The sequence below is a fragment of the Streptomyces sp. NPDC127177 genome (assembly GCF_042672475.1).
In the GTDB taxonomy this organism is placed as follows: domain Bacteria; phylum Actinomycetota; class Actinomycetes; order Streptomycetales; family Streptomycetaceae; genus Streptomyces.
In genome coordinates this window covers 55,259-111,534 of the sequence record NZ_JBHXUW010000016.1, presented here as the reverse complement: position 1 = coordinate 111,534, position 56,276 = coordinate 55,259, and the positions used below count along the sequence as shown (strand labels likewise).

Annotated in this window: 56 protein-coding genes (1 of these 56 cut by a window edge); 40 read left to right on the top strand and 16 right to left on the bottom strand. The window is 70.7% G+C overall.

The window, feature by feature from the left end:
* Both ACFVJX_RS12895 and ACFVJX_RS12890 read left to right on the top strand, forming a co-directional pair.
* Positions 1-302, top strand: the 3' portion of a protein-coding gene (locus ACFVJX_RS12895) for a TerD family protein (RefSeq protein WP_384132859.1). 1,693 nt of this gene lie to the left of the window's left edge; the window shows 302 of its 1,995 coding nt (coding positions 1,694-1,995); its start codon lies beyond the left edge, outside the window; its stop codon occupies positions 300-302.
* Positions 303-561: 259 nt separating this feature from the next.
* Positions 562-1,563: a TerC family protein gene (locus ACFVJX_RS12890; RefSeq protein WP_384132856.1), complete on the top strand. Its 1,002-nt coding sequence runs from the start codon at positions 562-564 to the stop codon at positions 1,561-1,563.
* A 78-nt stretch (positions 1,564-1,641) separates the two neighbouring features.
* Here the strand turns inward: ACFVJX_RS12890 and ACFVJX_RS12885 are convergent, their stop codons facing one another.
* Positions 1,642-2,298: an MBL fold metallo-hydrolase gene (locus ACFVJX_RS12885; RefSeq protein WP_384132854.1), complete on the bottom strand. Its 657-nt coding sequence runs from the start codon at positions 2,296-2,298 to the stop codon at positions 1,642-1,644.
* 10 nt (positions 2,299-2,308) lie between these two features.
* Positions 2,309-2,998, bottom strand: coding sequence for a maleylpyruvate isomerase family mycothiol-dependent enzyme (locus ACFVJX_RS12880; RefSeq protein WP_384132852.1), 690 nt, complete (start codon positions 2,996-2,998; stop codon positions 2,309-2,311).
* Positions 2,999-3,173: 175 nt separating this feature from the next.
* Here ACFVJX_RS12880 and uvrA point away from each other — a divergent pair, with 175 nt between their 5' ends.
* Positions 3,174-6,233 (top strand): excinuclease ABC subunit UvrA, encoded by a 3,060-nt coding sequence (gene uvrA, locus ACFVJX_RS12875; RefSeq protein WP_384132849.1) that lies wholly within the window; start codon positions 3,174-3,176, stop codon positions 6,231-6,233.
* A gap of 277 nt (positions 6,234-6,510) precedes the next feature.
* Positions 6,511-6,939: a Rieske (2Fe-2S) protein gene (locus tag ACFVJX_RS12870; protein WP_384132846.1), complete on the top strand. Its 429-nt coding sequence runs from the start codon at positions 6,511-6,513 to the stop codon at positions 6,937-6,939.
* Positions 6,940-7,068: 129 nt separating this feature from the next.
* Here the strand turns inward: ACFVJX_RS12870 and ACFVJX_RS12865 are convergent, their stop codons facing one another.
* Positions 7,069-7,992 (bottom strand): hypothetical protein, encoded by a 924-nt coding sequence (locus ACFVJX_RS12865; protein WP_384132843.1) that lies wholly within the window; start codon positions 7,990-7,992, stop codon positions 7,069-7,071.
* Positions 7,993-8,217: 225 nt separating this feature from the next.
* On the opposite strand from ACFVJX_RS12865, the gene ACFVJX_RS12860 reads away from it, so the two are divergent.
* The 14 genes from ACFVJX_RS12860 (at position 8,218) to ACFVJX_RS12795 (ending at position 23,095) form a co-directional block, all read left to right on the top strand.
* Positions 8,218-8,841 (top strand): papain-like cysteine protease family protein, encoded by a 624-nt coding sequence (locus ACFVJX_RS12860; RefSeq protein ID WP_384132841.1) that lies wholly within the window; start codon positions 8,218-8,220, stop codon positions 8,839-8,841.
* Between the two features lie 4 nt (positions 8,842-8,845).
* Positions 8,846-9,772: a hypothetical protein gene (locus tag ACFVJX_RS12855; RefSeq protein ID WP_384132838.1), complete on the top strand. Its 927-nt coding sequence runs from the start codon at positions 8,846-8,848 to the stop codon at positions 9,770-9,772.
* A gap of 176 nt (positions 9,773-9,948) precedes the next feature.
* On the top strand, positions 9,949-12,075 hold the full coding sequence (gene uvrC / locus ACFVJX_RS12850) for an excinuclease ABC subunit UvrC (RefSeq protein WP_384132836.1): 2,127 nt from the start codon (positions 9,949-9,951) through the stop codon (positions 12,073-12,075).
* Positions 12,072-13,037, top strand: coding sequence for an RNase adapter RapZ (rapZ, locus tag ACFVJX_RS12845; RefSeq protein WP_384132833.1), 966 nt, complete (start codon positions 12,072-12,074; stop codon positions 13,035-13,037). Before uvrC ends, rapZ begins: the two co-directional genes overlap by 4 nt.
* Positions 13,034-14,068, top strand: a complete 1,035-nt coding sequence (yvcK, locus tag ACFVJX_RS12840) for a uridine diphosphate-N-acetylglucosamine-binding protein YvcK (protein WP_073735399.1) — start codon at positions 13,034-13,036, stop codon at positions 14,066-14,068. Before rapZ ends, yvcK begins: the two co-directional genes overlap by 4 nt.
* Positions 14,059-15,048, top strand: a complete 990-nt coding sequence (gene whiA / locus ACFVJX_RS12835; protein WP_384132830.1) for a DNA-binding protein WhiA — start codon at positions 14,059-14,061, stop codon at positions 15,046-15,048. Before yvcK ends, whiA begins: the two co-directional genes overlap by 10 nt.
* A gap of 259 nt (positions 15,049-15,307) precedes the next feature.
* Positions 15,308-16,318, top strand: coding sequence for a type I glyceraldehyde-3-phosphate dehydrogenase (gene gap / locus ACFVJX_RS12830; RefSeq protein ID WP_384132828.1), 1,011 nt, complete (start codon positions 15,308-15,310; stop codon positions 16,316-16,318).
* A 108-nt stretch (positions 16,319-16,426) separates the two neighbouring features.
* A complete protein-coding gene (locus ACFVJX_RS12825) occupies positions 16,427-17,638 on the top strand; it encodes a phosphoglycerate kinase (protein WP_384132825.1) in 1,212 nt (403 codons plus the stop codon).
* Positions 17,639-17,644: 6 nt separating this feature from the next.
* A complete protein-coding gene (gene tpiA / locus ACFVJX_RS12820) occupies positions 17,645-18,421 on the top strand; it encodes a triose-phosphate isomerase (protein WP_384132822.1) in 777 nt (258 codons plus the stop codon).
* A 110-nt stretch (positions 18,422-18,531) separates the two neighbouring features.
* A complete protein-coding gene (secG, locus tag ACFVJX_RS12815) occupies positions 18,532-18,768 on the top strand; it encodes a preprotein translocase subunit SecG (RefSeq protein ID WP_018104607.1) in 237 nt (78 codons plus the stop codon).
* A gap of 108 nt (positions 18,769-18,876) precedes the next feature.
* Positions 18,877-19,212, top strand: a complete 336-nt coding sequence (locus ACFVJX_RS12810) for an RNA polymerase-binding protein RbpA (RefSeq protein WP_384132818.1) — start codon at positions 18,877-18,879, stop codon at positions 19,210-19,212.
* Positions 19,213-19,419: 207 nt separating this feature from the next.
* Positions 19,420-21,072: a glucose-6-phosphate isomerase gene (pgi, locus tag ACFVJX_RS12805; protein WP_384132903.1), complete on the top strand. Its 1,653-nt coding sequence runs from the start codon at positions 19,420-19,422 to the stop codon at positions 21,070-21,072.
* 5 nt (positions 21,073-21,077) lie between these two features.
* Positions 21,078-21,581: a PH domain-containing protein gene (locus tag ACFVJX_RS12800; RefSeq protein ID WP_384132815.1), complete on the top strand. Its 504-nt coding sequence runs from the start codon at positions 21,078-21,080 to the stop codon at positions 21,579-21,581.
* Positions 21,578-23,095, top strand: coding sequence for a PH domain-containing protein (locus tag ACFVJX_RS12795; RefSeq protein WP_384132812.1), 1,518 nt, complete (start codon positions 21,578-21,580; stop codon positions 23,093-23,095). Before ACFVJX_RS12800 ends, ACFVJX_RS12795 begins: the two co-directional genes overlap by 4 nt.
* 90 nt (positions 23,096-23,185) lie before the next feature.
* Here ACFVJX_RS12795 and pgl read toward each other — a convergent pair whose 3' ends face one another.
* The 5 genes from pgl to tkt are packed head-to-tail and all read right to left on the bottom strand — an operon-like array spanning position 23,186 to position 29,771.
* Positions 23,186-23,971: a 6-phosphogluconolactonase gene (gene pgl / locus ACFVJX_RS12790; RefSeq protein WP_384132810.1), complete on the bottom strand. Its 786-nt coding sequence runs from the start codon at positions 23,969-23,971 to the stop codon at positions 23,186-23,188.
* The gene (gene opcA / locus ACFVJX_RS12785; RefSeq protein ID WP_384132809.1) at positions 23,968-24,981 is read right to left on the bottom strand and encodes a glucose-6-phosphate dehydrogenase assembly protein OpcA; all 1,014 of its coding nucleotides are present in this window, start codon (positions 24,979-24,981) and stop codon (positions 23,968-23,970) included. Before opcA ends, pgl begins: the two co-directional genes overlap by 4 nt.
* Positions 24,978-26,510 carry a glucose-6-phosphate dehydrogenase gene (gene zwf / locus ACFVJX_RS12780; protein WP_384132806.1) on the bottom strand — a complete coding sequence of 511 codons (1,533 nt, stop codon included), beginning with the start codon at positions 26,508-26,510 and terminating at the stop codon, positions 24,978-24,980. The genes opcA and zwf overlap by 4 nt, the downstream gene beginning before the upstream one ends.
* 5 nt (positions 26,511-26,515) lie before the next feature.
* The gene (gene tal, locus ACFVJX_RS12775) at positions 26,516-27,634 is read right to left on the bottom strand and encodes a transaldolase (RefSeq protein WP_384132804.1); all 1,119 of its coding nucleotides are present in this window, start codon (positions 27,632-27,634) and stop codon (positions 26,516-26,518) included.
* 34 nt (positions 27,635-27,668) lie between these two features.
* Positions 27,669-29,771 carry a transketolase gene (gene tkt, locus ACFVJX_RS12770; protein WP_384132801.1) on the bottom strand — a complete coding sequence of 701 codons (2,103 nt, stop codon included), beginning with the start codon at positions 29,769-29,771 and terminating at the stop codon, positions 27,669-27,671.
* Between the two features lie 435 nt (positions 29,772-30,206).
* On the opposite strand from tkt, the gene ACFVJX_RS12765 reads away from it, so the two are divergent.
* From ACFVJX_RS12765 to ACFVJX_RS12750, 4 genes are all read left to right on the top strand, one after another.
* Positions 30,207-31,160, top strand: coding sequence for a heme o synthase (locus tag ACFVJX_RS12765; protein WP_384132798.1), 954 nt, complete (start codon positions 30,207-30,209; stop codon positions 31,158-31,160).
* Between the two features lie 97 nt (positions 31,161-31,257).
* Positions 31,258-31,614 (top strand): hypothetical protein, encoded by a 357-nt coding sequence (locus tag ACFVJX_RS12760; RefSeq protein ID WP_384132795.1) that lies wholly within the window; start codon positions 31,258-31,260, stop codon positions 31,612-31,614.
* Positions 31,615-31,775: 161 nt separating this feature from the next.
* Positions 31,776-32,414, top strand: coding sequence for a bifunctional 4-hydroxy-2-oxoglutarate aldolase/2-dehydro-3-deoxy-phosphogluconate aldolase (locus ACFVJX_RS12755; protein WP_384133176.1), 639 nt, complete (start codon positions 31,776-31,778; stop codon positions 32,412-32,414).
* Entirely contained in the window at positions 32,411-33,427 is a 1,017-nt protein-coding gene (locus ACFVJX_RS12750) for a sugar kinase (RefSeq protein WP_384133179.1), read from the top strand. The genes ACFVJX_RS12755 and ACFVJX_RS12750 overlap by 4 nt, the downstream gene beginning before the upstream one ends.
* A 28-nt stretch (positions 33,428-33,455) precedes the next feature.
* Here ACFVJX_RS12750 and ACFVJX_RS12745 read toward each other — a convergent pair whose 3' ends face one another.
* The 3 genes from ACFVJX_RS12745 to ACFVJX_RS12735 form a co-directional block, all read right to left on the bottom strand.
* The gene (locus ACFVJX_RS12745) at positions 33,456-34,469 is read right to left on the bottom strand and encodes a heme A synthase (protein WP_384133182.1); all 1,014 of its coding nucleotides are present in this window, start codon (positions 34,467-34,469) and stop codon (positions 33,456-33,458) included.
* A gap of 146 nt (positions 34,470-34,615) precedes the next feature.
* On the bottom strand, positions 34,616-35,383 hold the full coding sequence (locus ACFVJX_RS12740; RefSeq protein WP_384133185.1) for an ABC transporter permease: 768 nt from the start codon (positions 35,381-35,383) through the stop codon (positions 34,616-34,618).
* A complete protein-coding gene (locus tag ACFVJX_RS12735; protein ID WP_384133188.1) occupies positions 35,380-36,327 on the bottom strand; it encodes an ABC transporter ATP-binding protein in 948 nt (315 codons plus the stop codon). The genes ACFVJX_RS12740 and ACFVJX_RS12735 overlap by 4 nt, the downstream gene beginning before the upstream one ends.
* A gap of 136 nt (positions 36,328-36,463) precedes the next feature.
* On the opposite strand from ACFVJX_RS12735, the gene ACFVJX_RS12730 reads away from it, so the two are divergent.
* The 11 genes from ACFVJX_RS12730 (at position 36,464) to ACFVJX_RS12680 (ending at position 45,751) form a co-directional block, all read left to right on the top strand.
* A complete protein-coding gene (locus ACFVJX_RS12730) occupies positions 36,464-37,204 on the top strand; it encodes a helix-turn-helix transcriptional regulator (RefSeq protein ID WP_384133191.1) in 741 nt (246 codons plus the stop codon).
* Positions 37,201-38,622 (top strand): Fe-S cluster assembly protein SufB, encoded by a 1,422-nt coding sequence (gene sufB, locus ACFVJX_RS12725; protein WP_311306372.1) that lies wholly within the window; start codon positions 37,201-37,203, stop codon positions 38,620-38,622. The genes ACFVJX_RS12730 and sufB overlap by 4 nt, the downstream gene beginning before the upstream one ends.
* Before the next feature lie 61 nt (positions 38,623-38,683).
* A complete protein-coding gene (gene sufD / locus ACFVJX_RS12720) occupies positions 38,684-39,865 on the top strand; it encodes a Fe-S cluster assembly protein SufD (RefSeq protein WP_384133195.1) in 1,182 nt (393 codons plus the stop codon).
* Positions 39,865-40,182, top strand: a complete 318-nt coding sequence (locus tag ACFVJX_RS12715; protein WP_365407250.1) for a bifunctional 3-phenylpropionate/cinnamic acid dioxygenase ferredoxin subunit — start codon at positions 39,865-39,867, stop codon at positions 40,180-40,182. The genes sufD and ACFVJX_RS12715 overlap by 1 nt, the downstream gene beginning before the upstream one ends.
* Before the next feature lie 7 nt (positions 40,183-40,189).
* Positions 40,190-40,954 carry a Fe-S cluster assembly ATPase SufC gene (sufC, locus tag ACFVJX_RS12710; protein ID WP_384133199.1) on the top strand — a complete coding sequence of 255 codons (765 nt, stop codon included), beginning with the start codon at positions 40,190-40,192 and terminating at the stop codon, positions 40,952-40,954.
* Entirely contained in the window at positions 40,951-42,219 is a 1,269-nt protein-coding gene (locus ACFVJX_RS12705; protein WP_384133201.1) for a cysteine desulfurase, read from the top strand. Before sufC ends, ACFVJX_RS12705 begins: the two co-directional genes overlap by 4 nt.
* Positions 42,220-42,240: 21 nt before the next feature.
* Positions 42,241-42,696, top strand: a complete 456-nt coding sequence (gene sufU / locus ACFVJX_RS12700; protein ID WP_384133204.1) for a Fe-S cluster assembly sulfur transfer protein SufU — start codon at positions 42,241-42,243, stop codon at positions 42,694-42,696.
* A complete protein-coding gene (locus ACFVJX_RS12695; protein WP_056783575.1) occupies positions 42,693-43,031 on the top strand; it encodes a metal-sulfur cluster assembly factor in 339 nt (112 codons plus the stop codon). Before sufU ends, ACFVJX_RS12695 begins: the two co-directional genes overlap by 4 nt.
* A gap of 143 nt (positions 43,032-43,174) precedes the next feature.
* Positions 43,175-44,566: a DUF3616 domain-containing protein gene (locus ACFVJX_RS12690; RefSeq protein ID WP_384133212.1), complete on the top strand. Its 1,392-nt coding sequence runs from the start codon at positions 43,175-43,177 to the stop codon at positions 44,564-44,566.
* Positions 44,567-44,603: 37 nt separating this feature from the next.
* On the top strand, positions 44,604-45,038 hold the full coding sequence (locus ACFVJX_RS12685; RefSeq protein WP_384133215.1) for a VOC family protein: 435 nt from the start codon (positions 44,604-44,606) through the stop codon (positions 45,036-45,038).
* Positions 45,039-45,121: 83 nt separating this feature from the next.
* The gene (locus ACFVJX_RS12680) at positions 45,122-45,751 is read left to right on the top strand and encodes an alpha-ketoglutarate-dependent dioxygenase AlkB (RefSeq protein ID WP_384133217.1); all 630 of its coding nucleotides are present in this window, start codon (positions 45,122-45,124) and stop codon (positions 45,749-45,751) included.
* A gap of 73 nt (positions 45,752-45,824) precedes the next feature.
* Here the strand turns inward: ACFVJX_RS12680 and ACFVJX_RS12675 are convergent, their stop codons facing one another.
* The gene (locus ACFVJX_RS12675) at positions 45,825-46,847 is read right to left on the bottom strand and encodes a hypothetical protein (protein WP_384133220.1); all 1,023 of its coding nucleotides are present in this window, start codon (positions 46,845-46,847) and stop codon (positions 45,825-45,827) included.
* A 194-nt stretch (positions 46,848-47,041) separates the two neighbouring features.
* On the opposite strand from ACFVJX_RS12675, the gene ACFVJX_RS12670 reads away from it, so the two are divergent.
* Together ACFVJX_RS12670 and ACFVJX_RS12665 are read left to right on the top strand one after the other, a co-directional pair.
* Entirely contained in the window at positions 47,042-47,380 is a 339-nt protein-coding gene (locus ACFVJX_RS12670) for a DMT family transporter (protein WP_384133222.1), read from the top strand.
* A complete protein-coding gene (locus ACFVJX_RS12665) occupies positions 47,380-47,916 on the top strand; it encodes a TetR/AcrR family transcriptional regulator (RefSeq protein ID WP_384133225.1) in 537 nt (178 codons plus the stop codon). The genes ACFVJX_RS12670 and ACFVJX_RS12665 overlap by 1 nt, the downstream gene beginning before the upstream one ends.
* A 121-nt stretch (positions 47,917-48,037) precedes the next feature.
* On the opposite strand, the gene ACFVJX_RS12660 is transcribed toward ACFVJX_RS12665, so the two are convergent.
* Positions 48,038-48,685 (bottom strand): TetR/AcrR family transcriptional regulator, encoded by a 648-nt coding sequence (locus ACFVJX_RS12660; protein ID WP_384133304.1) that lies wholly within the window; start codon positions 48,683-48,685, stop codon positions 48,038-48,040.
* 179 nt (positions 48,686-48,864) lie between these two features.
* Between ACFVJX_RS12660 and ACFVJX_RS12655 the strand changes: the two genes are divergently transcribed.
* The gene (locus ACFVJX_RS12655; RefSeq protein ID WP_384133227.1) at positions 48,865-50,322 is read left to right on the top strand and encodes an MFS transporter; all 1,458 of its coding nucleotides are present in this window, start codon (positions 48,865-48,867) and stop codon (positions 50,320-50,322) included.
* Here ACFVJX_RS12655 and ACFVJX_RS12650 read toward each other — a convergent pair.
* Positions 50,319-51,203 (bottom strand): winged helix-turn-helix transcriptional regulator, encoded by an 885-nt coding sequence (locus ACFVJX_RS12650; protein WP_384133230.1) that lies wholly within the window; start codon positions 51,201-51,203, stop codon positions 50,319-50,321. The genes ACFVJX_RS12655 and ACFVJX_RS12650 overlap by 4 nt on opposite strands.
* 190 nt (positions 51,204-51,393) lie before the next feature.
* Between ACFVJX_RS12650 and ACFVJX_RS12645 the strand changes: the two genes are divergently transcribed.
* The 3 genes from ACFVJX_RS12645 to dapD all read left to right on the top strand — a co-directional run bounded on the left by ACFVJX_RS12645 (position 51,394) and on the right by dapD (position 54,023).
* Positions 51,394-51,990 carry an RNA polymerase sigma factor gene (locus ACFVJX_RS12645; protein ID WP_384133233.1) on the top strand — a complete coding sequence of 199 codons (597 nt, stop codon included), beginning with the start codon at positions 51,394-51,396 and terminating at the stop codon, positions 51,988-51,990.
* Positions 51,977-52,846 (top strand): CU044_5270 family protein, encoded by an 870-nt coding sequence (locus ACFVJX_RS12640; RefSeq protein ID WP_384314429.1) that lies wholly within the window; start codon positions 51,977-51,979, stop codon positions 52,844-52,846. Before ACFVJX_RS12645 ends, ACFVJX_RS12640 begins: the two co-directional genes overlap by 14 nt.
* A gap of 187 nt (positions 52,847-53,033) precedes the next feature.
* The gene (dapD, locus tag ACFVJX_RS12635; protein WP_384133238.1) at positions 53,034-54,023 is read left to right on the top strand and encodes a 2,3,4,5-tetrahydropyridine-2,6-dicarboxylate N-succinyltransferase; all 990 of its coding nucleotides are present in this window, start codon (positions 53,034-53,036) and stop codon (positions 54,021-54,023) included.
* On the opposite strand, the gene dapA is transcribed toward dapD, so the two are convergent.
* Complete coding sequence (gene dapA / locus ACFVJX_RS12630) at positions 54,020-54,913, bottom strand: 4-hydroxy-tetrahydrodipicolinate synthase (protein WP_384133241.1); 894 nt, start codon at positions 54,911-54,913, stop codon at positions 54,020-54,022. The genes dapD and dapA overlap by 4 nt on opposite strands.
* Before the next feature lie 154 nt (positions 54,914-55,067).
* On the opposite strand from dapA, the gene ACFVJX_RS12625 reads away from it, so the two are divergent.
* Positions 55,068-55,730, top strand: coding sequence for a DUF4232 domain-containing protein (locus ACFVJX_RS12625; RefSeq protein ID WP_384133244.1), 663 nt, complete (start codon positions 55,068-55,070; stop codon positions 55,728-55,730).
* Between the two features lie 90 nt (positions 55,731-55,820).
* On the opposite strand, the gene ACFVJX_RS12620 is transcribed toward ACFVJX_RS12625, so the two are convergent.
* Positions 55,821-56,264, bottom strand: a complete 444-nt coding sequence (locus ACFVJX_RS12620; protein ID WP_384133247.1) for a GNAT family N-acetyltransferase — start codon at positions 56,262-56,264, stop codon at positions 55,821-55,823.
* Positions 56,265-56,276: the final 12 nt, after the last annotated feature.

The following is a 56,276-nucleotide window of genomic DNA, read 5'->3' as shown; positions in this document are numbered from 1 at the left end:
TCCCGCACGGATTCGACGACCGCGCCGTCACCCAGCTGCGCTACCTCGCCGACGAGGGACCGTCCGTCGGCGTCCATCTCCTCATGGTCGCCGACCGGGAGGACGCCTCCGAGTACGGGCCGGTGCTCGGCCCGCTCTGGCGGTCCCTGCTCCGGATCACCCCGGTCGCCGACGACCATCTGGCCGATCCCTGGGTCGGCCACGCCTGGACGTACGAGCCGCTGCGGACACCTCCGGGTAGCGGTGTCCTGGACCTGGTGCTCGCCCAGGTCGCGGCCGCCCGTCGCAGCGGACACCGCTGACCCGCCCCGCACCCGTTCCCCCAGTACCGCTCCGACCTGCTCTTTTGAGGATTCTTTACCCTTTCCTTTACCTTTCCTTGGTGTTCCCTGTACTGTTCTTTGAGCGGAGGGGAGTACTCCCGTCGCGGCGTTCCCGTCAGTACGGACTGTGACCGGTCCCGGGGCGCCGGCCCAGGCGCGCAGTCCGTGCGCCCGGGTGGAAGAGACCTCCGGCAGCGACGACGCTGATCAGTAGCCGTAGCGAACTGCCGGAGGCGCAGTGGACGTTTCATGGACCCTCTGGGCGCTGACCATCCTTGGTCTGTGCGCCCTCATCGCCGTCGACTTCTTCATCGGGCGCAAGCCCCATGACGTGTCGACCAAGGAAGCCGGAATCTGGACCATCGTCTGGATCGCGCTGGCCGTCCTCTTCGGGCTCGGCCTGCTCGTGTTCGGCGAGAGCCAGGCCTCGGGCGAGTTCTTCGCCGGCTTCATCACCGAGAAATCGCTGAGCGTCGACAACCTCTTCGTCTTCGTTCTGATCATGGCGAAGTTCTCGGTGCCCTCCCACCTCCAGCAGCGGGTACTGCTCTTCGGTGTGCTGATAGCTCTGGTGCTGCGGGCGGCCTTCATCGCCGCCGGTGCCGCGGTCATCGCCAACTTCTCGTGGGTTTTCTACATCTTCGGCGCGTTCCTGATCTTCACCGCCTGGAAGCTGATCCAGGAGGCGCGGGCCGACGAGGAGGAAGAGGAGTTCGAGGAGAACCGTCTCCTGAAGACGATCGAGCGCCGCTTCGGCGTCGCCGACCGGTACCACGGAACGAAGCTCTTCATCCGCAACAACGGCAAGCGCGTGCTGACGCCCCTGATGGTCGTCATGCTCGCCATCGGCACCACCGATGTGCTGTTCGCGCTGGATTCCATCCCGGCCATCTTCGGCCTGACCCAGGACCCGTACATCGTCTTCACCGCCAACGCCTTCGCGCTGATGGGGCTGCGGCAGCTGTACTTCCTGATCGGTGGCCTGCTCAAGAAGCTGGTCCACCTCAGCTACGGGCTGTCGGTCATCCTCGGCTTCATCGGCGTCAAGCTGGTGCTGCACGCCCTGCACGAGTCCGGGGTGCACGTCCCGGAGATCTCCATCCCGGTCTCGCTCGGCGTCATCTGCGGCGTGCTGGTGATCACCACGGTCACCAGCCTCCTCGCCACCAGGAAGCAGGCCGAGGCAGAGGCCGTGAAGGGCGGGGACGGTGCCGACAAGGGCGCCGGAATCGACGCCTGACCCCCGGCCGTCAGGCCCGGTGACGCCTGCGGCGCGGCCCCGGCGACCCCCGCTGTGCGGGCGGTCGCCGGGGCCGTCTCACCAGCCCCGTGCGCGCCAGACGGGAAGCTGCGGGCGCTCGTCGCCCAGCGTGGTGTCGTGTCCGTGGCCCGGGTAGACCCAGGTCTCGTCCGGCAGCGGGGCGAAGAGCCTCGTCTCCACGTCGTGCAGCAGGCTCGCGAACGCCTCGGGGTCGTCGAACGTGTTGCCGACCCCGCCCGGGAAGAGGCAGTCACCGGTGAACACGTGCGGAGCGCCCTGCGGGTCGTCGTAGATGAGCGCGATCGACCCCGGGGTGTGGCCGGTCAGATGGCGTGCGGTCAGGGAGACCTGGCCGACCCGGATGGTGCCGTTGTCCTCGACGAGCACATCCGTCGGGACGGGGATCCCCTCGGCGTCGTACCGCCCGGCGTACGTACACGCGCCCGTGGCCGCCACGACCTCCTCCAGCGCCTGCCAGTGGTCGCCGTGCCGGTGGGTGGTGACGACCGATGCGATCGAGTCGTCACCGATCAGCTTCAACAGGGTGCCGGCCTCGTTGGCCGCGTCGATCAGGAGCTGCTCGCCGGTGGTCCGGCACCGCAGCAGATAGGCGTTGTTGTTCATCGGGCCGACGGCGACCTTGGAGATCATCAGATCCGTCAACTCGTGTACGTCCGCAGGCCCGCCGACCTTGACCGCTCCGCTGTACGTCATACGTCTCAGCCTATAGCGGGGGCAGGGCCGGAAGGGTTCCGCCCTCGACCGTCAGCGCCGACCCGTCACGGCGGCCGCTGAGCCAGCCGAGCAGCTCGGGTGCGGTGCCTCGGACCACGACGGGGTCGCCCTGCGCCCCGCCGCCGGTCGTCCGGGGCCGGCCCGTGCCGTCGGCCACGCCCGTCCGCACGACGTCGGGGTGTCCGGCGAACCGCTCGGTGAGGAAATCGATCTCCCGGGCGGTGAACTCGTCCGGCAGGTCCTCCAGCTCGTAGCCGACATCGAGGTCGACGTGGTGCAGCTCGACCTCGACGAGGCGGCGGAAGGGGACCCGGGAGGCGGAGTCCGTCACGCCGTTGCGCAGCGTCACTGTGCGTGACCAGTCCGCCGGGCCGGCGGAGGTGTCCACGAAGCGGGCGGCGCTCGCGACCAGGTCGGCCAGCTGTTCGGCCCGGGGCCGGGGGGCGTCGCGCTCGATGTCGCGGTCGCGGGTTTCGCTGTCTGCGTACATCGGGCGGCCCCGGAGAACATTTACGAGCGCGTCGGCGTTACGTGAAAGGTGCGCGACGACATGACCCCGGCTCCAGCCGGGCAGTCGCGACGGCCTGGCGAGCGCGGAGTCGTCCAATTTCTCCGTGGCGCTGAGCAGCCGGCCGGTCGCTTCCCGCAGTGCTTCCAGGTCGTGCACGTGATCAATCATGGGGCCGAGCGTAGCCCCGCCACTCATTCGGGTGAAGGAGTCATCAGCCGTCCGTAAATCGAATGCGCGTGCTATACGCTCGGAGTCGAAAGCTCCTTACATCGCTGTGGCACCCCCCATACCCTGGGGCAGGGGCTCAGTTCCCCCGCTTCTCTCTAGAAAGGTGCGGACCGGCGTGGCCGACCGTCTCATCGTCCGTGGCGCTCGCGAGCACAACCTCAAGAACGTCTCGCTCGACCTCCCCCGCGACTCCCTCATCGTCTTCACCGGGCTCTCCGGGTCGGGCAAGTCGTCGCTCGCGTTCGACACGATCTTCGCCGAGGGCCAGCGGCGGTACGTGGAGTCGCTCTCCTCGTACGCCCGGCAGTTCCTCGGCCAGATGGACAAGCCGGACGTCGACTTCATCGAAGGTCTGTCGCCCGCCGTCTCCATCGACCAGAAGTCGACCTCGCGCAACCCGCGCTCGACGGTCGGCACCATCACCGAGGTCTACGACTACCTCCGGCTGCTCTTCGCCAGGATCGGCAAGCCGCACTGCCCCGAGTGCCACCGTCCGATCTCCCGCCAGTCGCCGCAGGCCATCGTGGACAAGGTGCTCGGCCTGCCCGCCGGCAGCCGGTTCCAGGTGCTCTCGCCGCTGGTGCGCGAGCGCAAGGGCGAGTTCGTCGACCTCTTCGCCGATCTGCAGACCAAGGGGTACAGCAGGGCCCGGGTCGACGGCGAGACGATCCAGCTCTCCGAGCCGCCCACGCTCAAGAAGCAGGAGAAGCACACCATCGAGGTGGTCATCGACCGCCTCACCGTCAAGGACAGCGCCAAGCGCCGGCTGACCGACTCGGTCGAGACCGCACTGGGCCTCTCCGGCGGCATGGTGGTGCTCGACTTCGTCGACCTCCCCGAGGACGACCCCGAGCGTGAGCGGATGTACTCCGAGCACCTCTACTGCCCGTACGACGACCTCTCCTTCGAGGAGCTGGAGCCGCGCTCCTTCTCCTTCAACTCGCCCTTCGGCGCCTGCCCCGACTGCACGGGCATCGGTACGAGGATGGAGGTCGACCCGGAGCTGATCGTCCCGGACGAGGAGAAGTCCCTCGACGAGGGTGCGATCCACCCCTGGTCGCACGGCCACACCAAGGAGTACTTCGGCCGGCAGATCAACGCCCTCGCCGAAGCCCTCGGATTCCGTACGGACATCCCCTGGGCCGGGCTGCCGCAGCGCGCCAAGAAGGCCCTGCTGCACGGGCACAAGATCCAGACCGAGGTCCGTTACCGCAACCGGTACGGGCGCGAGCGCGCCTACACCACCCCCTCCTTCGAGGGCGCGGTCCAGTTCGTCAAGAGGCGGCACTCCGAGGCGGAGAGCGACTCCAGCCGGGAGCGCTTCGAGGGCTACATGCGCGAGGTGCCCTGCCCGACCTGTGAGGGCACCCGGCTCAAGCCGATCGTCCTCGCGGTGACGGTGATGGAGAAGTCCATCGCCCAGGTCGCCGCGATGTCGATCAGCGAGTGTGCCGAGTTCCTCGGCCGGATGAAGCTGAACGCCCGCGACAAGAAGATCGCCGAGCGGGTGCTCAAGGAGGTCAACGAGCGGCTGAAGTTCCTGGTCGACGTGGGCCTGGACTACCTCTCGCTGAACCGCGCGGCCGGCACCCTCTCCGGCGGCGAGGCCCAGCGCATCCGGCTCGCCACCCAGATCGGCTCCGGTCTGGTCGGCGTGCTCTACGTGCTGGACGAGCCGTCCATCGGCCTGCACCAGCGCGACAACCACCGCCTGATCGAGACCCTGGTCCGGCTCCGCGACATGGGCAACACCCTCATCGTCGTCGAGCACGACGAGGACACGATCAAGGTCGCCGACTGGATCGTCGACATCGGCCCCGGCGCCGGTGAGCACGGCGGCAAGGTGGTCCACTCCGGTTCGCTCAAGGAGCTGCTGGCCAACGACAAGTCGATCACCGGCCAGTACCTCACCGGCAAGAAGTCGATCGCGATGCCCGAGATCAGGCGTCCCGTCGACCCCTCGCGACTGCTCACGGTGCACGGCGCCCGGGAGAACAACCTCCGGGACATCGACGTCGCCTTCCCGCTCGGGGTCCTGACCGCCGTGACCGGCGTCTCCGGATCCGGGAAGTCGACCCTGGTCAACGACATCCTCTACACCCACCTGGCCCGCGAGCTGAACGGCGCCAAGTCGGTCCCCGGCCGGCACACCCGGGTCGACGGGGACGACCTCGTCGACAAGGTGGTGCACGTCGACCAGTCGCCCATCGGCCGTACCCCCCGGTCCAACCCGGCGACGTACACCGGTGTCTTCGACCACGTGCGCAGGCTGTTCGCGGAGACGATGGAGGCCAAGGTCCGCGGCTATCTGCCGGGCCGGTTCTCCTTCAACGTCAAGGGCGGCCGCTGCGAGAACTGCTCGGGCGACGGCACGATCAAGATCGAGATGAACTTCCTGCCGGATGTGTACGTCCCGTGCGAGGTCTGCCACGGAGCGCGCTACAACCGGGAGACCCTGGAGGTCCACTACAAGGGCAAGTCCATCGCCGAGGTGCTGGACATGCCGATCGAGGAGGGCCTGGAGTTCTTCGAGGCCGTGCCCACCATCGCGCGCCACCTGCGGACGCTCAACGAGGTGGGCCTCGGATACGTCAGGCTCGGCCAGTCCGCGCCGACGCTCTCCGGCGGTGAGGCACAGCGTGTGAAGCTCGCCAGCGAGCTCCAGAAGCGCTCGACCGGCCGCACCGTCTACGTCCTGGACGAGCCGACCACCGGTCTGCACTTCGAGGACATCTCCAAGCTCATCAAGGTGCTCTCCGGGCTCGTCGACAAGGGCAACACGGTGATCGTCATCGAGCACAACCTCGATGTCGTCAAGACCGCCGACTGGGTCATCGACATGGGCCCCGAGGGGGGCAACGGCGGCGGCCTGGTCATCGCCGAGGGCACCCCGGAGTACGTGGCGGGCGTCCCCGCAAGCCACACCGGAAAGTTCCTCCAGGGCATCCTGGACGCGGACCGGATCAGCGAGGCGGCGGTTCCCCAGGCCCGTAAGCCGGTGCGGAAGGCGGCCGCGAAGAAGGCGGTCGCCGCGAAGTCGGCCCCGGCCAGGAAGACGGCCACGGCGAAGACCACCACGGCGAAGTCGGCGAAGGCCACCGGGGCGAAGGCCACTGGGACGGCCGCGGCGAAGAAGCCCGCTGCCAAGAAGGCGACCCGCGCCCGCAAGGCCTGACGGCCGAGTACGCGCACGCCGCGTGGCGCCCGTCCAGGCGGCCCACGCGCAAGGTCTGACGGCACGGTGAGGCGGCGGTTCCCGGGATCCGGGAGCCGCCGCCCCGCCGTATGCCTCCCTGCTGGCTCCTGGCTCCTGGCTCCTCGCTCCTTGCCCCGGGCGCAGGGGCGTCCTTCTCCGCCGGTATCGTCGGTTACGTCACCGATGCCCGCGCTCCCTCTGCGGTCCCAGGCACCTCTGGCACCGCACCGAACCCCTTCTGACCAGTGGAGACCGCATGTCCGGCCAGCCCGCCGCCCGCCGTACCGTGCTGAAGGGCGCCGCTCTCGCCGGCGTCGCCGGGCTGGGAGTGGCCGCCTGCTCGACCGATTCCAAGCTCGGGCACGCCCAGACCCCGACCCCCACCGCGCCCGTCGAGCTCGGCGCCCCGGACGAGATCCCCGTCGGCGAGTCCAAGCTCTACCGCGAGCAGCGCGTCGTCGTCACCTGCCCGGCCAAGGGGCAGTACAAGGCGTTCAGCGCCCAGTGCACCCACGCGGGCTGCCTGCTGGACAAGGTCGAGAAGAACGAGGGCCACTGCCCCTGTCACGGCAGCCGCTTCGACACCACCACGGGCAAGGCCGTGCACGGTCCGGCGACCGTGCCGCTGCCGTCCGTCCCGGTCAGGATCGAGGGCGGTCGCCTGGTCGCGGGCCCCGAGGCCTGAACCGGCCGGGCCCCGAGGCCTGAACCGGCCGGGCCGGTTGGCGACTGCGGCCCGGTGCCCGCGGCTCGCGGCGCCGTATCTGCCGCCCGATGCCCTTTGGCGCCGTACTCGTGGCTCTCCGCGGCCGTCTCACTCCCAGTCCCAGTCGATGCCGACCAGGCCGGGGCGCACCCCCTGCTCGACCAGGTGGACCGTCCGGTGGCCGGTGAGCGTGAGGTCCGTCCGGGCGCCGCGCGGCGCCCCCGTCGACACCTGGGCGAAGCGCCGGCACCGCACCGGCAGCGCCTCCTCGTCGAACCGGACCTGGAGCACGTACTGCCCGCCGCCGAAGCTGAAGCCGCGTACGTACTCGCCGCACGGCCCTCCGGTACCGTCCTCGAAGCCGTAGCCGAAGAGGTACGTCTCGCCCGCCCGCAGCCGGGTGTCGAAGAGCAGCTCGGCGACCAGCACCCCCGTCTCCGCGTCCCAGCGGACCCGCCCCGTCCGGCAGTTCTCCCGGGCGCGCACGCCGACCCGTGCCGGATCGCACCCCGGATCGCCGCGGTAGACGGCGAGATAGCGGTCGATCCCGTCACGGTGGGCGCGCACCACATGCTGCGAGTTCCGGTGCTGCATTTGTCGGCCGGGCCCGATCCGCACCCGCTCCTGGTGCCCGACGGTGTGCAGCCCGCCGTCCGCGGGGGACTCCATGGCCGTGAGCAGCCGCTCCACCGTGCCGGACGCGTCCACCAGGGAACGGTACGAGCGCCCCGCCGGGCGGTCGGCCTCCACACGGGGCTCCCCGGCCCCCAGCAGGGCGAGCAGCGAGTTCCCCGGCAGCTCCAGGACCTCCTCCAGTGCCTTCACGGCCCGCAGGGACTCCGGGCGCTGCGGGCGTCTGGCCCCCTGCTGCCAGTAACTCAGGCTGGTCACGCCGACCTTCACCCCCCGGTGCGCCAGATGGTGCTGCACCCGCTGGAGCGGCAGCCCGCGCACCGAGAGCGCGGTGCGCAGCGCGAGGTGGAACGGGCCGGTGTGCAGCACCTGCGCCAGTTCGGCCTCGGTGTGCTGCATGGGTCCTCCAGGTGAACGTTCACGTCGCGCGGCCCCGGGGGCGCGCCGACGGATGCCGGACCGCAGGTGGCCGGGGGGAGACGTTCACGTTCGGCCCCTGGCGTTCACACCACGTTGTTCCCCGCATTGAAGCGTGTTGACCGGTTCCCGACAACGGTTGATGCTCCTCGACAGCGTCCGGACGCGCTCCTTGGAACCCCCACCCCCCGCCCCGGGAGGAACGCCATGCGCAACCGAAGAGTCAGGCCGCGACGGCTGTCGGTGACGGCCGTTCTCGCCGCCGTACTGCTCGCCGTCCCCACGGCCACCGCGACCGCCACCGCGTCGGACCAGGCCCGCTCCGCACCCTCCGCCGCCGGGAGCCTCGCCGCGGCCCAACGGCTGAACATCACCATGCAGGCCCAGCAGAAGACCAACTGGTGCTGGGCCGCCTCGGGCAACACCGTCGCCGGCTGGTTCGGCCGGAACTACAGCCAGAACGAGTTCTGCAACGCCTCGTTCGGCCGGGCGCAGGGCTCCGAGTGCCCCAACTCGCAGGCCACGCTCGGCAACGTCCAGGACGGCCTGTACTGGGCCGGGATCAACCCCGGCTCGTACGTCACCGGCTGGCTCGGATACTCCACCGTGCAGACCGAGATCGCCGCCGGGAGGCCGGTGGAGACCCGCATCCAGTGGTCCTCGGGCGGCGGCCACATGCACGTCCTGTACGGATACGACACCGCGAACAGCTGGGTCTACTGGGGCGATCCCTGGCCCTCCAACAACCGCTACAACTGGGCCTCGCACGACTGGTACGTGAACAACAGCGAGTTCTCCTGGACGCATTCGCTCTACCGGATAGGGGCGTGACGGCATGATCTCCACCGGTTTCCCGCTCCGCCCTTCGGCCCCCACCGTGCGCTCCGCCGCGGTGGCCCTCGCCTCCGCCGGTGTGCTGGCCGGGTCCGCCCTGCTCACCGTCGCCGCCCCGCAGGCGTCCGCCGCAGAAGGGCCGGCGGCGACCCCGGCGGCGCTGTCCGCGGCCCATGACGCGGCCACCGACGCCACCACCCTGGACACGCTGTCCCGGTTCTTCGCCCGGGAGGGCGCCGTCACCAGGGCGGCGGCCGCCCCACGGATCGTGGGCGCCGCCGTTCCCGTGCGCACCCTGGCCGCGGGCTTCGTCGCCGGTGAGACCGGGGCCCCGGTCGCGGAGCTGGACTACCTCGCCAGCACCGCCGTCTCCTCGGACGGGCAGAAGGCGTCGCTGTGGACGCTCCCCGAGCCGGGGAAGGACGGGAGCTGGCAGGTGGTGAACATCGCCAGCGGTGACGACGAGGCCCGGTACACCGCCGCGGGCGCCCGCAAGCTGCCCGGCGGCACCGTTTTCCGGGAGCCGCAGATCGACGCCTGGTACGTCCAGAAGGGGAGCAGGGTGCTCCCGCTGGACCGGGACGCGGTGGGCGCGGTCGGCGCGGACGGCACCACGCTGGCCGCCTACCGCACCCGGGTGCGGGCCGCGTACGGAGACAAGCTGCCCGGTTCCGGTTACGCACGCTCGGGCCGGGCCGGCGGTTACGGGCCCGCCGGTGAGCAGCCGGACGCCGGACGGCAGGCCACCACCGGCCGGTCCGGGCCTGCCGTCGCGGCGGCCACCACAGGCCGGTCCGGGCCCGCAGTCGCGGCGGACACCGGCGCGGGCACCGCGCTCACCGCGAGCTCCGGCGCGGCGGCGGCGGGCGCCCTCGCCGTACTGGCCCTCTGCGGTGCGACGGCCCTGCGCCGCCGCCGGGCCCGCTGAGCCGCCCGGCGTGCGCCTGCGCATGACCGCGGCGGACGCCACCGCCCGATGACCCCGTGCTCCGGGAGGCGTACCCCCAACGCGCCTTCCGGAGCACGGCGCCGCAGCGCGCCGCAGCCCGCCCACGCACGCACGGGCACACCGCGCTGTCACTGCCCGCAAGTAGGGTGGGAGACATGGCAGACCCCTCCAGCTACCGCCCCAAGCCGGGACAGATCCCCGACTCCCCGGGGGTCTACAAATTCCGCGACGAACACCGCCGGGTGATCTACGTCGGGAAGGCGAAGAACCTGCGCCAGCGCCTGGCCAACTACTTCCAGGACCTGGCGGGCCTCCATCCGCGTACGCGCACGATGGTGACCACCGCCGCTTCCGTGGAGTGGACGGTCGTCTCCACGGAGGTCGAGGCGCTCCAGCTCGAGTACTCCTGGATCAAGGAGTACGACCCCCGGTTCAACGTCAAGTACCGCGACGACAAGAGCTATCCGTACCTCGCCGTCACGCTCAACGAGGAGTTCCCGCGCGTCCAGGTGATGCGCGGCGCCAAGAAGAAGGGCGTGCGCTACTTCGGTCCGTACGGCCATGCCTGGGCGATCCGGGAGACGGTCGACCTGATGCTGCGGGTCTTCCCCGTCCGCACGTGCTCCGCCGGTGTCTTCAAGAACGCCGCGAGGACCGGCCGCCCCTGCCTCCTCGGCTACATCGGCAAGTGCTCGGCTCCCTGCGTCGGTCGCGTCACCCCCGAGGAGCACCGCGAACTGGCGGACGACTTCTGCGACTTCATGGCCGGCCGCACCGGTACGTACATCCGCCGCCTGGAGAAGGACATGATGGCGGCGGCCGAGGACATGGAGTACGAGCGGGCGGCCCGGCTCCGTGACGACGCCGAGGCGCTCAAGCGGGCGATGGAGAAGAGCGCGGTCGTGCTCGCCGACGCCACCGACGCCGACCTCATCGCGGTCGCCGAGGACGAGCTGGAGGCCGCTGTCCAGATCTTCCACGTCCGGGGCGGCCGGGTGCGCGGACAGCGCGGCTGGGTCACCGACAAGGTGGAGAACGTCGACACCTCGGGCCTGGTCGAGCACGCGCTCCAGCAGCTGTACGGCGAGGAGGCCGGGGACTCCGTGCCCAAGGAGGTCCTCGTTCCGGCGCTGCCCGAGGACCCGGACGCGGTCTCCCAGTGGCTGGCCGGCCGCCGGGGCTCCCAGGTCAGCCTGCGCATCCCGCAGCGCGGCGACAAGAAGGACCTGATGGCCACGGTCCAGCGCAACGCCCAGCAGGCCCTGGGGCTGCACAAGACCAAGCGCGCCTCGGACCTGACCACCCGCTCCCGGGCCCTGGAGGAGATCGCCGAGGCGCTCGGCCTGGACACGGCTCCGCTGCGCATCGAGTGCTTCGACATCTCCCACCTTCAGGGCGACGACGTGGTGGCGTCGATGGTGGTCTTCGAGGACGGGCTGGCCCGCAAGGGGGAGTACCGCCGCTTCCAGATCAAGACCTTCGAGGGCCAGGACGACGTCCGCTCCATGCACGAGGTGATCGGCCGGCGCTTCCGGCGCTACCTCCACGAGAAGGAGCGCACGGGGGAGTGGGAGGAGACCCCGGCGGAGTCCGGCCCCGTCCCGTCGGCCCCAGCACCCACCGGCCCCGCGCCCACCGGCCCCGCACCCACCGGGCCCGTCCCGGCGGCCGCCGTACCCGCAGGCACCGCCCCGGACGCCGCCGCCCCGGACGCCGCCGCTTCGGACGCCGCCGCCGAGCGCCGGGAGGACGACGGGCGGCCCAAGCGCTTCGCCTATCCGCCGCAGCTCCTCGTGGTCGACGGCGGGCAGCCCCAGGTCGCCGCGGCCAAGCGGGCACTGGACGAGCTGGGGATCGACGACATCGCCGTCTGCGGCCTCGCCAAGCGCCTCGAAGAGGTCTGGCTGCCCGATGACGACGACCCGGTGGTGCTGCCCCGCTCCAGCGAGGGCCTCTATCTCCTTCAGCGCATCCGTGACGAGGCGCACCGATTCGCCATCACCTACCAGCGCGCCAAACGGGCCAAGCGCATCCGCTCCAGTCCGCTGGACGACGTGGCCGGTCTCGGCGAGACCCGCAAGCAGGCCCTGATCAAGCATTTCGGCTCCGTGAAGAAGCTGCGGCAGGCGACAATCGACGAGATCTGCGAGGTTCCGGGGATAGGCCGCAGGACGGCGGAATCAGTGGCTGTCGCCCTCGCCTCGACCACCCCGGCCACGCCCGCCGTGAACACGGCCACAGGAGAGATCATTGAAGAGGACGACGGGGGCAGCACGACATGACTGAGCGCGAACACGAACAAGGGCACGACCGCACAGACCGAGCAGACGGAGCAGCACACGTGAGTACGGGCACCCCGAACGAGACGGGCGACAGCGCGGTGGCCATCCCCGAGCTGGTGATCATCTCCGGTATGTCGGGCGCCGGACGCAGCACCGCGGCCAAGTGTCTGGAGGACCTCGGCTGGTTCGTCGTGGACAACCTGCCACCGGCCCTGATCCCCACCATGGTGGAGCTCGGCGCCCGGTCCCAGGGCAACGTGGCCCGGATCGCCGTCGTCGTGGACGTACGCGGCCGCCGCTTCTTCGACAACCTGCGGGAGTCCCTCGCCGATCTGGAGGCCAAGGGCGTCACCCGGCGGATCGTCTTCCTCGAATCCTCCGACGACGCGCTGGTCCGCCGCTTCGAGTCCGTCCGCCGCCCGCACCCCCTCCAGGGCGACGGCCGCATCGTCGACGGCATCGCCGCCGAGCGCGATCTGCTGCGCGAGCTGCGCGGCGACGCCGACCTGGTGATCGACACCTCCAGCCTCAACGTCCACGAACTGCGCGCCAAGATGGACGCCCAGTTCGCCGGTGACGAGGAGCCCGAGCTCCGCGCCACGGTGATGTCCTTCGGCTTCAAGTACGGGCTGCCCGTCGACGCGGACCTCGTGGTCGACTGCAGATTCCTGCCCAACCCGCACTGGGTCCCCGAGCTGCGCCCCTTCACCGGGCTCAACGAGGAGGTCTCGGACTACGTCTTCGACCAGCCGGGCGCCAAGGAGTTCCTCAACCAGTACACGGAACTGCTCCAGCTCATCGCCGCGGGATACCGCCGTGAGGGCAAGCGCTACGTGACCATCGCCGTGGGCTGCACGGGCGGCAAGCACCGCTCGGTGGCCATGTCGGAGAAGCTGGCGGCCCGGCTCGCCACCGAAGGGATCGAGACCGTGCTCGTACACCGGGACATGGGGCGCGAGTGACCAGTCGCAACCTGCGCCTGCGCCGGCTCAGCAGGGCGACCTCGGCGCTGTCCGGCCGCAAGCGCGGCGCACAGCCCAAGGTCGTCGCCCTCGGCGGCGGCATGGGCCTGTCCGCCTCGCTGGCCGCGCTCCGGCGGATCACGGGTGATCTGACCGCCGTGGTCACCGTCGCCGACGACGGCGGCTCCAGCGGCCGGCTCCGGGAGGAGCTGGGCGTACTGCCGCCCGGCGATCTGCGCAAGGCGCTGGCCGCTCTGTGCGGCGACGACGACTGGGGCCAGACCTGGGCCCAGGTCATCCAGCACCGCTTCCAGTCCAAGGGCGATCTGCACGAGCACGCCGTCGGCAATCTCCTGATCGTCGCCCTGTGGGAACAGCTCGGTGACCACGTCCAGGCCCTGGACCTGGTCGGCAAGCTCCTGGGGGCGCACGGCCGGGTGCTCCCGATGTCCGCCGTGCCCCTGGAGCTCCAGGCGCTCGTACGGGGACACGACCCGGAGCGCCCGGACGAGGTGGACACGGTCCGCGGCCAGGCCACCGTGGCGCTCACGCCCGGCGAGGTGCAGTCCGTGCACGTCGTCCCGGCCGACCCGCCGGCCGTCCCGGAAGCGGTCGCCGCGGTGCTGGACGCGGACTGGGTGGTGCTCGGTCCCGGGTCCTGGTTCTCCTCGGTCATTCCGCATCTGCTCGTCCCCGATCTGCTCGACGCACTGATCGAAACGAAGGCCCGCAAGGTCCTCTCGCTGAACCTCGCGCCGCAACCCGGTGAAACAGATGGCTTCTCTCCGCAGCGTCATTTGGAGGTTTTGGGACGACACGCCCCTAAACTCGCCCTGGACGTGGTGCTGGCCGACGAGGCCGCCGTGCCCGACCGCGAGTCCCTCGCCGATGCCGCAAAACGGCTCGGCGCCGCGGTCGAGCTGGCGCCCGTGGCCTCACCCGACGGCGTTCCGATTCATGATCCGGAGCTGTTGGCCGCCGCGTACGACCGTATTTTTCGGATGCATGGAAGGATCGGCCCATGGCGATGACGCCAGCGGTGAAGGACGAAATCTCTCGGCTTCCCGTGACCCGGACCTGCTGCAGGAAGGCAGAGGTCTCGGCGATTCTTCGGTTCGCGGGTGGACTGCACCTGGTGAGCGGCCGGATTGTGATCGAGGCGGAGCTGGACACCGCGATGGCGGCGCGCCGGCTGAAGCGCGACATCCTCGAGATCTTCGGGCACAGCTCGGAACTGATCGTGATGGCACCCGGCGGGCTGCGGCGCGGTTCGCGCTACGTCGTGCGGGTGGTGGCGGGCGGCGACCAGCTGGCCCGTCAGACGGGGCTGGTGGACGGCCGCGGCCGTCCCATCCGCGGACTCCCTCCGCAGGTGGTATCGGGGGCCACCTGCGATGCCGAGGCGGCCTGGCGCGGGGCCTTCCTGGCACACGGGTCGCTCACCGAGCCGGGGCGCTCCTCCTCGCTGGAGGTGACCTGCCCCGGGCCCGAGGCGGCACTCGCGCTGGTCGGCGCCGCCCGCAGGCTCTCCATCCCGGCCAAGGCCCGCGAGGTGCGCGGCGTGGACCGGGTCGTCGTCCGTGACGGCGACGCGATCGGCGCCCTGCTCACCCGGCTCGGCGCCCATGAGTCGGTGCTGGCCTGGGAGGAGCGCCGGATGCGGCGCGAGGTCCGCGCCACCGCCAACCGGCTCGCCAACTTCGACGACGCGAACCTGCGCCGTTCGGCCAGGGCCGCGGTTGCCGCCGGCGCCCGCGTGGGGCGCGCACTGGAGATCCTCGGCGAGGAGGTGCCCGAGCACCTCGCGGCGGCCGGACGGCTGCGCATGGAGCACAAGCAGGCCTCCCTGGAGGAGCTGGGCGCCCTCGCCGACCCGCCGCTGACCAAGGACGCGGTGGCGGGCCGTATCCGTCGTCTCCTGGCGATGGCCGACAAGCGGGCCCAGGACCTGGGGATCCCGAGCACGGAATCCACCCTCAGCGAAGAGCTGGCCGACGGCCTGGTCGGCTGACCCACACCCCTCGTCGGCCGGCCGGAGCAGGAACGCGCCACGTTCCCGGGGGCGTTGACACTGCGTAATCGTCGCAGCGGGCGGGGCAGGGCAACCGGAGGCCCGTACTCCTACTGGGGAGTACGGGCCTCCGCCGTTCTTCCGGCCCCGCTCGATGTCACTCCGAGGGCCTCGGAGGGGTAGGGTCGTAGGCGGTCGGGGACATCCCATACAACTCGCCGGCGTCGAAAACCGGCGTACCTAACGAGGAGATCGGTTCGTGACGATCCGCGTAGGCATCAACGGCTTTGGCCGCATCGGTCGTAACTACTTCCGCGCGCTGCTGGAGCAGGGTGCGGACATCGAGATCGTGGCTGTCAACGACCTGGGTGACACTGCGACCACGGCTCACCTGCTGAAGTACGACACCATTCTGGGTCGTCTCAAGGCCGAGGTCAGCCACACCGCCGACACCATCACCGTCGACGGTCACACCATCAAGGTGCTCTCCGAGCGCAACCCGGCGGACATCCCCTGGGGTGAGCTGGGCGTCGACATCGTCATCGAGTCGACCGGCATCTTCACCAAGAAGGCCGACGCCGCCAAGCACATCGCGGGCGGCGCCAAGAAGGTCCTCATCTCGGCTCCGGCCAAGGAAGAGGACATCACCATCGTGATGGGCGTCAACCAGGACAAGTACGACGCCGCCAACCACCACGTCATCTCCAACGCCTCCTGCACCACCAACTGTGTGGCGCCGATGGCCAAGGTTCTCGACGAGAACTTCGGCATCGTCAAGGGCCTGATGACGACGGTCCACGCGTACACGAACGACCAGCGGATCCTGGACTTCCCGCACTCCGACCTGCGCCGCGCCCGCGCCGCCGCGGAGAACATCATTCCGACCACGACGGGTGCCGCCAAGGCCACCGCCCTGGTTCTTCCGCAGCTCAAGGGCAAGCTCGACGGCATCGCGATGCGCGTCCCGGTCCCGACCGGTTCCGCCACCGACCTCGTCGTGACCCTGCAGCGCGAGGTCACCAAGGACGAGGTCAACGCCGCGTTCAAGAAGGCCTCCGACGACGGCGACCTCAAGGGCTTCCTGACGTACACCGAGGACCCGATCGTGTCCTCGGACATCGTCGGCGACCCGTCGTCCTGCACCTTCGACTCCTCCCTGACCATGGTCCAGGAGGGCAACACGGTGAAGATCCTCGGCTGGTACGACAACGAGTGGGGCTACTCCAACCGCCTCGTCGACCTGACCGTCTTCGTCGGCGGCCAGCTCTGATCCTCGGATCGGCAGGCACCTCGATGTGAGCACGGGGCTCGAACAGCGCAACGCAGCGCCGTTCGAGCCCCGTTGCATGCTCCCTCGTCCTTCCAAGGAGTCCAGAAGATGAAGACGATCGACGAACTTCTCGCCGAAGGGGTCACCGGCAAGCGCGTATTCGTCCGCGCCGACCTCAACGTGCCGCTCAGCGGCACCACCATCACCGACGACGGTCGCATCCGCGCCGTCCAGCCGACCGTGGAGAAGCTGGCCGCGGCCGGCGCCCGGGTCGTCGTCGCCTCGCACCTGGGCCGCCCCAAGGGCGCCCCGGACCCGGCGTTCTCGCTGGCCCCCGCGGCCACCCGGCTCGGTGAACTGCTCGGGACCGACGTGGCCTTCGCGACCGACACGGTCGGCGAGTCCGCCCGCGCCACGGTCGCCGCGCTCACCGACGGCAAGGTCGCCGTCATCGAGAACCTCCGCTTCAACCCCGGCGAGACGTCGAAGGACGACGCCGAGCGCGGCGCGTTCGCCGACCAGCTCGCCGAGCTCGCCGACGTGTACGTGGGCGACGGCTTCGGCGCCGTGCACCGCAAGCACGCCTCCGTCTTCGACCTCCCGGCCCGGCTGCCGCACGCCGCCGGCGACCTGATCGCCACCGAGGTCGGCGTCCTGAAGAAGCTGACCGAGGACGTGCAGCGCCCGTACGCCGTGGTCCTCGGCGGCGCCAAGGTCTCCGACAAGCTGGGCGTCATCGACCACCTCCTGGAGCGGGCCGACCGCATCCTCATCGGCGGCGGCATGGCGTACACCTTCCTCAAGGCCCAGGGTCACGAGGTCGGCAGCTCGCTGCTCCAGGAGGACCAGATCCCGGTGGTGCTCGAGTACCTCAAGCGCGCCGAGGAGAAGGGCGTGGAGTTCGTGCTCCCCGTCGACGTCGTGGTCGCCCCGGCGTTCCCCGACCTCAAGTCCAAGGCACCGGCCCACCCCGCCACCGTCGCCGCCGACGCCATGCCGGCCGGCCAGATGGGGCTCGACAACGGTCCGGAGACCAACAAGCTCTACGCATCGAAGCTCGCCGACGCGGCCACCGTCTTCTGGAACGGCCCCATGGGCGTCTTCGAGCACCCCGATTTCGCCGAGGGCACCCGGGCCGTCGCCCAGGCCCTCGTCGACTCCTCGGGCTTCAGCGTGGTCGGCGGTGGCGACTCCGCCGCGGCCGTCCGCATCCTGGGCTTCGACGAGAACGCGTTCGGACACATCTCGACCGGTGGCGGCGCCAGCCTCGAATACCTCGAAGGCAAGACGCTTCCCGGCCTCGCCGCACTGGAGGACTGACCTTTCATGACCACCCGCACCCCGCTGATGGCGGGCAACTGGAAGATGAACCTCAACCACCTCGAGGCCATCGCGCACGTCCAGAAGCTCTCCTTCGCCCTGGCCGACAAGGACTACGACGCCGTCGAGGTCGCCGTCCTGCCGCCCTTCACCGACCTGCGCTCCGTGCAGACGCTGGTCGACGGCGACAAGCTGAAGATCAAGTACGGCGCCCAGGACATCTCGGCGCACGACTCCGGCGCGTACACCGGTGAGATCTCCGGCCCGATGCTCGCCAAGCTGAAGTGCACCTACGTCGCCGTCGGACACAGCGAGCGCCGCCAGTACCACGCCGAGAACGACGAGGTCTGCAACGCGAAGGTGAAGGCCGCGTACAAGCACGGCCTGACCCCGATCCTGTGCGTCGGCGAGGGACTGGACATCCGCAAGGCCGGTGACCAGGTCTCCTACACGCTCGCCCAGCTGGACGGCGCCCTCAAGGACGTCCCCGCCGAGCAGGCCGAGTCCATCGTGATCGCCTACGAGCCGGTCTGGGCCATCGGCACCGGCGAGGTCGCCACCCCCGAGGACGCGCAGGAGGTCTGCGGTGCGATCCGCGGCCGCCTCGCCGAGCTGTACTCCCAGGAGCTGGCCGACGCGGTCCGCATCCAGTACGGCGGCTCGGTCAAGTCGGGCAATGTCGCCGCGATCATGGCGCAGCCCGATGTGGACGGCGCACTGATCGGTGGCGCCGCTCTGGACGCCGACGAGTTCGTCAAGATCGTCCGCTTCCGCGACCAGTGAGTATGCGGTAGCGCGGATCCGTCGTACCCTTGCGGGGGCCGAGGAGGGCAGCCTCCCGGCCCCCGTTGTTCGCACATGCAGTCAGGATTTCCGGAAAGTAGGGACCAGCCGTGATTTTGGGGTTCGAGATCGCCCTGATCGTCTTCAGCCTGCTGCTGATGCTGCTGGTGCTGATGCACAAGGGAAAGGGCGGCGGCCTCTCCGACATGTTCGGTGGCGGTATGCAGTCGTCCGTCGGCGGGTCCTCGGTTGCCGAGCGGAACCTCGACCGGATCACCGTGGTGGTCGGTCTGGGCTGGTTCGCGTGCATCGTGGTGCTTGGTCTGCTCATCAAGCTGGACAACTGACCCGTCGTACGCGATTCCTGTGAGGGTGTAACTCCTTTCACTGGACGCGCGTTGGGCCTTACGTAGACTGGGGCATCTTCGAGCACCATCACGCAGGGAGTTACGACCGTGGCAAGTGGCAACGCGATCCGGGGAAGCCGGGTCGGAGCGGGGCCGATGGGGGAGGCCGAGCGCGGCGAGTCCGCGCCACGCGCCCGCATCTCCTTCTGGTGCTCGAACGGGCACGAGACGCAGCCGAGCTTCGCCCATGACGCGCAGGTACCGGACACCTGGGACTGCCCACGCTGCGGTTTCCCGGCCGGTCAGGACCGCGACAGCCCGCCGGACCCGCCGCGCACCGAGCCGTACAAGACGCATCTCGCGTACGTGCGCGAGCGGCGCAGCGACGCTGACGGTGAGGCCATCCTCGCGGAAGCCCTCGCGAAACTCCGCGGCGAGATCTAGCAGCTGTCCCGTAATCCCCGGCGGGCGCACGACGGATCACGGGACAGCCCTCAGGAACAGTTCACCGGCCGGACACCCAAAGGGTGCCCGGCCGGAATGCTTCTGCCGTGCCGCAGTCCTTCGCTGTCCCGTCCGCCGCCCTGATCAATTAAGTTGGAGGGGCAGCGGGGAACTGCGGTTACGAGAAGAAGTGGGCTGATGTCCGGGATGAACGCACAAAGTCGAACCAGGCTCAACCAGACGCCGGAATGGACCGCGCTGGGAAAGCACCGTGAGCAGCTCGGGGCGACCCATCTGCGGGAGCTCTTCGCGGATGATCCGGAACGCGGCACCGGGTACACCCTGCGCGTCGGCGACCTGTACGTCGACTACTCCAAGCAACTGGTCACCGACGAGACGCTCCGACTGCTCCGTGAGCTCGCCGAGGCCACGGGCGTCGCAGCGCTGCGGGACGCGATGTTCCGCGGCGACAGGATCAACACCACCGAGGACCGCGCCGTACTGCACACCGCGCTGCGCGCCCCGCGCGACGCCGTGATCGAGGTAGACGGCGAGAACGTGGTGCCCGCGGTACACGCCGTGCTCGACAAGATGGCGGCCTTCTCCGAGCGCGTCAGGTCCGGCGAATGGACCGGCCACACCGGCAAGCCGATCAAAAACGTCGTCAACATCGGCATCGGCGGCTCCGACCTCGGCCCCGCCATGGCGTACGAGGCGCTGCGCTCCTTCACGGACCGCTCGATCACCGTCCGCTTCGTTTCCAACGTCGACGGCGCCGACCTGCACGAGGCCGTGCACGACCTCGACCCGGCCGAGACGCTGTTCGTCATCGCGTCGAAGACGTTCACCACGATCGAGACGATCACCAACGCCACCTCCGCCCGCGACTGGCTGCTCACCGGACTGCGTGCCGGTCAGGACGCGGTCGCCAAGCACTTCGTGGCGCTGTCGACCAACGCCGAGAAGGTCGCGGACTTCGGCATCGACACCGCCAACATGTTCGAGTTCTGGGACTGGGTCGGCGGCCGCTACTCGTACGACTCCGCCATCGGCCTCTCGCTGATGATCGCCATCGGCCCGGACCGGTTCCGCGAGATGCTCGACGGCTTCCACCTCGTCGACGAGCACTTCCGCACCGCCCCGGCCGAGGAGAACGCCCCGCTGCTGCTGGGCCTGCTCGGCGTCTGGTACGGCGCGTTCTTCGACGCGCAGTCGCACGCCGTGCTGCCCTACAGCCACTACCTGTCCAAGTTCACCGCTTACCTCCAGCAGCTGGACATGGAGTCCAACGGCAAGTCCGTGGACCGGGACGGCAACCCGGTGGACTGGCAGACCGGCCCGGTCGTCTGGGGTACCCCCGGCACCAACGGCCAGCACGCCTACTACCAGCTGATCCACCAGGGCACGAAGGTCATCCCGGCCGACTTCATCGGCTTCTCCGAGCCGGTCAGCGGTCTGCTGCCCGGCCTGATCGCCCAGCACGATCTGCTGATGGCCAACTTCTTCGCGCAGACCCAGGCGCTGGCCTTCGGCAAGACGCCGGACGAGGTGCGCGCCGAAGGCGTCGCCGAGGAGCTGGTGCCGCACAAGACGTTCCGGGGCAACCACCCCACGACGACGATCCTCGCCAACCGGCTCACCCCGTCGGTGCTCGGCCAGCTGATCGCGCTCTACGAGCACAAGGTCTTCGTCCAGGGCGCCGTCTGGAACATCGACTCCTTCGACCAGTGGGGCGTCGAACTCGGCAAGGTCCTCGCCAAGAAGATCGAGCCGGTGCTCACCGAGGGCAAGGGCGCCGAGCAGCTGGACAGCTCGACCGCCGCGCTCGTCGCCGCGTACCGCGAGCGCAGGGGGCGCTGAACCGGATGCCCAGGGGGGAGGGGACGGTACGGCTCCGGCCGCCGGCCAACACGCTGGACCGGCGCGCCGTCGGCTGGTGGCGGACCCGGTGGCTGCTGCTGACGGCCGGGCCCGTGGTCGTCCTGGCCGTGCTGGGCGCGTTCCTCGCGTCCGCCCGGTTCTGGCTGCTGCTGCCCGCCGCGGTGCTCGCGGCCCTCGGCATCTGCTGTGCCGTCCTCGTTCCCCTCTGGTGGTTCCGCACCCATCGCTGGGAGGTCACCGACGAGGCGGTGTACGTCCGCACGGGGCTGCTGTGGCAGGAGTGGCGGATCGCGCCGATGTCCCGGATCCAGACCGTGGACACCGTGCGCGGCCCCCTCGAACAGCTCTTCCGGCTCGCCACGGTCACCGTCACCACCGCGTCCGCCAAGGGCGCGGTCCGCATCGAGGGCCTCGACCACGAGCTGGCCGCCGAGCTCGCCGAGCGGCTGACCAGGATCACCCAGGACACCCCGGGGGACGCCACATGAGCACCGCCGCCCCACCCGGGGACTGGCGGTCGCTCGACCGGCGCACGGTCTGGCTCACCGCCCTGGTCACCGCCGGGGTGGCGGCGGGCGCCGCCGTACCGACCACGCTCGGGCTCTCCGGCCGCCTGGGGTTCGGCCCCGCCGTCGCCTGGGTGCTGACGGGCGCCGCCCTCCTGATCGCCTCGGCCGCCGGTGCCGACTACGTACGGTGGCGCCGCACCCGCTACCGCGTCGGCGCCGACCGCGTCGACCTCCACACCGGCCTGCTGCTCGTCAAGAAACGCTCCCTGGCCCGCGAGCGCATCCGCAGCGTCGACCTCACCGCCCACCTCCTCCAGCGCGTCCTCGGCGTCGTCACGGTCCGCATCGGCACCGGCGAGCACACCGGCGGCGAATCCACCCTGGAGCTCGACCCGGTCCTGCGCGCCGAGGGCGAACGGCTGCGTCGCGCCCTCCTGGAGCGGGCCCCCACCACCACGTCAGGCAGCCACCGCGAGGGTGATCTGGTCACCCTCGACCCGCGCTGGATCCGCTACGCACCGGTCTCCTTCGTCGCACCCGCCCTCGGCGGCGCGGCGGCCGGAGCCGTGCTCCAGGTCAGCGACTGGTTCGGCGCGCAGGGCCGGGTGATCGAATGGGTCGGCGACCGCTACCGGGAGAGCTCGCTGCTCTCGGTGGTCGTGCTCCTCGTCGTCGCCGCGGTACTCGCCGGGGTCGTCGGCGCACTCGGCCTCTGGGTCGAGATGTGGTGGAACTACCGCCTCGAACGCGAACCCGGCGGCACCCTGCGCATCCGGCGCGGGCTGCTCACCTCCCGGTCCGTCTCCATCGAGGAGCGCCGGCTGCGCGGTGTCGACCTCGTCGAGCCGCTCGGCGTCCGGCTGCTGGGTGCCGCCCGGGTCGACGCCATCACCACCGGGCTGGCCAAGGACGACGAGGAACGGCACGGCGACCACAACAACCTGCTGCCCGCAGCGCCCCGGCCGGTCGCCGACGCCGTCGCCGCCGCCGTGCTGCGCGAGACCACCTCCCCGACCGGCGCCGCACTGACCGGGCACCCCACCGCGGCCCGCGGCCGGCGGCTGCGCCGGGCACTGGCGGCCGTGCTCGCGCCGGTACTCGTCCTCGTCGTGCTCGGCGCCCTGCTGACACCCGTCCTGCTCTGGATCGCGCTCGGCTGCGCGGTCGTGGGACTGCCCGCCGGGGTGCTGCTGGCCCGGGAGGCCTACCGGGGTCTGGGACACGCCCTCAGCGGCGGGTACCTGGTGACCCGCTCGGGCGCGCTGCGCCGCTCCACCGCCGCGCTGGAACGCGCCGGGGTGATCGGCTGGACGGTGCGCCGCTCCTACTTCCAGCGGCGGGCAGGGCTGCTGAGCATCACCGCCACGACGGCCGCCGGAGCGGGCGCGTACACGGTGTACGACACCGGCGGGACCGAGGGCCTGGAGTTCGCCGCCGACGCCGTCCCGGGGCTGCTGGAACCCTTTCTGGAGCGGGTCCCGGCGGGGGAGTGAGCCCGGCGCGCGAACGACTGCCCCGCATGCCGCGGGCCCGGCCGCTCCGAGGAGCGAACCGGGCCCGTGGTCAGCGCCGCTGACGTCCGCTCAGGCGGAGGCCGGCGGATACAGGGCGCGCGGCAGCTGCGAGGCCGCCGCCGCGTCCAGCAGCCACAGCGTGCGGCCGCGTCCGTACGCACCCGCCGCCGGGGCCTGGATCTCCCCGGCACCCGACAGGGCGATGGCCGCGGCCTCCGCCTTGTCCTCGCCCGCCGCGAGCAGCCACACCTCACGGGCCGCCCGGATGGCGGGCAGCGTCAGCGAGACGCGGACGGGCGGCGGCTTGGGCGCCCCGTGCACACCGACGACGGTGCGCTCGGTCTCCCGTACCGCGGGCAGCTCCGGAAAGAGCGAGGCGACATGCGTGTCCGGGCCGACGCCCAGCATCAGCACATCGAACACCGGCACCGGACCGTGGTCCTCCGGACCGGCCGCGGCGGCCAGTTCGGCGGCGTACGCGGCGGCCGCCGCATCGACGTCACCGCCGTGCGGACCGTCCGAAGCGGGCATCGCGTGCACCCGGGACGGGTCCAGCGGCACCGAGTCCAGCAGGACCTCGCGGGCCTGCGTGACATTGCGCTCCGGATCGCCCTCCGGCAGGAACCGCTCGTCGCCCCACCACAGGTCGAGCCGCGACCAGTCGACCGCGTCCCGGGCCGGCGACCCGGCGAGCGCGGCCAGCAGGCCGTTGCCGTTGCGCCCGCCGGTCAGCACCAGCGAGGCGTGACCGCGTGCGGCCTGGGCGTCCACGACCTTCGTGATCAGCCGGGCCGCCGCGGCCTGCGCCATCAGCTCCTTGTCGCGGTGCACGACGAGCTGGGGGACGACGGTCACTTGGCCGCCGCCTTCTTCGCGGGCGCGGCCGTCTTCTTGGCGGCCGGAGCGCTCTGGGCCGAGGACGAGGCCTTGGCCTTCGCCGTCTCCCCGAGCCGCTCCACCCCGAACTTCACCGTGGACTCGTAGATGTTGTCCGGGTCAAGACGCCGCAGCTCCTCCGCGAGGAGTTCCGCCGTCTCGCGGCGCTTGAGCGCCACCGCACGGTCCGGCTGGCCCACCATGCAGAGCGTGGCGAGCGAGCCGTCGGCCCGGTCCAGGACGATGTCGCCGTTCTTCGTCGTCATCCGGACCGCCGTCAGACCGGGGCCACCGGACGTGGTGCGCTCCACCGGCACCCGGAGCCGGTCCGCCAGCCACATGGCCAGCAGTTCACAGCTCGGGTTGTCGGACTCGCCCTCGACCGTGGCGGAGATGACCTCCGCCGGCTGCTGGTCGAGCGCCGCGGCCAGCATCGAGCGCCAGGGCGTGATGCGGGTCCAGGCCAGGTCCGTGTCTCCGGGCTGATACGTCGTCGCACGCACCGCCAGCTCGTCGATCGGTTGCTCGGCCGAGTAGGTGTCGGTGATACGGCGCTGGGCGAGGGCGCCCAGCGCGTCCTTCGCCGGGTCCGCGGGGGCGTCCTGGGGCCACCACAGCACCACCGGGGCGTCCGGCAGCAGCAGCGGCAGGACGACCGACTGGGCGTGGTTGGCCAGTTCGCCGTGCAGACGCAGCACGACGGTCTCACCGGAGCCCGAGTCGGAACCGACCCGGACCTCGGCGTCGAGCCGCGCGTCCCGGCGGGCGCGCGGCGAACGGCTGACCCGCTTGATCACGGCGATGATCCGCGAGGGGTGCTCCCGCGAGGAGTCGCTCGCCGCCTTCAGCGCGTCGTAGGCGTTCTCCTCGTCGGTGACGATGACGAGGGTGAGCACCATCCCGATGGCCGGGGCGCCGACCGCGCGGCGGGCCGACACCAGTGCCTGGTTGATCTTGCTGGATGTGGTTTCCGTGAGATCGATCTTCATGGCCGACGCCAGCTCCGTCCGTCTCGTGCGAGCATGTCGTCCGCCTCGGACGGGCCCCAGGTACCGGCCGGGTACTGCGCCGGCTTGCCGTGCTTGTCCCAGTACTGCTCGATCGGGTCCAGGATGTTCCAGGAGAGCTCGACCTCCTGGTGGCGCGGGAAGAGGTTGGCGTCGCCGAGCAGGACATCGAGGATGAGCCGCTCGTACGCCTCCGGGCTGGACTCGGTGAAGGACTCGCCGTAGGCGAAGTCCATCGTGACGTCCCGGACCTCCATCGAGGTGCCGGGCACCTTGGAGCCGAACCGCACCGTCACGCCCTCGTCCGGCTGGACCCGGATGACCAGGGCGTTGCCGCCGAGCTCCTCCGTCGCGCCGGACTCGAAGGGCAGGTACGGGGCGCGCTTGAAGACGACCGCGATCTCCGTGACCCGGCGGCCGAGCCGCTTTCCGGTACGGAGGTAGAACGGCACGCCCGCCCAGCGGCGGTTGTTGATCGTCAGCTTGACCGCGGCGAAGGTGTCGGTCTTCGACTTGGGGTCGATTCCCTCTTCCTCCAGGTAGCCGGGCACCTCCTGGCCGCCCTGCCACGCGTGCGTGTACTGGCCGCGCACCGTGTGCTTGCCCAGGTCCTCCGGCAGCTCCACGGCCGTGAGCACCTTGAGCTTCTCGGCGACCAGGGCCTTGGGGTGGAAGGAGCCCGGCTCCTCCATCGCCGTCAGGGCCAGCAACTGGAGCAGGTGGTTCTGGATCACGTCACGGGCCGCGCCGATGCCGTCGTAGTAGCCGGCCCGGCCGCCGATGCCGATGTCCTCGGCCATCGTGATCTGGACGTGGTCGACGTACGACCTGTTCCAGATCGGCTCCCACATCGTGTTGGCGAAGCGCAGCGCCAGGATGTTCTGGACCGTCTCCTTGCCGAGGTAGTGGTCGATCCGGAAGACCTCGTTCGGCGGGAAGACGTCGTGCACGAGCTGGTTGAGCTCCTGCGCGCTCTTCAGGTCGTGGCCGAAGGGCTTCTCGATGACGGCCCGGCGCCAGGAACCCTCGCTCTGGTCCGCCAGCCCGTGCTTCTTGAGCTGCTGGACGACCTTGGGGAAGAACTTCGGCGGCACGGACAGGTAGAAGGCGAAGTTGCCGCCCGTCCCCTGTGCCTTGTCGAGCTCCTCGATCGTGGCCCTGAGGGTCTCGAAGGCGACGTCGTCGTCGAAGTTGCCCTGCACGAAGCGCATGCCCTGGCTGAGCTGCTGCCAGACCTCTTCGCGGAAGGGTGTGCGGGAATGCTCCTTGACTGCGTCGTGGACGACCTGGGCGAAGTCTTCGTCCTCCCAGTCGCGGCGCGCGAAACCGATGAGCGAGAAGCCCGGCGGCAGCAGGCCGCGATTGGCCAGGTCGTAGATGGCGGGCATCAGCTTTTTACGGGACAAATCGCCCGTGACGCCAAAGATGACCAGGCCCGACGGCCCCGCGATACGCGGGAGCCGTCGGTCCTGGGCGTCACGGAGCGGGTTGGCTCCGGGAACACCAGACAAAGTGGTCAGCCCTCCGAAGGGGCGAGGCGCTTGAGCTCTGCCTCGGTCGAGTTGAGCAGGTCGGTCCAGGCGGCCTCGAACTTCTCGACGCCCTCGTCCTCCAGAAGCTGGACGACGTCGTCGTAGCTGACCCCGAGCTTCTTGATCTCTTCGAGGTCGGCACGGCCCTGGTCGTAGGAACCGGCGACGGTGTTGCCGGTGATCTCGCCGTGGTCGGCCACCGCGTCCAGAGTCGCCTCCGGCATGGTGTTGACCGTGTTCGGCGCGACGAGGTCGTCGACGTAAAGGGTGTCCTTGAGGGACGGGTCCTTCACGCCGGTGGAGGCCCACAGCGGACGCTGCTTGTTGGCGTGCGCCTTGTCCAGGGCGGCCCAGCGCTCACCGGCGAAGACCCCCTCGTACGCCTCGTAGGCCAGGCGCGCGTTGGCCAGGGCGGACTTGCCCTTCGCGGCCTTGGCCTCGTCGCCGCCGATCGCGTCCAGGCGCTTGTCGATCTCGGTGTCCACACGGGACACGAAGAAGGAGGCCACCGAGTGGATCTTGGAGAGGTCCAGGCCCGCGGCCTTGGCCTTCTCCAGGCCCGCCAGGTAGGCGTCCATGACCTCGCGGTAGCGCTCCAGCGAGAAGATCAGCGTGACGTTGACGCTGATGCCCCGGCCGATGGTCTCGGTGATCGCCGGCAGACCCGCCTTGGTCGCCGGGATCTTGATGAGTGTGTTCGGCCGGTCCACCAGCCAGGCGAGCTGCTTGGCCTCGGCGACCGTGGCCAGGGTGTTGTGCGCCAGGCGCGGGTCGACCTCGATGGAGACCCGGCCGTCCTGGCCGTCCGTCGCGTCGAAGACCGGGCGCAGGATGTCGGCGGCGTCACGGACGTCGGCCGTCGTGATCATGCGGATGGCTTCCTCGACGGTCACCTTGCGGGCCGCGAGGTCGGTGAGCTGCTGCTCGTAACCGTCACCCGACGAGATCGCCTTCTGGAAGATCGACGGGTTGGTCGTGACACCCACGACGTGGCTCTGGTCGATCAGCTCGGCGAGGTTGCCCGAGGTGATCCGCTTGCGCGACAGGTCATCCAGCCAGATCGCCACGCCCTCGTCGGAGAGGCGCTTGAGTGCGTCTGTCATGAGAATTGCATCTCCTACTAGTCGTATAACGGCGTCAGCGCGCGGCGGCCGCGAGAGATTCCCGCGCGGCGGCGGCGACGTGCTCGGCGGTGAAGCCGAACTCACGGAAGAGGACCTTGGCGTCGGCCGAGGCACCGAAGTGCTCCAGCGAGACGATCCGGCCGGCGTCCCCGACGTACCGGTACCAGGTCAGGCCGATACCCGCCTCGACGGCGACGCGGGCCTTCACGGAAGACGGCAGGACGCTGTCCTTGTACGCCTGGTCCTGCTCCTCGAACCACTCGACACACGGCATCGACACCACACGGGTCGGAATGCCGGCGGCCTGGAGCTCCTCGCGCGCGTCGACGGCGAGCTGGACCTCGGAGCCCGTACCGATCAGCAGCACCTGGGGCGCTGCGCTGTGCCCGTCGGGCGTCTCGGCCTCTCGAAGGACGTACCCGCCCTTGGCGGTGTCCTCGTTCGCCTCGTACGTCGGCACGCCCTGGCGGGTCAGCGCCAGACCGTGCGGGGCGCCCTTGCCGAACACCTTGGTGTAGCGGCGCAGGATCTCGCGCCAGGCGATCGCCGTCTCGTTGGCGTCGGCCGGGCGCACCACGTTCAGGCCCGGGATCGCGCGCAGCGAGGCGATGTGCTCGACGGGCTGGTGGGTCGGACCGTCCTCACCGAGGCCGATCGAGTCGTGCGTCCACACGTACGTCACCGGCAGGTGCATCAGCGCGGACAGCCGCACGGCGTTGCGCATGTAGTCGGAGAACACCAGGAAGGTGCCGCCGTAGATGCGGGTGTTGCCGTGCAGCGCGATGCCGTTCATGGCCGCGGCCATGGCGTGCTCACGGATGCCGAAGTGGATCGTGCGGCCGTACGGGTCGGCCTCCGGCAGCGGGTTGCCCGCCGGGAGGAACGACGACGTCTTGTCGATCGTGGTGTTGTTCGAACCCGCGAGGTCGGCGGAGCCGCCCCACAGCTCGGGCACGACGTCGCCGAGGGCCTGGAGCACCTTGCCGGACGCGGCGCGGGTGGCGACGGCCTTGCCGGGCTCGAAGACGGGGAGCTTGTCCTCCCAGCCCTTGGGCAGCTCGCCCGCGCGGATACGGTCGAAATCGGCGGCGCGCTCCGGGTTGGCCGTGCGCCACGCGGCGAACGTCTTCTCCCACTCGGCCTTTTCCTCGCGGCCGCGGTCCAGCGCCTCACGGGTGTGCGCGATGACCTCGTCGGCGACCTCGAAGGACTTCTCCGGGTCGAAGCCCAGCACCTTCTTGGTCGCGGCGACCTCGTCGTCGCCGAGCGCGGAGCCGTGGGCGGCCTCGGTGTTCTGGGCGTGCGGGGCGGGCCAGGCGATGATCGAACGGGCCGCGATGAACGACGGGCGCCCGGTCTCGGCCTTGGCGGCCAGCAGCGCCTTGTACAGGCCCGCCGGGTCCAGGTCGCCGTCGGGCAGCTGGTCGACGCGCTGGACGTGCCAGCCGTACGCCTCGTAGCGCTTCAGGGTGTCCTCGGAGACCGCGGTCTCCGTGTCGCCCTCGATGGAGATGTGGTTGTCGTCCCACAGCAGGACCAGGTTGCCCAGCTTCTGGTGCCCGGCCAGCGAGGACGCCTCCGCGGAGATGCCCTCCTGGAGGCAGCCGTCACCGGCGACGGCCCACACCATGTGGTCGAAGGGGGAGGTGCCGGGGGCCGCCTCCGGATCGAACAGGCCGCGCTCGTAGCGGGCGGCCATGGCCATGCCCACGGCGTTGGCGACACCCTGGCCCAGCGGGCCGGTGGTCGTCTCGACACCGGTGGTGTGGCCGTACTCCGGGTGGCCCGGGGTCTTCGAGCCCCAGGTACGGAACGCCTTCAGGTCATCGAGCTCCAGGCCGTAGCCGGCCAGGTAGAGCTGGATGTACAGCGTCAGGCTGGTGTGGCCCGCCGAGAGCACGAACCGGTCGCGGCCGGTCCACTCCGCATCGGCGGGGTCGTGCCGCATCACCTTCTGGAAGAGGGTGTACGCGGCGGGAGCCAGGCTCATGGCCGTACCCGGGTGGCCGTTTCCGACCTTCTGTACGGCGTCCGCGGCGAGAACGCGGACAGTGTCCACGGCCCGCTGGTCCAATTCGGTCCACTGGAGGTCTGTGGTGGTCGGCTTGGTGCTCACCCTGAGTCAGGGCTCCTCTCCACTGTTGTAAACCGGTGACTGTGACCGCACCGGGCGTTGTCGAGCCTACCCCCGTCGCCACCCGCTCTTTCCGGGTAATCCCAGGGTGCGGGCGGGCCGCTGAATCCGCCTCCCGTATGAGCGCGGAGGCTCACCGATGCGCCACTCCGATGAGCGCGGCGACCCACTCCTGAGGCACTCCGAGGAGCGCGCCCGGACACTCCTGAGCGTGCCCGCCCGAGCCCCGGGCATTCCGGTCCGTCACCCGGATGAGCGAGAGCCCCGGGGCGCCCGCCGCGGCCGCCCTCCGCGCCACATCAACACGAGCCCACCCCCGCGAAGGGCGGCCTGTCCCCAACGTCTACAGTGGTCTGGTTCGCGCAAGTCTTTACCGGGCCTTCACGCCCGGAGCTTGCTGGGATTTCTCTGTCAGGGGTGTGCGTGACGGCCGTCGAGTCCCGACCCGCAGGGGTCGCCTTGACTCCGGGCCCAGGGGGCCATCGCCCGTTCGGGGCCCGTGTCAAGGCGTTCGTGGCGCTGACCAAGCCTCGGATCATCGAGCTGTTGCTGATCACCACTGTTCCGGTGATGTTCCTGGCCGCTCAGGGTGTACCCGACCTGTGGCTCGTACTCACTACCACCATCGGCGGCTACCTGTCCGCCGGTGGTGCCAATGCGCTGAACATGTACATCGACCGCGACATCGACGCGCTGATGGACCGTACGTCGCAGCGACCGCTGGTCACCGGCATGGTGAGCCCGCGCGAGTGCCTGGCCTTCGGTATCGCCCTCGCGGTGATCTCGACGGTCTGGTTCGGGCTGCTGGTCAACTGGCTGTCGGCCGCGCTGTCACTCGGAGCGCTGCTCTTCTACGTCGTCGTCTACACGATGCTGCTGAAGCGCCGCACCTCGCAGAACATCGTCTGGGGCGGTATCGCGGGCTGCATGCCGGTCCTCATCGGCTGGTCCGCCGTGACGAACTCGATGTCCTGGGCCGCGGTGATCCTCTTCGCCGTCATCTTCTTCTGGACGCCGCCGCACTACTGGCCGCTCTCCATGAAGGTGAAGGACGACTACGCGCGGGTCGGCGTCCCGATGCTCCCCGTGGTTGCGACCAACCGGGTGGTGGCCCGCCAGATCGTTCTCTACAGCTGGGTGATGGTCATCGTCTCCCTGCTGCTGACGCCGCTCGGCTACACCGGCTGGTTCTACACGGCCGTGGCGCTGCTCACCGGTGGCTTCTGGCTCTGGGAGGCGCACGGCCTGCAGAACCGGGCCAAGGCCGGAATGGCCGGCGCCAAGCTCAAGGAGATGCGGCTGTTCCACTGGTCGATCACCTATGTGTCGCTGCTGTTCGTCGCAGTCGCGGTGGACCCCTTCCTGAGGTAGTCCGCCCCCTCGACTCCCGCCGCCGGGCGGGGTGCGTGGCCCACGCCACGTGCCCCGCCCGTCGCCACTTGATCTACCCGTCGGTAGCATCCTGTGCATGGCAGAGACGGCTGAGACCCAGCAGGTGGACAGCAAGCAGGCGGCGCGCGCGGAGCGCAGGGCGGCGCGGCTGGCCAAGCAGATCGGTGCCTTCGCGAAGGCCCACGGCGGCGCCGAGGGGCAGCTCGCCTACATCGGCCGGACGGGCACCCGCATCATCCTCGTCGGTGAGGACGGCGGCTGGGGCGATCTGGTGGCCCCGTCGTACGCGGTCGCCGAGAGCGCCGCGCAGAAGGCCGGGATCACGATGCACGACTCCTTCGACGGCGAGTTCGCCGCCAAGGTGCACACCGGCCCGTACGAGTGGACGCGGATGGCGGGCATCCAGGTCGGCGGCCCCGCCAACAAGGCCTGAGGGCCGGCCGGGCCCGGCCGACGACAGAGCGGCGGAGGCCGGCCGGACAGCCGTCCGTCCGGCCTCCGCCGTCCCGCCGGTGGTGGCGGCGCGCCGCTCCACGGCCGGGCCCGGGAGCCGGAGACAGCACCAGCCGTACCGAAGGAACAGTGAGCCCGGACATGGATCTGCTGACCGCACTGCGCACCCACCGGATCGTCGCCATCGTGCGCGGCGACGACGCGGACGCAGCGCTCGAAACCGTACTCACCCTGGCCGACGAGGGCCTCGCGCTCATCGAGGTCTCCCTCAGCGGCAAGGGCGCACTCGACGTCATCCGCCGGGCCCGGGCCGCCCTCGGCCCCACCGCACCGCTCGGCGCGGGAACGGTCCTGACCGCGGCGGACGCGAGCGCGGTACGGGAGGCGGGAGCCGACTTCGTCGTCACCCCGGCCGTGTGCGAGGGCGTCGGCGAGGCGAAGCGCCTCGGACTGCCCGTGCTGGCCGGAGTGATGACCCCGACCGACATCGTGGCCGCACAGCGGCTCGGCGCCGACGCGTACAAGCTCTTCCCCGCCGCGCAGGCCGGCGGCCCCGGCTATCTGAAGGCGTTGCGCGGGCCGTTCCCGGACGCGCCGTTCGTGCCGGTCGGAGGCGTGGACGCGGACCTGGCCCGCAGCTATCTCGCCGGGGGAGCGGCAGCCGTGGGCGTCGGCTCCCCGCTGATCGGCGACGCGGCCGACGGCGGCAGCCCCGACGCGCTGCGCGCCCGCACCCGCACCTTCCTCGACGCCGTGCGCCTGCCGACGGACGCCGGGTGACGAGCGCCGGCGCACCCACGCCCGCGTCCCCGGCGGACCGGCGGACCGCCCGGCCCCCGGTGACCTGCATCGGCGAGACCATGGCCGCCCTGGTGCCGGAACCTCCCGCCCCGCTGGAGGGTGCGGGACAGCTCGGCGTACGGATCGCGGGCGCCGAGTCGAACGTGGCCATGTACCTCGCCGACCACGGAGTGCCCGCCCGCTGGGTCTCCGCCCTCGGTGACGACCCGTTCGGCCGCCGGATCCGCGGCGAGGTGGCCGCCTGCGGTGTCGATGTCAGCGGGGTGCGCACCGATCCGCACCGTCCGACCGGGCTCCTCGTCAAGGACCCGGGCCCCGACGGCACCCGGGTCCACTACTACCGCCGGGGCTCCGCCGCCTCGGCCCTGGCCCCGGACCTGCTGGACGACGACGCGGTCCGCTCCGCCGGACTCATCCACCTCAGCGGTATCACCCCGGCCCTCTCCGAGAGCTGCCGCGAACTGGTGGCCGCACTGCTGGAGCCGACGGCGGACGAACGTCCATGCCCCGTCAGCTTCGACGTAAACCACCGGCCCGCCCTGTGGACGGACGGCACGGCCGCCGCCGTGCTGCTCGGCTTCGCCCGGCGGGCGGACATCGTCTTCGTCGGACTGGACGAGGCGCAGGCCCTGTGGGGAGAGGGACTGGGGGACGCGGCCGACGTACGCGCACTGCTGCCCGAGCCCGGTGTCCTGGTGGTCAAGGACGGCGGACGGGCCGCCACCGCGTTCGACGGCGCCCGGGTCCACACCGTGCCCGCGCCCCGGGTCGAGGTCGTCGAACCGGTGGGCGCCGGTGACGCGTTCGCCGCCGGGTTCCTCGCCGGGCTGCTGCGCGGCGAGGACACAGTGCGGTCACTCCGGCTGGGGCACCTCACCGCGGGCGCCGCGCTGCGGGTCACCGGCGACCACGGACCGCTGCCGGGCCGGGACCGGGTGGCCGCGCTGCTGGACGTGGCGCCGGGGGAGTGGGCGCCCGGCCCCGGCCGGTAGTGCTGTCGGCGGGGCGGTGGCGGGTGGCTCAGCCCGCAGCTGCGGGCTCCGGCTGCTCGGCCGCCGGGCCGGGCACCACGGGCACGGACACCGGCCGTTCGCGCTGCGACAGCAGGACGCGCACCACGCCGATCCACACCAGGCACGAGCCGAACATGTGCAGCCCGACCAGGATCTCCGGGGTGTCGGTGAAATATTGCACGTACCCGATCACGCCCTGCGCCATCAGGATCAGGAAGAGGTCGCGGGTGCGGTGCAGCGGCCCGACGGGGGCGTCGACGGCCTTCAGGACGAACCAGAGCGCGACGGTCAGAGCCACCACGACCCAGGCCAGGTCCGCGTGCAGCTGCGCGATCGTCTTCCAGTCGATCGGGATGCGGTGGACGTCGCTGGAGTCACCGGCGTGCCGGCCGGCCCCCGTGACCACCGTGCCGACCGCGATCAGCAGTCCGGCCGCCACCACCAGCAGCCAGGTCAGCTGCGAGACCGCCTTGCCGACCAGCGGGCGGGGGGCCGTGTCGCCCTCCCGGGTCCGCTGCCAGGTCACCAGGGCGAGGGTGAGGAGCGCGGTCGAGAGCAGGAAGTGTGCCGCCACCGTGTACGGGTTGAGGCCGACCAGGACGACGATGCCGCCGAGGACGGCGTTGCCCATCACGACCCAGAACTGCGCCCAGCCGAGCCGGGTGACACCGCGCCGCCACGGCTTCGCCGAACGGGCGGCGATGATCGCCCACCCGACCGCCGCGCACAGGACGTACGTCAGCATCCGGTTGCCGAACTCGATGGCGCCGTGGAAGCCCATCGCGCCCGTCGCCGTCAGGCTCTCGTCGGTGCACTTGGGCCAGGTGGGGCAGCCGAGACCGGAACCGGTGAGCCGGACCGCACCGCCGGTGACGACGATGGCGACGGCCATGACAACGGCCGACATCGTCGCGCGGCGCACCGTCCGGGAGGACGGCGTCCAGCGTTCGGCGATGTACTGGAGCGGGTTCCGTACGGCTTGAGCGACTTCGGCTCGGGTCAGCTTGGGCACGCGCACCATCGTAGGCGGCCGCTTGTGCAAGCTTTCACGAGGGGGACGAATCGTGACCCGTCGCGTGTCCGGTACTCACCTGCGCCCCGGACTCACCACCACCCGACGCACTTCCGCCCGGCCGCACTTCTGCCCGGCCGGACTCCCGCCCGGACTCACTCCCAGCGGAAGAACCGGGCCGCCGCACCCAGGCCCAGCACGGCCCAGACGGCGAGGATCGCCAGGTCGCCCCACGGCACCGCCGTACCGTGCTGCAGGACGTCCCGCAGACCGTCGGACAGGGCCGCGATCGGCAGGAGCCCCAGCACCGACTGCACGGCGTCCGGGAACTTCTCCAGCGGCACGATGACCCCGCCGCCCACCAGCAGCAGCAGGAAGACCAGGTTGGCCGCGGCGAGGGTCGCCTCCGCCTTGAGCGTTCCGGCCATCAGCAGCCCCAGCCCGGAGAACGCGGCGGTGCCGAGCACGAGCAGCAGCAGTACGGCGAACGGGTTGCCGTGCGGCGACCAGCCGAGCGCGAACGCGATCACCGTCAGCAGCACCACCTGGAGCACCTCGGTGACGAGCACGGCCAGTGTCTTGGCGGTCATCAGCCCCCAGCGCGGCAGCGGCGAGGCGCCGAGCCGCTTGAGCACCCCGTATCGCCGCTCGAAGCCGGTCGCGATGGCCTGGCCGGTGAAGGCCGTGGACATCACGGCGAGTGCCAGGATGCCGGGTGTCAGGAAGTCGACGGAGTCGCCCGCCCCGGTGTCCACGATGTCGACCGCGCTGAACAGCACCAGCAGCAGCGTCGGGATGACCACGGTCAGCAGCAACTGCTCGCCGTTGCGCAGCAGCATCCGCGTCTCCAGCGCGGTCTGCGCGGCGATCATGCGCGGCAGCGGGGCGGAGCCCGGCCGGGGGGTGTACGTACCGGCGCTCATGCGCGCAGCTCCTTGCCGGTCAGTTCCAGGAAGACGTCCTCCAGGGTGTGGCGCTCGACGGAGATACCGGAGGGCATCACGCCGTTCTGCGCGCACCAGGAGGTGACGGTGGCCAGCAGCTGCGGGTCGACCTGGCCGGTGATGCGGTAGGCACCGGTGGTCAGCTCGGCCGCCTCCGTACCGTCGGGCAGCGCCTTCAGCAGGGAGCCGAGGTCGAGGCCGGGGCGGCCGGTGAAGCGCAGGGTGTTCTCGGCGCCGCCCCGGCAGAGCGTCTCCGGGCTGCCCTGTGCCAGGAGCCGGCCCGCGTCGATGATCGCGACGTCGTCGGCGAGTTCCTCGGCCTCGTCCATGAAGTGGGTGGTGAGCACGACGGACACGCCGTCGGCGCGCAGTTCCCGTACGAGGTCCCAGGTGGAGCGGCGGGCCTGCGGATCGAGGCCCGCGGTCGGTTCGTCCAGGAAGACCAGCTCGGGCCGGCCGACGACGGCCATGGCCAGCGCCAGCCGCTGCTGCTGGCCTCCGGAGAGCCGGCGGTAGGTGGTGCGGCCGCAGCCGCCCAGGCCCAGGCGCTCGATCAGGGCGTCCACGTCCAGCGGGTGGGCGTGCAGTTTCGCCATGTGCCGGAGCATCTCGTCGGCGCGCGCGCCGGAGTAGACGCCGCCGGACTGGAGCATCACACCGATACGGGGACGAAGACGCGCCGCGTCGGAGACGGGGTCGAGACCGAGGACCCGGACCGATCCCTCATCCGGACGGCGGTACCCCTCGCAGGTCTCGATCGTGGTGGTCTTGCCGGCCCCGTTGGGGCCGAGGACAGCGGTCACCGCTCCGGCGGCCATGCGCAGATCGAGGCCGTCCACCGCCGTCCTGTCGCCGTACCGCTTCACCAGGCCACGGACCTGGACAGCCGGGCCGGACGGGGGTGGGGCGGGCTCGCTCTTCATGAGCGGTAAGTCTAGGCAGCCGCCATTCGGAGCCCCCTTCCGGGGCTTGATTAGGTAACCCTAAGTGATCGATTCCACGGTAGATCGTTTCGGACCGTGGTTGTCAGGGCCGGATGAATTACGCAACAATGGCGTTGTGAAATACGTTGGCGAGGCTCCGCAGGAGGAACTCGCGACCGGTGAGCGCTCGACGCGCAACCGGATCGCGCGCTCCGTCCTGGACCACGGCCCGTCCACCGCCGCCGATCTCGCGAAGCGCCTGGGGCTCACCCAGGCCGCCGTCCGCCGACAGCTCGACGCCCTCGTCTCCGACGATGTCGTCGAGGCCCGTGAGCAGCGGGTGTACGGGGCACGGACCCGTGGCCGCCCGGCCAAGGTGTTCGCCCTGACCGACTGCGGCCGGGACGCCTTCGACCAGTCCTACGACGCGCTCGCCGCGGACGCCCTGCGCTGGATCGCCGAGACCGCGGGCGACGAAGCGGTCATGGCGTTCGCCCGTGCCAGGGTCGCCGACCAGTCGGCGGCCTACCGCGAGGCGATCGAGGCCGCGGACCCCGAGACGCGTACGGAGGCGCTGGCCAAGGCCTTGTCCGCCGACGGGTACGCTGCTACGGCGCGCAGCGCGCCGGGCCCGCAGCAGGGTGAGCAGCTGTGCCAGCACCACTGCCCGGTCGCACACGTCGCCGAGCAGTACCCGCAGCTGTGCGAGGCGGAGACGGAGATCTTCTCCAGCCTCCTGGGGACCCATGTACAGCGACTCGCCACCATCGCCCACGGCGACGGGGTGTGTACGACCTACATCCCGCGCAGCGGTCACCCCACCCCACAGACCACTGATTCAGCATCCACCAGCAAGTCCGGGAGGAACCCCGCATGACGCTCCCTACGGAGACTGCCCACCCTGAGCTCGATGGCCTGGGCACGTACGAATTCGGCTGGGCCGACTCCGACGCGGCAGGCGCGGCGGCCAAGCGCGGCCTTTCCGAGGCCGTCGTCCGTGACATCTCGGAGAAGAAGAACGAGCCCGAGTGGATGCTGAAGCTGCGGCTCAAGGGCCTCAAGCTCTTCGGCAAGAAGCCCATGCCGAACTGGGGCTCGGACCTGTCGGGCATCGACTTCGACAACATCAAGTACTTCGTGCGGTCGACGGAGAAGCAGGCGGAGTCCTGGGAGGACCTGCCCGAGGACATCAAGAACACGTACGACAAGCTCGGCATCCCGGAGGCGGAGAAGCAGCGCCTCGTGGCCGGTGTCGCCGCCCAGTACGAGTCCGAGGTCGTCTACCACCAGATCAACGAGGAGCTGGAGGCGCAGGGTGTCATCTTCATGGACACCGACACCGCGCTGAAGGAGCACCCGGAGCTCTTCAAGGAGTACTTCGGCACCGTCATCCCGGTCGGCGACAACAAGTTCGCCTCGCTGAACTCGGCCGTGTGGTCCGGTGGCTCGTTCATCTACGTGCCGAAGGGCGTGCACGTCGAGATCCCGCTCCAGGCCTACTTCCGCATCAACACGGAGAACATGGGCCAGTTCGAGCGGACGCTGATCATCGTCGACGAGGACGCCTACGTCCACTACGTCGAGGGCTGCACCGCCCCGATCTACTCCTCGGACTCGCTGCACTCGGCGGTCGTCGAGATCATCGTGAAGAAGGGCGGCCGCTGCCGCTACACGACGATCCAGAACTGGTCGAACAACGTCTACAACCTGGTCACCAAGCGCGCCGTCGCCTACGAGGGCGCGACGATGGAGTGGGTCGACGGCAACATCGGCTCCAAGGTCACCATGAAGTACCCGGCCATCTACCTGATGGGCGAGCACGCCAAGGGCGAGACCCTGTCCATCGCCTTCGCGGGCGAGGGCCAGCACCAGGACGCCGGCGCCAAGATGGTCCACATGGCTCCGAACACCTCGTCCAACATCGTCTCCAAGTCGGTGGCACGAGGCGGTGGCCGCACCTCCTACCGCGGTCTGATCGAGATCGGCGAGGGCGCACCGGGCGCGAAGTCCAACGTGCTCTGCGACGCGCTGCTCGTCGACACGATCTCGCGCTCCGACACCTACCCGTACGTCGACGTCCGTGAGGACGACGTGTCGATGGGTCACGAGGCGACCGTCTCCAAGGTCTCCGAGGACCAGCTCTTCTACCTGATGAGCCGCGGTATGACCGAGTTCGAGGCGATGGCGATGATCGTGCGCGGCTTCGTCGAGCCGATCGCGAAGGAGCTCCCGATGGAGTACGCCCTCGAGCTCAACCGGCTGATCGAGCTGCAGATGGAGGGATCCGTCGGCTAGTACGCCGGCGTTCCCATCCCCTGACATCTGTCCGACTGAGAAAGAGAGCACTACGACAGCCATGGCTGAGGCTCAGATTATTCCGGCGGGATCCACGACCACCGGGTCCATCGCGGTGGCCGCGGAGTCGACCGTCGCCACGCGCATGAGCGCGCCCCCGTCCTTCGACGTCGCGGACTTCCCGGTCCCGCACGGCCGCGAGGAGGAGTGGCGGTTCACGCCGCTGGAGCGACTGCGCGGACTGCACGACGGCACGGCCGTCGCCACCGGCAGCGGTGTGAAGGTCGCGATCGACGCCCCCGCGGGCGTCACGGTCGAGACCGTCGGCCGCGACGACGCCCGCCTGGGCAAGGCCGGTACGCCGGTCGACCGGGTCGCCGCGCAGGCCTACTCGTCCTTCGAGCAGGCGTCCGTCGTCTCGGTCGACAAGGAAGCCGTGCTCTCCGAGCCGATCCGGATCACGGTGCACGGCGAGGGCGGGGTGGCCTACGGCCACCAGGTCATCGAGCTGGGCGCCTTCGCCGAGGCCGTCGTCGTCATCGACCACACCGGTGACGCGGTGCTCGCCGCCAACGTCGACTACGTCCTGGGCGACGGTTCGAAGCTGACCGTCGTCTCCGTCCAGGACTGGGACGAGAGCGCCGTCCACGTCGGCCAGCACAACGCGCTGGTCGGCCGGGACGCCTCGTTCAAGTCCATCGTCGTCACCTTCGGCGGCGACGTCGTCCGGATCCACCCGCGGATCGCCTACGCGGGCCCCGGCGGCGAGGCCGAGCTCTTCGGTCTGTACTTCACCGACAAGGGCCAGCACCAGGAGCACCGTCTCCTGGTCGACCACAACGCCCCGCACTGCAAGTCCAACGTGGCCTACAAGGGCGCGCTGCAGGGCGACGGCGCGCACGCCGTGTGGATCGGTGACGTGCTGATCCAGGCCAGTGCCGAGGGAACCGACACCTACGAGATGAACCGCAACCTGGTTCTCACCGACGGTGCGCGGGTCGACTCGGTGCCGAACCTGGAGATCGAGACCGGCGAGATCGTCGGCGCAGGACACGCCTCGGCGACCGGCCGCTTCGACGACGAGCAGCTGTTCTACCTGCAGTCCCGCGGTATCCCGGCCGAGGAGGCCCGCCGCCTCGTGGTGCGCGGCTTCTTCGCCGAGCTGGTGCAGCAGATCGGTCTGCCGGACGTCGAGGCCCGGCTCCTCGACAAGATCGAGACCGAGCTGAAGGCGTCGGTCTGATGGCCTTCGTCAAGGCCTGTGCGCTGAGCGAGCTGGAGGACGACACCCCGAAGCGGGTGGAGCTCGAAGGCACGCCGGTGTCCGTCGTCCGCACCGAGGGCGAGGTGTTCGCGATCAACGACATCTGCTCGCACGCGAACGTGTCGCTGTCCGAGGGCGAGGTCGAGGACTGCATGATCGAGTGCTGGCTGCACGGATCGAGCTTCGACCTGCGCACCGGCAAGCCGTCCGGCCTTCCCGCGACGCGCCCCGTCCCCGTATACCCCGTCAAGATCCAAGGGGACGATGTGCTCGTCTCCGTCACCCAGGAGTCCTGAGTCACCCATGGCAACGCTTGAAATCCGCGACCTGCACGTCACCGTCGAGGCCGACAACGCCACGAAGGAGATCCTCAAGGGCGTCGACCTGACCGTGAAGCAGGGCGAGACCCACGCCATCATGGGCCCCAACGGGTCCGGCAAGTCCACCCTCGCGTACTCCCTCGCAGGCCACCCCAAGTACACGATCACCAGCGGCACGGTGACCCTGGACGGCGAGGACGTCCTGGAGATGTCCGTGGACGAGCGGGCCCGCGCCGGTCTGTTCCTCGCCATGCAGTACCCGGTCGAGATCCCCGGTGTCTCGGTCTCCAACTTCCTGCGCACCTCCGCCACCGCCGTCCGCGGCGAGGCCCCCAAGCTGCGTACCTGGGTGAAGGAGGTCAAGGAGGCGATGTCCGACCTCCAGATGGACCCCGCCTTCGCCGAGCGCAACGTCAACGAGGGCTTCTCCGGCGGCGAGAAGAAGCGCCACGAGATCCTTCAGCTGGAGCTCCTCAAGCCGAAGATCGCGATCCTCGACGAGACCGACTCCGGTCTGGACGTCGACGCGCTGAAGACCGTCTCCGAAGGCGTCAACCGGGTCCGTGAGTCCGGCGAGGTCGGCACCCTGCTGATCACGCACTACACGCGCATCCTCAAGTACATCAAGCCCGACTTCGTGCATGTCTTCGCCAACGGCCGCATCGCCGCGTCCGGCGGTGCCGAGCTCGCCGACACGCTGGAGAACGAGGGCTACGAGGCCTACACGAAGGGTGGCGCTTCCGCGTGACTGACGCCCGACAGGGGCTCTCCGGCCTCCTCGACACCGAGGCGATCCGCAAGGACTTCCCGATCCTGGACCGCACGGTCCACGACGGCAAGAAGATCGTGTACCTGGACAGCGCTGCGACCTCGCAGAAGCCGCGCCAGGTGCTCGATGCCCTCAACGAGTACTACGAGCGGCACAACGCCAATGTGCACCGCGGCGTGTACACCATCGCGGAGGAGGCCACGGCGCTCTACGAGGGCGCCCGTGACAAGGTCGCCGCGTTCATCAACGCGCCCAGCCGCAACGAGGTGATCTTCACCAAGAACGCCTCGGAGTCGCTCAACCTCGTGGCCAACATGCTCGGCTGGGCCGACGAGCCCTACCGGGTCGACCACGAGACCGAGATCGTCACCACGGAGATGGAGCACCACTCCAACATCGTGCCGTGGCAGCTGCTCTCGCAGCGCACCGGTGCGAAGCTGAAGTGGTTCGGCATCACCGACGACGGCCGGCTCGACCTGTCCAACATCGACGAGATCATCACCGAGAAGACGAAGATCGTCTCCTTCACGCTGGTCTCGAACATCATGGGCACGATCAACCCGGTCGAGCAGATCGTCCGGCGCGCCCAGGAGGTCGGTGCGCTGGTCTGCATCGACGCCTCGCAGGCGGCCCCGCACATGGTGCTCGACGTGCAGGCGCTCCAGGCGGACTTCGTGGCCTTCACCGGCCACAAGATGGTCGGTCCGACCGGTATCGGAGTGCTCTGGGGACGGCAGGAGCTCCTGGAGGACCTGCCGCCGTTCCTCGGTGGCGGCGAGATGATCGAGACCGTGTCGATGCACTCGTCGACCTACGCCCCGGCGCCGCACAAGTTCGAGGCGGGTACGCCCCCGATCGCCCAGGCCGTCGGCCTCGGCGCGGCCGTGGACTACCTCTCGGCGATCGGCATGGAGAACATCCACCGCCACGAGCAGGCCATCACCGAGTACGCGGTGCGGCGGCTCCTGGAGGTCCCCGACCTCCGGATCATCGGGCCGGCCACCGCCGAGGACCGCGGGGCCACGATCTCCTTCACGCTCGGCGACATCCACCCGCACGACGTGGGTCAGGTACTCGACGAGCAGGGCATCGCCGTCCGGGTCGGTCACCACTGCGCACGGCCGGTCTGCCTGCGGTACGGAATTCCTGCGACGACGCGAGCGTCGTTCTATCTGTACTCCACGCCCGCCGAGGTCGACGCCCTGGTGGACGGTCTGGAACACGTCCGGAACTTTTTCGGTTAGACAGCGGCTGAGGGTTGACTGGTGAAGCTTGATTCCATGTACCAGGAAGTGATCCTGGACCACTACAAGCACCCCCACGGGCGCGGCCTGCGGGACGGCGACGCCGAGGTGCATCACGTCAATCCGACGTGCGGTGACGAGATCACGCTGCGGGTGCGGTACGAGGGCGAGATCATCGCCGACGTGAGTTACGAGGGCCAGGGCTGCTCCATCAGCCAGGCCAGTGCGTCCGTGCTGAACGAGCTGCTGGTCGGCAAGGAACTGGGCGAGGCCCAGAAGATCCAGGCCGCGTTCCTGGAGCTGATGCAGTCCAAGGGACAGCTGGAGCCGGACGACGCGATGGAGGAGGTGCTGGAGGACGCGGTCGCGTTCGCCGGTGTCTCCAAGTACCCGGCCCGGGTCAAATGCGCGCTGCTGAGCTGGATGGCGTGGAAGGACGCGACGGCGAAGGCGCTGTCCGAAGGGAAGACGGCATGAGCGACAACGAGACTCTCACCACCAAGCCGGCCTCCGAGGAGGAGGTCCGCGAGGCCCTGTACGACGTCGTCGACCCCGAGCTGGGCATCGACGTCGTCAACCTGGGCCTGATCTACGGCATCCACGTGGACGACGCCAACATCGCCACCCTCGACATGACCCTGACGTCCGCGGCCTGCCCGCTGACCGATGTCATCGAGGACCAGGCGAAGTCCGCGACCGACGGCATCGTCAACGAGCTCCGGATCAACTGGGTCTGGATGCCGCCGTGGGGTCCGGACAAGATCACGGACGACGGCCGCGAGCAGCTGCGCGCGCTGGGCTTCAACGTCTGAGCGGTCCTTCCGCGTGTACGGCCCCCGGCTTCCGAGCCGGGGGCCGTTCGACGTTGTTCGTCCGCCGTATCCCCGGCGTCCGCCCGCCGTTGGCGCGAGAATCGGAACCTGTTTCTCGACACCATGCCGACGAGAGGCCCACCGTGCCGCATCAGCCTGTCCTCCCGCACCGCCGTTCCGTCGCCGCCGCGGGAGGTGCTCTGGCCCTGGCCGCCCTGGGCCTCGGCGTACCCGCGCACGCCGCGAGCTACGGGACACCGACGATCACGCTCTCCGCCGGTTACCTCTCCGGTGCCGTCGGTGCGACGGGTGACCCCGTGGTGACGGTCACCGTCGGCCAGAGCGGAGCCGATGTGTCCGAGCTCGGGGTGGCCGCCTCCGCCAGCTCCAAGTCGTCCGTCGCGGCGACCGGAGACGTGACGGTGACCGGCACGGGCGCCACCCGGCAGCTCCGGGTCGCCGCCCACGGCCGCGGATACACCGACCTCACGATCGAGGTCACCGGCCTCGGCGGCAAGACCGCCACCAAGTCGCTGCACTACGCCGCCTCGGCCGCCGTGCAGAACGCCGCGGACACCCGCTACCTCACCGGCTCATCGGACATCTCGGCCGCCGTGGACGTCGGTGGCGGCTATGTGGTGGTGGCCGACGACGAGTCCAACACCCTCCGTCTCCACGACCGTTCGGCCTCCGGCGCGCCCGTCCGCACGTGGGACGTGGCCAAGAAGCTCGGGGTGTCCAAGGAGGTCGACATCGAGGGCGCGGCCCGGGTCGGGAACACGATCTACTGGACCGGCTCGCTCGGCAACAACAAGGACGGCGAGTACAAGTCCGACCGCAACACCGTCTTCGCGACGACGGTCAGCGGTTCCGGCGCCGATACCCAGCTGACGGTGGGCGGCTCGTACAAGAAGCTCCGCAACGACCTCGTCGACTGGGACAAGTCCAACGGCAACCGCTACGGCTTCGCCGCGGGGACGAAGGACGGAGAAGTGCCCAAGCAGATCGACGGGTTCAACATCGAGGGCCTGGAGTTCGCACCCGGCTCGACGACCACCGCCTACCTCGGCTTCCGGGCGCCGCTCGTCCCGCCGAAGGAGGGCGGCAAGGCGCTGATCGTGCCCGTCACCAACTTCGACAAGGTGGTGGGCTCGGGGGCGAAGGCGACGATCGGCACCCCCATCGAGCTGGACCTCGGCGGCCTCAGCATCCGTGACATCCGCAGGAACGCAGCCGACCAGTACCTGATCGTGGCCGGTTCCTGGGCCGCGGACGACAACTCCGACCCGTACGCCCTGTACTCCTGGGACGGCGTCGCCGGCCACGCACCGGTCAAGCGCCTGGACCTGCCGACCACCGACCCGGGCGGCTGGGAGTCCGTCGTCGACGTACCGGATCTGAACACGCCCGGCGCCCGCGCCCAGCTGATCACGGACTCCGGCTCGGCCGACCTGTACGGGGACGGCACGGAGGCCAAGGACCTCGACCACGACGAATGGAAGAAGTCCCGTTCTGCCTGGTTCACGGTCGGCTGACACCGTGGCTGTCGGAGGCGGGCAGTACGGTCCACTCATGGCAGCCCGTATCGATCTGACGCTCGACTGTGTGAACGCGCGGCTTCTCGCCGCCTTCTGGAAGACGGCTCTCGGCTACGTCGACGAGCCACCGCCGGCCCCCTTCGCGACGCGCGAGGAGTGGTTCGCGTCCTTCGGCCTGCCGGAGGACGAGTCCGTGGACGACAGTGCCTGGCTCTGCGATCCCGACGGCACCGGCCCCCGCCTGTCCATCCTCAAGGTCCCCGAGCCCAAGACGGCGAAGAACCGGCTCCACATCGACGTCCGGGTGCCGGGGCACGGCGGTGCCGATGAGCGGTGGGCCCGGATCGAGGCGGAGGCCGAACGCCTGGTGCGGGCGGGCGGGAGCGTACTGGAGCGGTTCGACGGGCACCACGTGATGATGGCGGACCCGGAGGGCAACGAGTTCTGCGTGGCGGCCGCCGCGGGGTGACGGGCCGGTCCGCCGGAAGCCGGTCCGGCACCGCGTACCGGACGCTGGATGGCACATCTGTTCGATTCGCGTAGGCTGGGCACATGGCAACGCACCAGCTCCAGGGATCGCTCTTCGACCAGAGCGACGACGTACGTCTGGGCGCGTTGGGCGGCATCCGGCGGACGGTCCTCGGTGACGGGGCCTGGATCGACCTCCTGCCGGGCTGGCTCAGCGGCGCCGGAGCTCTGTTCGAGCGGCTGGCCGCCGACGTTCCGTGGCAGGCGGAACGCCGGCAGATGTACGAGAGGGTCGTGGACGTGCCCCGTCTGCTCGCCTTCTACCGGGCCGGCCAACCGCTGCCGCACCCCGTTCTCGACGAGGCGCGACAGGCCCTGTCCGCGCACTACGCGGCCGAGCTCGGCGAGGGGTTCACGACAGCCGGCCTGTGCCACTACCGCGACGGCCGCGACAGCGTGGCCTGGCACGGCGACCGCATCGGCCGGGGCGCCCGCGAGGACACGATGGTCGCCATCCTCTCCGTCGGCGCCCCGCGCGACCTGCTGCTCCGTCCGCGTCACGGGGGCGAGACCGTACGCCGGCCCCTGGGACACGGCGACCTGATCGTGATGGGCGGCTCGTGCCAGCGGACCTGGGAGCACGCCGTCCCGAAGTCGGCCCGGTCCACCGGAGGGCGCATCAGTATCCAGTTCCGGCCGCACGGGGTGCAGTGACCGGTTTCCGGCCCCGCCCCGGCGGCCCGCACCTGCCGGGCCGGAACGGGGACGGCGGGCGAGGGCCCGTACCTCAGTCCGTGTACTGCGGTGGCACGGCGGCGGCCTCGGCGAGGACCGGGCCCAGGTCCTCGGTGCGGATGCGCCGGTCCACGTAGATCAGGCCGGTCACCAGCGGCGGGAAGGTGGCCACGATCAGCTGGCTGATCATCTGTCCGATCGCGATGGCCACCAGATAGCCGCTCATGGCGACGAGGACCGATGCCGGGTTCGGATGGTCGCCCAGGTTCGCCGAGCCGAGCGCACCGGAGAACATGCCGATGAACGAGAACGGCAGCTGGACCAGGTAGCTCGCGAACCCCGCGAGGACGCCCGCCAGCAGGCTGATTCCGAAGATCCGCCACCAGTCGCCGCGCACCAGCAGGGACGAGCGGCGCAGCGCCGCGACGGGCCCCTGGTTCTCGAAGACCACGGCCGACGGGGCCAGGCTGAACTTCACCCAGAGCCAGATGGCCAGTGGCGCGGTCGCCAGCGCACCGAGTACGCCGATGACGACCAGTGTGATCGAGAGGCCGTCACCGCCGCCCGCGCCGACCACGCCGATCACCAGGGCGACGACACCGGCCCAGGCCAGCAGGATCGGGACCATCGCGATCACCCAGGTCAGGAAGACCGTTCCGATCACGGCGGGCATCCGGGCCCAGGCCCGCCGCCAGACGGCGGAGAAGGTGGCCGGCCGGCCCAGGACCGCTTCCTGGAGCACCGCCGGAACGGCCGCGTACATCATGGCCGTCGAGATCGCGCCCGCGATCAGGCACACCAGCACGATCGCGCAGAAGGCGACGAGGACCGGTACCCAGTCGTCGGTGGCGGGGTTCTCGTCGGAGCCGAGCGCGAAGATCCGATCCAGGTGGTCCGCGGTGGCGGCGTACGCGATCGCGATCGCCGCCGCGACCACGGCCAGCGCCCCGCCGTACACGGCCGCGCCGACGCCGAACAGCTGCTTGGCGTGCCGCCCGACGGTGGCGAACGCGCCGTTGAATATGTCCCCGAGCCTCAGCGGCCCCAGGGGTATCACTCCGGGTTTGGGCGGCATCCAGCCACCGCCCCAGCCGCCCCAACCGGGAGGTCCCCCCTGCGGCGCGCCTCCGTACGGCCCGCCGCCCCACCCTGCGTCCTGCGCCACTGCCGCTCCGTCTGCCAGTCGATCATGTACATGGACGGACCACGGTAGCGCTCCCGGTCCCGGGCCGACCCCGGCCTGTTCCGTACTCGTCCCGGCACCCGGCGATGCGTACACTCGTACACATGGGATATGGACTGCTGGCCGCAGCCATCGCGGCGGAAGTGGCCGGGACGACCGCCATGAAGTACAGCGAGGGGTTCACCCGCCTCTGGCCCTCGCTCATCACCGTCGTCGGCTATCTGCTGGCCTTCTCGCTGCTGGCCCAGACCCTCAAGACCCTCTCGATGGGCACCGCCTACGCGATCTGGGCCGGGACAGGCACCGCCGCCGTCGCGGTCATCGGGATGCTGTTCATGGGGGAGTCCGGCAACCTGCTCAAGCTGGCGGGCATCGTGCTGGTCATCGCCGGTGTGGCGGTGCTCAACCTGGGCGGTGCGCACTGATGGCGCGGCGGTACGACCCCGAGCGGCGCGGCCGGATCATCGACGCGGCGATCCGGGTGGTCGGCGCCAAGGGGATCGCCGGACTGAGCCACCGTTCCGTCGCGGCCGAGGCCGATGTGCCGCTCGGCTCGACGACGTACCACTTCGCCTCGCTGGACGAGCTGCTGATCGCGGCGCTGCGCCGGTCGAACGAGAACTTCGCCGCGGTCATGCGGGAGAGCCGGGCCCTCGCCGACCCGGCCGCCGATCTCGCGGCCGAACTCGCCCGGCTGCTCGGGGAGTTCTTCGGCGGCGGCCGCAACCGGGCCGAGCTGGAGTACGAGCTCTACCTCGCCGCCCTGCGCCGGCCCGCGCTGCGGCCGGTCGCCGCCGAGTGGACCGATGCCACGGCCGGACTCCTCGCCGCACGCACCGATCCGGCCACCGCGCGGGCGTTGGTCGCGCTGATGGACGGGATCTGCCTCCAGGCCCTGCTCACCGGCGGGGACTACGACGAGGCGTACGCACGGGAGATGCTGGGCCGGATCGCCCGCTGACCGTGCGATCCCTCCTGAGGGGGTGATCGTCGGCCGCAGCCCGTCCGGCGGCGCCGCGAAGCTCGCCGGACCAGCGCGCGACGGCCGGGCCGAGACGGCCGCCCCGGCCCGGGGGAGCGGGTCAGGTTCCGGCCTGGAGGCGGAGGCCCGCCAGCGTCAGCTCCAGCCCGGCGAGGAACTGCTCCTTGTCGTCGTGCCCGTCGAACTCCTCGACGATGTCGTGCACGAAGGGGAACTCCTCGGCATCGAGTTCACGCCACGTCTCCGCGTAACGGCCGAGGAACTCGTCGCGGCCGACGACGCCGTCGAGCACCTCCTGGGGCGGCTCCTGCCCCATGTCGGCGGCGTTGGCGACCACGACGCCCACGACCGCCGACACGGCGTGGAACCGTTGCCGCGGGGTGAGGTCGAGCCGAAGCGTCTGCTGCCCCAGCTTCTCGTAGAGCCGCAACGAATTGCCGCGGGTGGCGATGTTGCGCATGAAGCGTGCGCCCAGCCACGGGCGGTCCACGATCGCGTCGAACAACGTGACGGCCATCACGCGCAGGTCATCGATCGGATCGCCGCTGCTGTGCTGGCGTTCGACGTCCGCCAGTACCCCGCCGAGCACGTGGTCGATGGCGCGCTCCAGCAGATCGTCCCTGCCCGAGACGTACCAGTAGATGCTGCCGACGCCGGTGCCGAGCCGGGCCGCGAGTGCGCGGAGGGTCAGCGCGGGCTCGCCCGCCTCGTCGAGCAGGGCCACGGCCGCGGTGAGGACGGCCTCGATGGAGTGCGATCCACGCTGGCGTCCTCGGGAAGGGCTGTGGGCGGGTCGTGGTCGCGGGCCTGTCATGGTCCACATCCAATCACAGCTTGCACAAATATCGAACCTCGTTCTATGGTCGAACCACGTTCGATACTAGAACGTCGTTCGATAGCTGACGGCGTTCCGAGGGGGAGGCCGCCATGACCACGACCGACACCGCGCCCGCTGCGGCGCGCACCTATCCATCCCTGCGCGCGGCATGGATTCCGCTGGCAGCGCTCTGTCTGGCCTTCTTCGTCGAGATGGTCGACAACACGCTGCTCTCGATCGCGCTGCCCACGATCGGCCGGGACCTCGGCAGCGGCACGACTGCCTTGCAGTGGGTCACCGGCGCGTACTCACTGACGTTCGGCGGACTGCTGCTGACGGCGGGATCGATGGCCGACCGGCTCGGGCGCCGACGTGTGCTGCTGGTCGGCCTGGCGGTGTTCGGCCTGCTGAGCCTGGGCGTCGTCGCGGTCACCACCGCGGGGGAGCTCATCACGTTGCGGGCCGGCCTCGGCATAGCCGCGGCGGCCATGGCACCCATCACCAACTCGCTGGTCTTCCGGCTGTTCGACGACAAGGCGCTGCGGATGCGCGCGATGACCCTGATGATCGTCGTCGGCATGTCCGGCTTCGTCCTGGGCCCGTTGCTGGGCGGCACCGCCCTGGCCCATGCGCGGTGGCAGTGGCTTCTGCTCGTCAACGCCCCGATAGCCCTGATCGCGGCCATCGGCGTCCGTCTCGGAGTCCCGGCCGACCGGCCGCAGGACCTGACCGACGACAAGCTCGACCTGCCGGGCGCCGGCTTGAGCGTCACCACCATCGGCCTCGCCTGCTACTCACTGACCAGCGGCGTCGAGCACGGCTGGCTCTCCGCGACCACACTCGCATCGGTCCTCGGCGCCATCGCCGCGGGCATCGCGTTCGTGTGGCACGAGCGGCGCAGCACATCACCCATGCTGGACCTCCGCCTCTTCTCCAGCGGTACCGTCCGCGGCGCGGCCATCGCGCAGATCGGCACGGCCATCGCGATGGCCGCCGTGATGTTCGGCCTGATCCTCCACTTCCAGTACGCCTACGGATGGAGCCCCGTGCGGGCCGGCCTGGCGAACCTGCCCCTCATCGTGACCATGATCGCCGCCACCCCCCTGTCCGAGTGGCTCGCGGGAAGGTTCGGCCACCGCATCGCCTGCCTGGTCGGCGCGGCCTGCCTGGCCGGCTCACTGGCAGGCCTGTCCTGGGGCGTCGACCACGGGTACGGCGCCATCGCGGCCTGCATGGTCGTGATGACCGTCGGACTGCGCACCGTCATGACGATCTGCGCCATCGCGCTGGTCGACGCGATGCCGGGCAACCGCACGTCGATCGGCGCGGCGCTCAACGACACCGCCCAGGAGGTCGGAAGCAGCATCGGTACCGCGGTGGTCGGCACCCTGATCGCCGCCCTGGTCACCACCCAGCTGCCCGCGGGCACCTGGAGCGAGGCCCTGGTGGCGTCGTTCTTCCGCGGCGAACGGATCACCTACGCCGTGCTGGCGGTCGTCGTCGGGCTGATCGCGGCGGGCGGCGCGCTCACCCTCACCGACTCCCACGTCACCGAAGAGCCCAGCTAGGGCGCCTGCGCCGCCGCACGGACCGCCGCCAGCGCCGCCTGTACGCTCTGCTCGATGTCGGTGACCGGGTACAGCGCCCGGCGGACCGTGCGGTCCCGGTCCACCACCAGCGTCAGGCGCTTCAGCCGGCTGATCCCCGCGGCCCGGAAGGTCGGCAGCCGCAGCGCCGCCGTCAGTTCGAGACCGGCGTCCGACAGCAGCGGGAAGCGCAGCCGCTCCGCCTGGGCGAACGCCTGCTGTTCGTCCGGGCGCTGGGTGGAGACGCCGTGCACCGTCGCGCCCGCCGCCGTGAACTCGGCCAGCTGGTCGCGGTAGGTGCACGATTCGAGGGTGCAGCCCCTCGCGCCGGGGATTCCGGCCCAGTCCGGCGGATAGGACTCCTGGCGGGCGTAGGCGCCGGGGAAGAAGTACAGGACGGTGTACGGCGTTCCGGCGACCGGGTCGCACTGCCCGCCGGTGTGCGCCGGCAGGCTCAGCTCCGGCACCCGGGTGCCCACGAGCGCGTGCACCCGAGCGGCCTCCTGCGAGGACTCCTGTGTGGTCGCCATGGTCGCTCCGTCTCCCGTCACCCAGGCGTCGCCCCAGTCCTGGAGCGCGATCAGTACGGGCAGCAGGGCGCGGCCGCGCGGGGTGAGCCGGTACTCGTACCGGGTGGGACGCTCCTGGTACGGCTCCCGGGACAGCACATCCGCGTCGACCAGCAGCCGCAGCCGCTCGGTCAGGACCTTGCGGGACATCCCCAACTCCTCCTGGAGGGCGTCGAAGCGGTGCACGCCGCGCGCCGCGTCCCGCACGATCAGCAGGGTCCACCAGTCGCCGACCACGTCGAGCGCCTGGGCGATCGCGCAGTCGGCGTCGGCCAGGCTTGTGCGCTGCGGCATGGATACCTCCGTCACGTCGGACGGCCATTCAACTGGATTGACCTGCGGAAAGCATGCTGCCATAGTCCGTTCCCAAAGGGAACTCGCCGGGTGTGCCGCTCGCCGCCCGGCGGCCGCGTGAACCCGTTCGGCAACTTCGGGCAACAGGAGGTGACATGCCCCCTGCGGAACCGAAGGAGACGGAGAGACCGTGACCGGACCACCCGGAGACGACGCGGCCGTCGTGAACCAGTCGCTGGAACAGCCCGAGACATTCGCGCTGCTCTACGACCGGTACGCCGCCGACATCCACCGCTACGCCGCCCGCCGTCTCGGTGAGGGCGCCGCCGACGACATCACCGCCGACACCTTCCTCATCGCCTTCCGCTCCCGGGCGCGCTTCGACACCGGCCGGGAGAGCGCCCGGCCCTGGCTGTACGGAATCGCGGCCAACCTCATCGGCAAGCACCGGCGCGCCGAGGTCAGAGGGCTGCGCGCACTGGCCCGCACCGGAACCGACCCGGTCGCCGAGTCCTGGACCGACCGGGCCGACCACCGGGTCAGCGCCCAGGCGGCACACACCGAACTCGCCGGCGCGCTCGCCGCGTTGTCCGCCGGTGACCGGCACGTGCTGCTGCTCGTCGCCTGGGCCGACCTCAGCTACCAGGAGGTCGCCGACGCGCTCTCATTGCCCGTCGGCACGGTCCGCTCCCGGCTCAACCGGGCCCGTCGCAAGGTGCGCCAGGCCCTGGGGGCCGATCCCACAGTCGTTACCGAGAGCCTGGAGGTGGCCCATGGACACGGATGAGATGACGCTGCTGCGGGAACTGCGCGCCGACGCACCGGCGCCGGACCGGGGCACTCTGGCCGAGGGGCGGCAGCGGCTGACCGGGGCCGCGGGCCGGCGGCGCGGGCCGCGCGCCGACTGGCGGCTCGCCGCGGTGGCGACCACGGCCGCGGTCGCCACCGCGACCGTGCTCGGCACCCAGCTGATCGGCGGCCAAGGGGCGCAGACGGGCTCCGCACCCGCCACCGTGACCGAACTGGGCAGCGCCGCACAGGTGTTGCGGGACGCGGCGGACGAGGTCGCGGACGATCCGGTGCCCACGCCGAAGACGGGGCAGTGGGTCTACACCAAGGACCTGGAGATCCGCGCCCAGGAGGACGGCCCGGGGGAGGAGCGCGGCGGTCGCCTGGAGACCGAGCACTGGTACAGGTACGCCGACCCGGCCTTCGAGAACGGGAAGTCGGGCGACGACCACTCCCCGCGGGAACGGTTCCGGTTCCTGGCGGAGCTGCCCTCCGACCCGGTCCGGGTGAAGGAGCGGGCCCGGGCCTTCTACCCGGGCGAGGACGAGTCCGTCGCCCGGCACGACTTCGGCGCGCTGTCGATGCTGGCGATGTCCCGTCCCGCCGACCCGAAGGGGCTCGCCGAGGTGTACCGGGCGATGGCCACCATCCCGGGACTGCGGGCCGTGCAGACCCAGGACGCGCTGAACCGGCCGGTCATCGGGATCCACTTCGCCGGGGAGCGCGATCTGCTGCTCCTGGACGCGAAGACCTCGCACTACGCGGGCAGCGGCTCGCTCGACTCGCCGGCCGCGGAGGGTGTCAGCGCCGTCCTGAAGACCGCACTGGTCGACCGGAAGGGGCAGCGTTCCTGACCCATCGGCCGGGGCATCGGGCCGGCCGCCGTACGGGGGGACACGGGGGTGTCCCCCGTACGGCGGTTCCCCGGGGCGGGAGCCGGTCCGGGAGTGTCGCGGACCGGCCCCGCCGGCCGGGACGTGCGACGCCCGGACGCTGAGACCGGTTCGCCGGGGCGGCCTCCGGCCGGTTAGGTTTCTGGTCATGACCGACACGACTTCCACCCGTACCTCCGGCGCCGTGGCCGCCGGCCTCGCCACCATCGCCGGCGACGGTTCCGTTCTCGACACATGGTTCCCCGCACCCGAGCTCACCGCCGAGCCGGGCCCCGCCGGAACCGAGCGGCTCACCCCCGACCGTGCCGTCAACCTGCTCGGTGAGGGCGCCGCCAAGGCCATCGGCGTGGACGCCCGCCGCGGGGTCGAGGTCGTCGCCGTGCGTACGGTCATCTCCTCGCTCGACGACAAGCCGCTCGACGCGCACGACGCGTACCTGCGACTGCACCTGCTCTCGCACCGCCTCGTCCAGCCGCACGGCCAGAACCTGGACGGCCTCTTCGGACTCCTCACCAACGTGGCCTGGACCTCGCTCGGCCCGGTCGCCGTCGACGACCTGGAGAAGGTCCGGCTCAACGCCCGCGCCGAGGGCCTGCACCTCCAGGTCACCTCGGTCGACAAGTTCCCGCGCATGACGGACTACGTCGCCCCGAAGGGCGTCCGCATCGCCGACGCCGACCGGGTGCGTCTCGGCGCGCACCTCGCCTCCGGCACCACCGTCATGCACGAGGGCTTCGTCAACTTCAACGCCGGCACCCTGGGCACCTCCATGGTCGAGGGCCGGATCTCCGCGGGCGTCGTGGTCGGCAACGGCTCCGACATCGGCGGCGGCGCCTCGACGATGGGCACGCTCTCCGGAGGCGGCAAGGAGCGCATCGTGATCGGTGAGCGCTGCCTGGTCGGCGCCGAGGCGGGTGTCGGGATCGCGCTGGGCGACGAGTGCGTCGTCGAGGCCGGTCTGTACGTCACCGCCGGCACCCGGATCACGCTGCCGGACGGCCAGATCGTCAAGGCGCGCGAGCTCTCCGGCGCCTCGAACATCCTCTTCCGCCGCAACTCGGTGAGCGGCGCCGTCGAGGCCCGCCCGAACAACGCGGTCTGGGACGGCCTCAACGACGTGCTGCACAGCAACGACTAAGCGGCGGCGAGCAGTCGCCCGTACGCCCTTCGCAGCCCGTCGGACGCCTCGCGCCCGGCGGGCTGCAGCGGTTCGCGGACCGGGCCCGCGTCCAGCAGGGCCTTCGCCGTCACCGCGCCGGGCAGCCCGGACGCCATCATCAGCTCGACGAGTGGCGCCAGGAGCCCGTTCAGCCGCGCCGCCCCGTCGGTGTCACCGGCGTCGAACGCGTCGAGCACGGAACGCAGCTGACGGGGCGCCACATTGGCCACGGTGCTGACGAAGCCCGCGCCGCCCACCGCGTACAGCGGCAGATTCAGCTCCTCGCAGCCGGAGTAGTACGCGAGCGAGGTGGCGGCGATCACCTTCGTCGCTCCCAGCAGGTCCTGCGAACAGTCCTTCACCGCCACGACGCGCGGATGCTCCGCCAGCCGCAGCACCGTCTCCGGTTCGACGCGGGTGCCGGTGCGGCCGGGGATGTCGTACAGCATCAGGGGCAGGCCGGTCGCGTCGGCGACCCGCCTGAAGTGCGCCTCCACGGCGGCCTGCGGGGGCCGGCTGTAGTACGGGGTGACGACCAGCAGACCGTCGGCGCCCGCCTGCTCCGCCTGCCGGGCGAGCTCCACGGTGTGGCGGGTGTCGGCGCTGCCGACGCCGGCCACCACCCGTACTTCCGGGCCGGCCGCCTCCCGCACCGCCCGCAGCAGCGCGGTCTTCTCGGCGTCCGATGTGGTCGGGGACTCGCCGGTGGTGCCGCTCAGCACCAGACCGTCACAGCCGTCCGCGACCAGTGCGGCGGCGAGGCCGGCGGCCGCCTCCGGATCGAGGGCGCCGTCGGCGGTGAACGGAGTGACCATGGCGCAGAGCGTGCGGCCGAAGGGGCGCGGGCGGGATGCGGCGGGAGGCGTCATGTCCGAAGTGTCCGCCCTCGAACCGTGAAGGTCCACTTAGTTCTTCTCCGGCTGAAGGTGAAGCAACGCTCAACGGTCATGCTCGACGGTTCTGTGCTCTGGCATGATCGCCCGCACAGGGTGAGGGTGCCGACACGGGGGCGGGTGCAGGGACATGCGGGCACTGGGGACGACGGGGATACGCGGGCCGGTATCGGCGGTCCTGATCCTGGCCGGGACGCTCGGCCTGACGGGATGCGCGGGCTTCCTCGTACCGGCGGGCGAGGGGGAAGCGGGCCCCGCCCCGTCGCGTACGGCGGCCGGGGACGCGCACGTGACGAAACCCTCGCCGCCGGCCGTCGCGACCGGACCCGTCGCGCGTCCGCCGGGCAGACAGACCCCGGCCCCCTCCGCCACCGGCTGCCCGGCCTCGGGCCTCGTCGTGGACATGGGCCCCGTGGAGGCCGCCCTCGGCCACCGTGCCGTCGGACTCACCCTGACGAACTGCGGCGCCGAGCCCGCCCGGGTCGACGGCTACCCCTCGGTCCAGGCCGTCGACGAGAACGGTGATGCGCTGCCGGTGAAGGTGAACCCGGGATCGTCCTACTTCGGCCAGGACAAGGGCCCCGAAGAGGTCATGCTGGCACCGGGCAAAACCATGAAGTCGCTCCTGGTCTGGGTCTCCACCCCGACCGGCGGCGACCTGATCGAGGGCGACGCACTGGAGATCGCCCCGGCTCCCGGCCTGGAGGCGCGCAGCTTCCCGCTGGAGGGCAGCGACGTACGGCTGCTCGACGAGTTCAACATGACGGGCTGGCGGACCGCACCGCACGACTGAGACCCGGCCGCACTGCTGAGAACGGGACGACCGGTACCGCCGGGAGGACTGGCACCGCCCGGGCTGGGAACGCACGCCCCGCCCGGCCGGTCAGAGGGCGAGCTTGAAGCCCTCGTGACTGGCGGAGAACCCCAGCGAGGCGTAGAAGCGGTGCGCGTCCGTCCGGCGCCGGCCGCTGGTCAGCTGCACCAGCGAGCACCCCCGCCGCCGCGCCCGTTCGACGGTCCGCTCCATCAGCTCCCGCCCGAGGCCGCCGCCCCGGCGGTCCGGCCTGATCCGTACCGCCTCGATCAGCGCCCGCTCGGCACCGTGCCTGCCGAGTCCGGGGATGTACGTCACCTGGAGGCAGCCCACCACCGTGTCGCCGTCCACCAGCACCAGGATCTCGTTGCGCGCGTCGCCCACGATCTCGGCGAACGCCGTCTCGTAGGCCTCGTCGACGACGACCGACGAGGGGTCGACGACCACGTCCTCGTCGGCGAGCAGGGCGAGTACGGCGGGCAGGTCCCGGCGGGTGGCGGTACGCAGGTTCACATCCCGGATTCC

Coding starts and splice junctions, on each gene's coding strand:
- ACFVJX_RS12885 (WP_384132854.1), bottom strand. CDS start 2,298: ATGACGTACAGCGGAGCGGTCAAGGTCGGCGGGCCTGCGGACGTACAC.
- ACFVJX_RS12880 (WP_384132852.1), bottom strand. CDS start 2,998: ATGATTGATCACGTGCACGACCTGGAAGCACTGCGGGAAGCGACCGGC.
- ACFVJX_RS12870 (WP_384132846.1), top strand. CDS start 6,511: ATGTCCGGCCAGCCCGCCGCCCGCCGTACCGTGCTGAAGGGCGCCGCT.
- ACFVJX_RS12865 (WP_384132843.1), bottom strand. CDS start 7,992: ATGCAGCACACCGAGGCCGAACTGGCGCAGGTGCTGCACACCGGCCCG.
- ACFVJX_RS12860 (WP_384132841.1), top strand. CDS start 8,218: ATGCGCAACCGAAGAGTCAGGCCGCGACGGCTGTCGGTGACGGCCGTT.
- ACFVJX_RS12855 (WP_384132838.1), top strand. CDS start 8,846: ATGATCTCCACCGGTTTCCCGCTCCGCCCTTCGGCCCCCACCGTGCGC.
- uvrC (WP_384132836.1), top strand. CDS start 9,949: ATGGCAGACCCCTCCAGCTACCGCCCCAAGCCGGGACAGATCCCCGAC.
- rapZ (WP_384132833.1), top strand. CDS start 12,072: ATGACTGAGCGCGAACACGAACAAGGGCACGACCGCACAGACCGAGCA.
- whiA (WP_384132830.1), top strand. CDS start 14,059: ATGGCGATGACGCCAGCGGTGAAGGACGAAATCTCTCGGCTTCCCGTG.
- ACFVJX_RS12825 (WP_384132825.1), top strand. CDS start 16,427: ATGAAGACGATCGACGAACTTCTCGCCGAAGGGGTCACCGGCAAGCGC.
- tpiA (WP_384132822.1), top strand. CDS start 17,645: ATGACCACCCGCACCCCGCTGATGGCGGGCAACTGGAAGATGAACCTC.
- pgi (WP_384132903.1), top strand. CDS start 19,420: ATGAACGCACAAAGTCGAACCAGGCTCAACCAGACGCCGGAATGGACC.
- ACFVJX_RS12800 (WP_384132815.1), top strand. CDS start 21,078: ATGCCCAGGGGGGAGGGGACGGTACGGCTCCGGCCGCCGGCCAACACG.
- ACFVJX_RS12795 (WP_384132812.1), top strand. CDS start 21,578: ATGAGCACCGCCGCCCCACCCGGGGACTGGCGGTCGCTCGACCGGCGC.
- opcA (WP_384132809.1), bottom strand. CDS start 24,981: ATGAAGATCGATCTCACGGAAACCACATCCAGCAAGATCAACCAGGCA.
- tal (WP_384132804.1), bottom strand. CDS start 27,634: ATGACAGACGCACTCAAGCGCCTCTCCGACGAGGGCGTGGCGATCTGG.
- ACFVJX_RS12760 (WP_384132795.1), top strand. CDS start 31,258: ATGGCAGAGACGGCTGAGACCCAGCAGGTGGACAGCAAGCAGGCGGCG.
- ACFVJX_RS12755 (WP_384133176.1), top strand. CDS start 31,776: ATGGATCTGCTGACCGCACTGCGCACCCACCGGATCGTCGCCATCGTG.
- ACFVJX_RS12745 (WP_384133182.1), bottom strand. CDS start 34,469: ATGGTGCGCGTGCCCAAGCTGACCCGAGCCGAAGTCGCTCAAGCCGTA.
- ACFVJX_RS12740 (WP_384133185.1), bottom strand. CDS start 35,383: ATGAGCGCCGGTACGTACACCCCCCGGCCGGGCTCCGCCCCGCTGCCG.
- ACFVJX_RS12735 (WP_384133188.1), bottom strand. CDS start 36,327: ATGAAGAGCGAGCCCGCCCCACCCCCGTCCGGCCCGGCTGTCCAGGTC.
- sufB (WP_311306372.1), top strand. CDS start 37,201: ATGACGCTCCCTACGGAGACTGCCCACCCTGAGCTCGATGGCCTGGGC.
- sufD (WP_384133195.1), top strand. CDS start 38,684: ATGGCTGAGGCTCAGATTATTCCGGCGGGATCCACGACCACCGGGTCC.
- ACFVJX_RS12715 (WP_365407250.1), top strand. CDS start 39,865: ATGGCCTTCGTCAAGGCCTGTGCGCTGAGCGAGCTGGAGGACGACACC.
- sufC (WP_384133199.1), top strand. CDS start 40,190: ATGGCAACGCTTGAAATCCGCGACCTGCACGTCACCGTCGAGGCCGAC.
- ACFVJX_RS12695 (WP_056783575.1), top strand. CDS start 42,693: ATGAGCGACAACGAGACTCTCACCACCAAGCCGGCCTCCGAGGAGGAG.
- ACFVJX_RS12685 (WP_384133215.1), top strand. CDS start 44,604: ATGGCAGCCCGTATCGATCTGACGCTCGACTGTGTGAACGCGCGGCTT.
- ACFVJX_RS12680 (WP_384133217.1), top strand. CDS start 45,122: ATGGCAACGCACCAGCTCCAGGGATCGCTCTTCGACCAGAGCGACGAC.
- ACFVJX_RS12675 (WP_384133220.1), bottom strand. CDS start 46,847: ATGCCGCCCAAACCCGGAGTGATACCCCTGGGGCCGCTGAGGCTCGGG.
- ACFVJX_RS12670 (WP_384133222.1), top strand. CDS start 47,042: ATGCGTACACTCGTACACATGGGATATGGACTGCTGGCCGCAGCCATC.
- ACFVJX_RS12665 (WP_384133225.1), top strand. CDS start 47,380: ATGGCGCGGCGGTACGACCCCGAGCGGCGCGGCCGGATCATCGACGCG.
- ACFVJX_RS12655 (WP_384133227.1), top strand. CDS start 48,865: ATGACCACGACCGACACCGCGCCCGCTGCGGCGCGCACCTATCCATCC.
- ACFVJX_RS12650 (WP_384133230.1), bottom strand. CDS start 51,203: ATGCCGCAGCGCACAAGCCTGGCCGACGCCGACTGCGCGATCGCCCAG.
- ACFVJX_RS12640 (WP_384314429.1), top strand. CDS start 51,977: ATGGACACGGATGAGATGACGCTGCTGCGGGAACTGCGCGCCGACGCA.
- dapD (WP_384133238.1), top strand. CDS start 53,034: ATGACCGACACGACTTCCACCCGTACCTCCGGCGCCGTGGCCGCCGGC.
- dapA (WP_384133241.1), bottom strand. CDS start 54,913: ATGACGCCTCCCGCCGCATCCCGCCCGCGCCCCTTCGGCCGCACGCTC.
- ACFVJX_RS12625 (WP_384133244.1), top strand. CDS start 55,068: ATGCGGGCACTGGGGACGACGGGGATACGCGGGCCGGTATCGGCGGTC.